Origin of the sequence: Roseateles violae (assembly GCF_030410485.1) — a bacterium.
GTDB classification, from domain to species: domain Bacteria; phylum Pseudomonadota; class Gammaproteobacteria; order Burkholderiales; family Burkholderiaceae_C; genus Roseateles_D; species Roseateles_D violae.
Window position 1 is genome coordinate 114411 of record NZ_JAUHHC010000007.1, and the last position, 56241, is coordinate 170651.

48 protein-coding genes and 2 tRNA genes (2 of these 50 running past the window's edge) are annotated in these 56241 nt (G+C 69.9%); 29 read left to right on the forward strand and 21 right to left on the reverse strand.

Annotation, left to right across the window (positions count from 1 at the left end):
* A protein-coding gene (gene gloB / locus QWJ38_RS22635; RefSeq protein WP_290361405.1) for a hydroxyacylglutathione hydrolase crosses the window boundary here: on the reverse strand, positions 1 to 99 show its 5' end (the start). 681 nt of this gene lie to the left of the window's left edge; the window shows 99 of its 780 coding nt (coding positions 1–99); it begins with the start codon at positions 97 to 99; its stop codon lies off the left edge, out of view.
* A gap of 26 nt (positions 100 to 125) precedes the next feature.
* Between gloB and QWJ38_RS22640 the strand changes: the two genes are divergently transcribed.
* The 5 genes from QWJ38_RS22640 (at position 126) to QWJ38_RS22660 (ending at position 7369) form a co-directional block, all read left to right on the forward strand.
* Complete coding sequence (locus QWJ38_RS22640) at positions 126 to 938, forward strand: class I SAM-dependent methyltransferase (protein WP_290361406.1); 813 nt, start codon at positions 126 to 128, stop codon at positions 936 to 938.
* The gene (gene rnhA, locus QWJ38_RS22645) at positions 935 to 1423 is read left to right on the forward strand and encodes a ribonuclease HI (protein WP_290361407.1); all 489 of its coding nucleotides are present in this window, start codon (positions 935 to 937) and stop codon (positions 1421 to 1423) included. The genes QWJ38_RS22640 and rnhA overlap by 4 nt, the downstream gene beginning before the upstream one ends.
* A gap of 119 nt (positions 1424 to 1542) precedes the next feature.
* A complete protein-coding gene (locus tag QWJ38_RS22650) occupies positions 1543 to 2733 on the forward strand; it encodes an efflux RND transporter periplasmic adaptor subunit (protein WP_290361408.1) in 1191 nt (396 codons plus the stop codon).
* 20 nt (positions 2734 to 2753) lie between these two features.
* The gene (locus QWJ38_RS22655; RefSeq protein WP_290361409.1) at positions 2754 to 5813 is read left to right on the forward strand and encodes an efflux RND transporter permease subunit; all 3060 of its coding nucleotides are present in this window, start codon (positions 2754 to 2756) and stop codon (positions 5811 to 5813) included.
* Complete coding sequence (locus QWJ38_RS22660) at positions 5813 to 7369, forward strand: ABC transporter substrate-binding protein (RefSeq protein WP_290361410.1); 1557 nt, start codon at positions 5813 to 5815, stop codon at positions 7367 to 7369. The genes QWJ38_RS22655 and QWJ38_RS22660 overlap by 1 nt, the downstream gene beginning before the upstream one ends.
* A 39-nt stretch (positions 7370 to 7408) precedes the next feature.
* Here QWJ38_RS22660 and QWJ38_RS22665 read toward each other — a convergent pair whose 3' ends face one another.
* The 3 genes from QWJ38_RS22665 to QWJ38_RS22675 form a co-directional block, all read right to left on the reverse strand.
* Positions 7409 to 9595: a patatin-like phospholipase family protein gene (locus tag QWJ38_RS22665; RefSeq protein ID WP_290361411.1), complete on the reverse strand. Its 2187-nt coding sequence runs from the start codon at positions 9593 to 9595 to the stop codon at positions 7409 to 7411.
* Between the two features lie 77 nt (positions 9596 to 9672).
* On the reverse strand, positions 9673 to 10245 hold the full coding sequence (locus tag QWJ38_RS22670; protein WP_290361412.1) for a BPSL1445 family SYLF domain-containing lipoprotein: 573 nt from the start codon (positions 10243 to 10245) through the stop codon (positions 9673 to 9675).
* Positions 10246 to 10353: 108 nt separating this feature from the next.
* The gene (locus QWJ38_RS22675) at positions 10354 to 10992 is read right to left on the reverse strand and encodes a response regulator transcription factor (protein WP_290361413.1); all 639 of its coding nucleotides are present in this window, start codon (positions 10990 to 10992) and stop codon (positions 10354 to 10356) included.
* 224 nt (positions 10993 to 11216) lie between these two features.
* Between QWJ38_RS22675 and QWJ38_RS22680 the strand changes: the two genes are divergently transcribed.
* The 4 genes from QWJ38_RS22680 (at position 11217) to QWJ38_RS22695 (ending at position 14315) form a co-directional block, all read left to right on the forward strand.
* Entirely contained in the window at positions 11217 to 12407 is a 1191-nt protein-coding gene (locus tag QWJ38_RS22680; RefSeq protein ID WP_290361414.1) for a BamA/TamA family outer membrane protein, read from the forward strand.
* A gap of 157 nt (positions 12408 to 12564) precedes the next feature.
* A complete protein-coding gene (locus QWJ38_RS22685) occupies positions 12565 to 13239 on the forward strand; it encodes a response regulator transcription factor (RefSeq protein WP_290361415.1) in 675 nt (224 codons plus the stop codon).
* A 70-nt stretch (positions 13240 to 13309) separates the two neighbouring features.
* Complete coding sequence (locus QWJ38_RS22690) at positions 13310 to 13852, forward strand: deoxycytidylate deaminase (protein ID WP_290361416.1); 543 nt, start codon at positions 13310 to 13312, stop codon at positions 13850 to 13852.
* Between the two features lie 82 nt (positions 13853 to 13934).
* Positions 13935 to 14315: a hypothetical protein gene (locus QWJ38_RS22695; RefSeq protein WP_290361417.1), complete on the forward strand. Its 381-nt coding sequence runs from the start codon at positions 13935 to 13937 to the stop codon at positions 14313 to 14315.
* A 67-nt stretch (positions 14316 to 14382) separates the two neighbouring features.
* Here the strand turns inward: QWJ38_RS22695 and QWJ38_RS22700 are convergent, their stop codons facing one another.
* Positions 14383 to 14646 (reverse strand): hypothetical protein, encoded by a 264-nt coding sequence (locus QWJ38_RS22700; protein ID WP_290361418.1) that lies wholly within the window; start codon positions 14644 to 14646, stop codon positions 14383 to 14385.
* A 161-nt stretch (positions 14647 to 14807) separates the two neighbouring features.
* Here QWJ38_RS22700 and QWJ38_RS22705 point away from each other — a divergent pair, with 161 nt between their 5' ends.
* From QWJ38_RS22705 to QWJ38_RS22725, 5 genes are all read left to right on the forward strand, one after another.
* Positions 14808 to 16088 (forward strand): glutamate carboxypeptidase, encoded by a 1281-nt coding sequence (locus tag QWJ38_RS22705; protein ID WP_290361419.1) that lies wholly within the window; start codon positions 14808 to 14810, stop codon positions 16086 to 16088.
* A 254-nt stretch (positions 16089 to 16342) separates the two neighbouring features.
* Positions 16343 to 19192, forward strand: coding sequence for a TonB-dependent receptor (locus QWJ38_RS22710; protein ID WP_290361420.1), 2850 nt, complete (start codon positions 16343 to 16345; stop codon positions 19190 to 19192).
* 163 nt (positions 19193 to 19355) lie between these two features.
* A complete protein-coding gene (locus tag QWJ38_RS22715; RefSeq protein ID WP_290361421.1) occupies positions 19356 to 21221 on the forward strand; it encodes a patatin-like phospholipase family protein in 1866 nt (621 codons plus the stop codon).
* Positions 21218 to 23164 carry a bifunctional acetyl-CoA hydrolase/transferase family protein/GNAT family N-acetyltransferase gene (locus QWJ38_RS22720; RefSeq protein ID WP_290361422.1) on the forward strand — a complete coding sequence of 649 codons (1947 nt, stop codon included), beginning with the start codon at positions 21218 to 21220 and terminating at the stop codon, positions 23162 to 23164. Before QWJ38_RS22715 ends, QWJ38_RS22720 begins: the two co-directional genes overlap by 4 nt.
* Positions 23165 to 23351: 187 nt before the next feature.
* Positions 23352 to 24008, forward strand: a complete 657-nt coding sequence (locus QWJ38_RS22725; RefSeq protein ID WP_290361423.1) for a PEP-CTERM sorting domain-containing protein — start codon at positions 23352 to 23354, stop codon at positions 24006 to 24008.
* A gap of 18 nt (positions 24009 to 24026) precedes the next feature.
* On the opposite strand, the gene QWJ38_RS22730 is transcribed toward QWJ38_RS22725, so the two are convergent.
* Both QWJ38_RS22730 and QWJ38_RS22735 read right to left on the reverse strand, forming a co-directional pair.
* Positions 24027 to 26855, reverse strand: a complete 2829-nt coding sequence (locus tag QWJ38_RS22730; protein ID WP_290361424.1) for an ATP-binding protein — start codon at positions 26853 to 26855, stop codon at positions 24027 to 24029.
* Positions 26856 to 26949: 94 nt separating this feature from the next.
* Positions 26950 to 28101 carry an alpha-hydroxy acid oxidase gene (locus QWJ38_RS22735; protein WP_290361425.1) on the reverse strand — a complete coding sequence of 384 codons (1152 nt, stop codon included), beginning with the start codon at positions 28099 to 28101 and terminating at the stop codon, positions 26950 to 26952.
* 82 nt (positions 28102 to 28183) lie between these two features.
* Here QWJ38_RS22735 and QWJ38_RS22740 point away from each other — a divergent pair, with 82 nt between their 5' ends.
* From QWJ38_RS22740 to QWJ38_RS22755, 4 genes are read left to right on the forward strand one after another with little or no spacing between them, the layout of a single operon-like run.
* Entirely contained in the window at positions 28184 to 28729 is a 546-nt protein-coding gene (locus QWJ38_RS22740; protein WP_290361426.1) for a DUF4256 domain-containing protein, read from the forward strand.
* 31 nt (positions 28730 to 28760) lie between these two features.
* Positions 28761 to 30470, forward strand: a complete 1710-nt coding sequence (locus QWJ38_RS22745; protein WP_290361427.1) for a tetratricopeptide repeat protein — start codon at positions 28761 to 28763, stop codon at positions 30468 to 30470.
* Entirely contained in the window at positions 30467 to 30841 is a 375-nt protein-coding gene (locus tag QWJ38_RS22750; protein WP_290361428.1) for a YbaN family protein, read from the forward strand. The genes QWJ38_RS22745 and QWJ38_RS22750 overlap by 4 nt, the downstream gene beginning before the upstream one ends.
* Before the next feature lie 21 nt (positions 30842 to 30862).
* Positions 30863 to 31219: an MmcQ/YjbR family DNA-binding protein gene (locus QWJ38_RS22755; RefSeq protein ID WP_290361429.1), complete on the forward strand. Its 357-nt coding sequence runs from the start codon at positions 30863 to 30865 to the stop codon at positions 31217 to 31219.
* On the opposite strand, the gene dinB is transcribed toward QWJ38_RS22755, so the two are convergent.
* From dinB to argH, 5 genes are all read right to left on the reverse strand, one after another.
* Complete coding sequence (gene dinB, locus QWJ38_RS22760; RefSeq protein ID WP_290361430.1) at positions 31220 to 32476, reverse strand: DNA polymerase IV; 1257 nt, start codon at positions 32474 to 32476, stop codon at positions 31220 to 31222.
* Positions 32477 to 32540: 64 nt separating this feature from the next.
* Positions 32541 to 34142 (reverse strand): galactarate dehydratase, encoded by a 1602-nt coding sequence (gene garD, locus QWJ38_RS22765; protein ID WP_290361431.1) that lies wholly within the window; start codon positions 34140 to 34142, stop codon positions 32541 to 32543.
* A gap of 16 nt (positions 34143 to 34158) precedes the next feature.
* Positions 34159 to 35145, reverse strand: coding sequence for a tripartite tricarboxylate transporter substrate binding protein (locus tag QWJ38_RS22770; protein WP_290361432.1), 987 nt, complete (start codon positions 35143 to 35145; stop codon positions 34159 to 34161).
* Between the two features lie 147 nt (positions 35146 to 35292).
* Positions 35293 to 35751: a hemerythrin domain-containing protein gene (locus QWJ38_RS22775; protein ID WP_290361433.1), complete on the reverse strand. Its 459-nt coding sequence runs from the start codon at positions 35749 to 35751 to the stop codon at positions 35293 to 35295.
* Between the two features lie 52 nt (positions 35752 to 35803).
* The gene (argH, locus tag QWJ38_RS22780) at positions 35804 to 37240 is read right to left on the reverse strand and encodes an argininosuccinate lyase (protein WP_290361434.1); all 1437 of its coding nucleotides are present in this window, start codon (positions 37238 to 37240) and stop codon (positions 35804 to 35806) included.
* Positions 37241 to 37334: 94 nt separating this feature from the next.
* Between argH and QWJ38_RS22785 the strand changes: the two genes are divergently transcribed.
* From QWJ38_RS22785 to QWJ38_RS22795, 3 genes are all read left to right on the forward strand, one after another.
* Positions 37335 to 38450 (forward strand): sensor histidine kinase, encoded by a 1116-nt coding sequence (locus QWJ38_RS22785; protein ID WP_290361435.1) that lies wholly within the window; start codon positions 37335 to 37337, stop codon positions 38448 to 38450.
* A gap of 13 nt (positions 38451 to 38463) precedes the next feature.
* Complete coding sequence (locus QWJ38_RS22790; protein WP_290361436.1) at positions 38464 to 39312, forward strand: LytR/AlgR family response regulator transcription factor; 849 nt, start codon at positions 38464 to 38466, stop codon at positions 39310 to 39312.
* 89 nt (positions 39313 to 39401) lie between these two features.
* Positions 39402 to 40415, forward strand: coding sequence for a hypothetical protein (locus QWJ38_RS22795; protein ID WP_290361437.1), 1014 nt, complete (start codon positions 39402 to 39404; stop codon positions 40413 to 40415).
* 5 nt (positions 40416 to 40420) lie between these two features.
* On the opposite strand, the gene QWJ38_RS22800 is transcribed toward QWJ38_RS22795, so the two are convergent.
* Genes QWJ38_RS22800 through ppc form a run of 6 tightly spaced genes read right to left on the reverse strand, consistent with a single transcriptional unit; the run spans position 40421 to position 46656 of the window.
* Complete coding sequence (locus QWJ38_RS22800) at positions 40421 to 40882, reverse strand: GNAT family N-acetyltransferase (RefSeq protein ID WP_290361438.1); 462 nt, start codon at positions 40880 to 40882, stop codon at positions 40421 to 40423.
* Complete coding sequence (locus QWJ38_RS22805) at positions 40879 to 41274, reverse strand: DUF4345 domain-containing protein (protein ID WP_290361439.1); 396 nt, start codon at positions 41272 to 41274, stop codon at positions 40879 to 40881. The genes QWJ38_RS22800 and QWJ38_RS22805 overlap by 4 nt, the downstream gene beginning before the upstream one ends.
* A 23-nt stretch (positions 41275 to 41297) precedes the next feature.
* Positions 41298 to 41744, reverse strand: a complete 447-nt coding sequence (locus QWJ38_RS22810) for a VOC family protein (RefSeq protein WP_290361440.1) — start codon at positions 41742 to 41744, stop codon at positions 41298 to 41300.
* A gap of 6 nt (positions 41745 to 41750) precedes the next feature.
* Positions 41751 to 42950 (reverse strand): nicotinate phosphoribosyltransferase, encoded by a 1200-nt coding sequence (pncB, locus tag QWJ38_RS22815; RefSeq protein ID WP_434064026.1) that lies wholly within the window; start codon positions 42948 to 42950, stop codon positions 41751 to 41753.
* Positions 42947 to 43750 (reverse strand): cysteine hydrolase family protein, encoded by an 804-nt coding sequence (locus QWJ38_RS22820; protein ID WP_290361441.1) that lies wholly within the window; start codon positions 43748 to 43750, stop codon positions 42947 to 42949. Before QWJ38_RS22820 ends, pncB begins: the two co-directional genes overlap by 4 nt.
* A gap of 59 nt (positions 43751 to 43809) precedes the next feature.
* On the reverse strand, positions 43810 to 46656 hold the full coding sequence (ppc, locus tag QWJ38_RS22825; RefSeq protein WP_434064027.1) for a phosphoenolpyruvate carboxylase: 2847 nt from the start codon (positions 46654 to 46656) through the stop codon (positions 43810 to 43812).
* Positions 46657 to 46746: 90 nt separating this feature from the next.
* Between ppc and hemC the strand changes: the two genes are divergently transcribed.
* The 7 genes from hemC (at position 46747) to QWJ38_RS22860 (ending at position 53050) form a co-directional block, all read left to right on the forward strand.
* Positions 46747 to 47676 carry a hydroxymethylbilane synthase gene (gene hemC / locus QWJ38_RS22830; protein ID WP_290361442.1) on the forward strand — a complete coding sequence of 310 codons (930 nt, stop codon included), beginning with the start codon at positions 46747 to 46749 and terminating at the stop codon, positions 47674 to 47676.
* Positions 47677 to 47689: 13 nt separating this feature from the next.
* Positions 47690 to 48490 (forward strand): uroporphyrinogen-III synthase, encoded by an 801-nt coding sequence (locus QWJ38_RS22835; protein ID WP_290361443.1) that lies wholly within the window; start codon positions 47690 to 47692, stop codon positions 48488 to 48490.
* Positions 48480 to 49631, forward strand: coding sequence for a uroporphyrinogen-III C-methyltransferase (locus QWJ38_RS22840; RefSeq protein WP_290361444.1), 1152 nt, complete (start codon positions 48480 to 48482; stop codon positions 49629 to 49631). The genes QWJ38_RS22835 and QWJ38_RS22840 overlap by 11 nt, the downstream gene beginning before the upstream one ends.
* Before the next feature lie 18 nt (positions 49632 to 49649).
* Positions 49650 to 50885 (forward strand): heme biosynthesis HemY N-terminal domain-containing protein, encoded by a 1236-nt coding sequence (locus tag QWJ38_RS22845; RefSeq protein ID WP_290361445.1) that lies wholly within the window; start codon positions 49650 to 49652, stop codon positions 50883 to 50885.
* 71 nt (positions 50886 to 50956) lie between these two features.
* Positions 50957 to 51033 (forward strand) — tRNA-Arg (locus QWJ38_RS22850).
* Between the two features lie 164 nt (positions 51034 to 51197).
* Positions 51198 to 52916, forward strand: coding sequence for a GGDEF domain-containing protein (locus QWJ38_RS22855; protein WP_290361446.1), 1719 nt, complete (start codon positions 51198 to 51200; stop codon positions 52914 to 52916).
* A gap of 57 nt (positions 52917 to 52973) precedes the next feature.
* A tRNA-Arg gene (locus QWJ38_RS22860) sits at positions 52974 to 53050 on the forward strand.
* A gap of 76 nt (positions 53051 to 53126) precedes the next feature.
* Here QWJ38_RS22860 and QWJ38_RS22865 read toward each other — a convergent pair.
* The gene (locus tag QWJ38_RS22865) at positions 53127 to 53498 is read right to left on the reverse strand and encodes a DUF2231 domain-containing protein (protein ID WP_290361447.1); all 372 of its coding nucleotides are present in this window, start codon (positions 53496 to 53498) and stop codon (positions 53127 to 53129) included.
* 179 nt (positions 53499 to 53677) lie between these two features.
* Positions 53678 to 54808, reverse strand: a complete 1131-nt coding sequence (locus QWJ38_RS22870; RefSeq protein WP_290361448.1) for a CaiB/BaiF CoA transferase family protein — start codon at positions 54806 to 54808, stop codon at positions 53678 to 53680.
* A gap of 44 nt (positions 54809 to 54852) precedes the next feature.
* Here QWJ38_RS22870 and greB point away from each other — a divergent pair, with 44 nt between their 5' ends.
* Positions 54853 to 55410, forward strand: coding sequence for a transcription elongation factor GreB (greB, locus tag QWJ38_RS22875; RefSeq protein WP_290361449.1), 558 nt, complete (start codon positions 54853 to 54855; stop codon positions 55408 to 55410).
* Here the strand turns inward: greB and QWJ38_RS22880 are convergent, their stop codons facing one another.
* Positions 55411 to 56241: the final stretch of a RelA/SpoT family protein gene (locus QWJ38_RS22880; protein ID WP_290361450.1), read on the reverse strand. The gene runs 1446 nt beyond the window's last position; 831 of the gene's 2277 nt are visible here — the last part of the coding sequence; its start codon lies off the right edge, out of view — the gene reads right to left on this strand; it ends in the stop codon at positions 55411 to 55413.

A 56241-nucleotide genomic window follows, 5' to 3' on the forward strand; every position in this document is an offset into this window, starting at 1 on the left:
CGGCGCCGCCTCGCCCGGATCGACGACGATGGCGTCGACGCCATCGTGCAGCATCCAGATGTAGTTGTCGGCAAAGGCGGCGACTGCGATCAAGTCCATGCGGCCAGATTCATGCAGCGAGTTCCATGACACGCGAAGCGTCGATTATAGAGTTGGCCGCCTGGCTGCAGACCCCGCCCGGCCGCTACCTGCTCGCCTGGGAACAGCAGCAGATCGATGCCGCCGTCGCCGACCTGTTCGGCTTCCATGCGCTGCAGCTGGGCCTGCCCGAGCTGACCGCGCTGCGCGCGAACCGGATGCCGCATCGCTGGCTGGCACTGAACGGCCACGATGGCGGCCGCAGCGTCGCCGATGCAGGCGAGGACGGCGAGGGCCCCGCGGCGGTGGCGCTGCACTGCGAATTCGACGCGCTGCCCTTCGAGGCCGCCAGCCTCGACCTGGTCGTGCTGCCGCATGCGCTGGAGCTGGCGCGCGATCCGCACCAGACCTTGCGCGAGGTCGAGCGGGTGCTGCGGCCCGAGGGGCGGGTGGTGATCCTGGGCCTCAATCCGGCCAGCGCCTGGGGGCTCAGGCAGAATCTCGGCCGCCTGCTGCCCGGTCACGAGCGGCGGCTGTACCTGCCGCGCGCCGGCGACTTCATCGGCTACTGGCGGCTGCGCGACTGGCTGCGACTGCTGAGCTTCGATGTCGAGGGCGCGCGCTTCGGCGCCTATTGCCCGCCGCTGCGCTCGGCCCAGTGGCTGGCGCGCTGGTCCTGGATCGAGGGCATCGGCCAGCGCTGGTGGCCGGTGCTGGGCGCCGTCTATTTCATCGTCGCGGTCAAGCGCGTGCAGGGCATGCGCCTGATCGGCCTGGCGCGCCACAGCAAGGCCAGCGCGGCCAAGGCCGCCCCGGCGGTCGCGGCGCTGCACCCCCATCACCATCGAGAACAAGAATGAGCGAAGAACAAGAGAAGAAGACGGCGCCGACCGCCGCGACGATCAAGAAGCCGGTCGTCGTCATCTACACCGACGGCGCCTGCAAGGGCAATCCGGGCCCCGGCGGCTGGGGCGCCTGGCTGTCCGCCGGCGGTCATGAGAAGGAACTGTTCGGCGGCGAGGCGAACACGACCAACAACCGCATGGAGCTGACCGCGCCGATCGAGGCGCTGGCCTCGCTCAAGCGCAGCTGCCAGGTGACGATCTATACCGACAGCGAATACGTGCGCAAGGGCATGACCGAATGGATCCACGGCTGGCAGCGGCGCGGCTGGAAGACGGCCGACGGCAAGCCGGTCAAGAACGCCGAGCTCTGGCAGCGGCTGGACGCGCTGAGGAAGCTGCACCAGGTCGAGTGGCGCTGGGTCAAGGGCCATGCCGGCGATCCGGGCAATGAGCGCGCCGATATGCTGGCCAACAAGGGCTGCGCCTCGGTCGGACGCTGAACTTGTGCGAATCGCGGACGAGCGAGGCAATTGGTCCGTCTGAAAGCCGATTTCAGGCCTTTGTTCGCATCGATTTGTAAAGAGAACCGCTACAGTGCGCGCTCCGGAGAACCGCGCGCATGAAGAAGAAGTTACATACCGTCGTCGCCATCGTGGCGATCGCCAGCCTCAGCGGCCTGGCCTATTGGTGGCAGCACCAGCGTCCCGCCGCCGACGCGGCGGGCAAGCCGGCCACCGACCGGCCGGCCGGTGGCGGCGGTGGCGCGGCGGCGGGCGGTCCGGTGCCGGTCGAGGCCGGCAAGGTGGAATTGATCAATCTGGCCGATGACGCGCAGGCGGTCGGCACGCTGCGCGCGCGCCAGGCGGTGCTCTTGAAGCCCGAGGTCAGCGGCCGCATCACTAAGCTCGGCTTTGCCGACGGCCAGCGCGTGCGCCGCGGCCAGCTGCTGGTCCAGCTGGACGACAGCCTGCAGGCGGCCCAGCTGCAGCAGGCCGAGGCGCAGGCCGGCATCGCCCGCACCCAACTCAAGCGCAGCCGCGAGCTGCTGGCCCAGGGCTTCGTCAGCGCCAGCGCGGTCGACCAGGCGGTGGCCGCGCTGGAGGTGGCCGAGGCCCAGGTCGCGCTGAACCGCGCCCAGCTCGAGCGCATGCGGGTGCTGGCGCCCTTCGATGGCGTGATGGGCATCCGCAGTGTCAATCTGGGCGACTACGTCAAGGACGGCGCCGACCTGGTCAGCATCGAGGACGCTTCGACGATGTGGGTGGACTTCCGCCTGCCCGAGCGCTATGTGCCGCGCCTGAAGATCGGCCAGGAGGTCGAGCTGGGCCTGGACGCGCTGCCCGGCCGCAGCTTCTCGGCCCGCATCGAGGCGCTGGACACCCAGCTGGAGGCCAATGGCCGCTCGCTGCTGGTGCGCGCCCGCGTGCAGGGCGCCAGTAATGAGCTGCGCTCGGGCCTGTTCGCGCGCGTGCGCGTGGTCTTTGCCCAGCGCGCCCATGCCCTGGTCGTGCCCGAGGAGGCGCTGGTGCCGCAGGGCGGCAAGCAATATGTGATCAAGCTGGTCGAGGGCGAGGGCGGCAAGCCGCCGACCGCGCAGCGCATCGAGGCCAAGCTCGGCGCCCGCATCGCCGGCAAGGTCGAGCTGCTGGCCGGCGTCAAGGCCGGCGAGCGCGTCGTCACCGCCGGCCAGGCCAAGCTGATGCGCGGCGAAGGCCAGGCACTGAAGGTCGTCGACGTCGAGCGGCCGGCCATGCCGACCGCGCCGGCTGCGGCCACCGCGGCCGCGTCCTCGCCGGTCGCCGCGCGCTGAAGGAGGGACGCGGTTCCATCATGCGCATCTCCGAAACCTCGATCCGCCGTCCCGTCTTCGCGACGGTGATGTCGCTCTTGCTGCTGCTGGTCGGCATCGTCTCCTTCGACAAGCTGGCCCTGCGCGAATACCCGCGCATCGACGAGCCGGTGGTTACCGTCAACACCCGCCTGATCGGCGCCTCCTCCGAGGTGATCGAGAGCCAGGTGACCAAGCCGCTGGAGGATTCGATCGCCGGCATCGACGGCGTCGAGATCCTGACCTCGATCTCGCGCTCCGAGCAGAGCCAGATCACGGTGCGTTTCAAGCTCGAGAAGAACCCCGACGACGCGGCCGCCGATGTGCGCGACCGAGTCTCGCGCGTGCGCGGCCGGCTGCCCGATGCGGTCGACGAACCGATCGTCGCCAAGGTCGAGGCCGATGCGCAGCCGACGATCTGGATCGCCTTTTCCAGCGAGACGCTGAACCCGCTGGAGATCACCGATCTGGTCAACCGCATCGTCAAGCCGCGGCTGCAGACGATTCCCGGCGTGGCCGATGTGCAGATCGGCGGCGACCGCAAGTACGCGATGCGGATCTGGCTGGATCCGGACCGCCTGGCCGCCTACAAGCTGACCGTGCAGGACGTCGAGGACGCCTTGCGCCGGCAGAACCTGGAGGTGCCGGCCGGCCGCATCGAGAGCCAGCAGCGCGAGTTCAATGTGACCGCGCGCACCGATCTGAACACCGTCGCGCAGTTCGCCGAGGTCGCGCTGCGTAACACGGCCGGCTTCACCGTGCGGCTGAAGGACGTGGCCCGCATCGAGGAGGCCGCCGCCAGCGAGCGCTCGCGCGTACGCCTGAACGGCGTGCCCTCGGTCTCGCTGGGCGTGATCCGCCAGGCGACGGCCAATCCGCTCGACGTCTCGGCCGGCGTGCGCGAGATGATGCCCAAGCTGCAGGCCGATCTGCCGGCCGCGGTGAAGGTGCTGCCGGCCAATGACAACTCGGTCTTCATCGACCGCTCGATCAAATCGGTCTATCACACGATCGCCGAGGCCGTCGTGCTGGTGGCCCTGGTCGTGTTCGTGTTCCTGCGCACCTTGCGCGCGTCCATCATTCCGCTGGTGACGATTCCGGTCAGCCTGATCGGCGCCTTCGCGCTAATGGCCGCCGCCGGCTTCACCGTCAACACCTTGACCCTACTGGCCCTGGTGCTGGCGATCGGCCTGGTCGTCGATGACGCGATCGTCGTGCTGGAGAACATCTTCCGCCATATCGAGGAGGGGCTGGAGCCCTTCCAGGCGGCGCTGAAGGGCGCCAAGGAGATTGCCTTTGCCGTGCTGGCGATGACGATGACCTTGGCCGCGGTGTTCGCGCCGCTGGCCTTCACCCCCGGCCGCACCGGGCGGCTCTTCGTCGAATTCGCACTGACCCTGGCCGGCGCAGTCGTCGTCTCCGGCTTTGTCGCGCTGACGCTGACGCCGATGATGTGCAGCAAGCTCCTGCGCCACAACCCGAACCCCAGCCGCTTCGACCGCGGCATGGAGGCGGGCCTGGTCTGGATCAGCGAGCGCTATGCGGCGGCGCTGCGCTTCGCGCTGCGCCAGCGCTGGCTGGTCGTGCTGCTGATGCTGGGCTCGGGCGCCGGCAGCTGGTGGCTCTACGTAAACTCGAAGTCGGAGCTCGCGCCGATCGAGGACCGCGGCGTGATCTTCATGCCCATCAATGCGCCGGATGGCTCGACCCTGGAGTTCACCGCCCGCTATCTGGACGCGGCCGACCGCATCGCCTCGCAGTACCCGGAGTTCGACCGCCGCTTCCTGTTCGCCGGCGGCTCCATCGTGTCCTCGGGCACGGCCATCCTGCGCACGATCGACTGGGAGGAGCGCAGCCGCACGACGCAGCAGATCGCCCGCGCGATGATTCCGCAGGTCAGCCTCTTGCCCGGCGTGAGCGCCTTCCCGATCACGCCGCCCAGCCTGGGCCAGGGCTTCGGTTCGCGGCCGATCAACTTCGTGCTGGTCACCAGCGACAGCTATGCCAATCTGGCCCAGGTGACGCAGAAATTCATGGCCGAGATGGCCAAGAACCCCGGTCTCGTCCAGCCGGACAACGATCTGCGCCTGAACAAGCCCGAGATCTTCCTGGAGGTCGACCGCGAGCGTGCCGCCGATCTGGGCGTGCCGGTCGACCAGGTCGCGCGCACGGTCGAGACCATGCTGGGTTCGCGGGCGGTGACGCGCTACAAGCGCGATGCCGACCAGTACGACGTGATGGTGCAGACCGAGGCGGCCGGCCGCACGACGCCGGACCAGATCGAGCGGCTCTTCGTGCGCGGTCGCGGCGAGGTGATGGTGCCGCTGTCCAGCCTGGTCAAGGTGCGCGAGGCGGTCAGCCCGCGCGAGCTGAACCACTTCAACCAGCGCCGCTCGGTCTCGATCACCGCCGGCCTGGCGCCCGGCTATGCGCTGGGCGAGGCCCTGGCCTTCATGGACCAGACGGCGGCCAAGGTGCTGCCGGTCGGCTACTCGACCGAGCTGAACGGCGTCTCGCGCGAGTACAAGAGCAGCTCGGGCGCGCTGGGCCTGGTCTTCGTGCTGGCACTGCTGTTCATCTTCCTGGTGCTGTCCGCGCAGTTCGAGAGCTTCGTCGATCCCTTCATCATCATGCTGTCGGTGCCGCTGTCCATGGTCGGCGCGCTGGCGGCCCTGCAGTGGAGCGGCGGCACGCTGAACGTCTATTCGCAGATCGGCCTGATCACCCTGGTGGGCCTGATCACCAAGCACGGCATCCTGATCGTCGAGTTCAGCAACCAGCTGCGCCAGCAGGGCAAGGCGGTCGGCGAGGCCGTCGTCGAGGCGGCCGCGCTGCGCCTGCGGCCCATCATGATGACGACCGGCGCGATGGTGCTGGGCGCCTTGCCGCTGGCCCTGGCCAGCGGCGCCGGCGCCGAGAGCCGGCAGCAGATCGGCTGGGTCATCGTCGGCGGCATGAGCGTGGGCACCTTGCTGACCGTCTTCGTCGTGCCGACCATGTACAGCCTGTTCGCGCGCAAGGGCGTGCCGGGCGAGATCACGACGCCGGCGCTGCAATCGTGATGAGGCTCGCCGCCGGCCTGCTCGCCTTGCTGCTGGCCCTGCCGGCACAGGCGGCCACCTTGCGCTTTTGCGCCGAGGGCAGCCCGGCCGGCTTCGATCCCAGCCAGACCGATTCCGGCGTCGACTTCCAGGCCACCGAGCAGGTCTTCGGCACCCTGATCGAGCGCGAACGCGGCACGGGGCGCCACATCCCCGGCCTGGCGGAGTCGTGGAGCGTCGGCGCCGACGGTCGCAGCTACACCTTCCAACTGCGCCGTGGCGTGAAGTTCCACACCACGCCCTGGTTCAAGCCCACGCGCGACTTCAATGCCGACGACGTCCTGTTTACCTTCCAGCGCATGCTGGATCCGCAGCATCCGTTCCAGCGCGCCTATCCCAGCATCGCGCCCTATATGAGCTATATGGGCTGGGACAAGAGCGTGGAGATGATCGAGAAGCTCGACGAGCACACGCTGCGGGTCCGCCTGCGCCAGCCCGACGCCGCCTTCCTGTCCAGCCTGGTCGTCTCCTTTGCCGGCATCCACTCGGCGGAATACGCGGCCCAGTTGCTGAAGGAGAGCCGGCCGCAGCAGATCAAGCAGCTGCCCGTCGGCACCGGCCCCTTCGTCTTCAAGAGCTACCAGAAGGACAGCGTCGTCCGCTTCGTGCGCAATCCGGACTACTGGCGGCCCGAGGTGGCGCGGGTCGAGAACCTGGTGTTCGCGATCACGCCCGACTCGATCGTGCGCGCGCAGCGCCTGCGCAAGAACGAATGCGATATCGGCGCGCTGGCGAGCCGCGCCGACGCGCTGGAGCTGGCCAAGGACCCGGCCATCCGCCTGGTGCGCACGGCCGGTCTGAACATCGGCTATCTGGCCTTCAATACGAAGAAGCCGCCGCTGAACCAGCTGGCGGTGCGTCAGGCGCTCGATCTGGCCATCGACAAGAAGGCCATCGTCGACACCGTCTACGGCGGCGCCGGGCGCCTGGCCAATAGCGTGCTGCCGGCCGAGCTGTGGGCGCATGACGCGACGATCAAGCCCAGCGTCCACGACCCGGCACGCGCCCGCGACTTGCTGAAGCAGGCGGGCCTGAGCGATCTGAAGCTGACGCTGTGGGCGATGCCGGTGCAGCGCGCCTACAACCCGAACGCGCAGCTGATGGCGCAGATGATCCAGGCCGACTGGGCCAAGGTGGGCGTCACCGCCCGCATCGTCAGCTACGAATGGGGCGAGTACCTGAAGCGCATGGACGCCGGCGAGCACGAGGCGGCGCTGACCGGCTGGAATGCCGACGCCGAGCCGGCCGGCACCGCCGCGCAGCTGAGCTGCGGCAGCCTGGGCGGCAGCTTCTGGTGCGACAAGGGCTACGAGCAGGCGATACAAAAGGCGCGGAGTACGCTGGACCCGGCCCAGCGCAAGGCCTTCTACAGCCAGGCCCAGCGCATTGCCGCCGAGCAGTTGCCCTTCAGCGTGATCGCCTATGGGGAGCTGGTCGTGCCGCTGCGCCAGAACGTCGTCGACTTCCGCCTCGATGCGGAAGGCAATATGCGCTTCGACGGCGTGACGCTGCGCTAGCGGGCTGTCGAAAAACGTATCGAGGACGGCCCGAGCCGGTCAGGGCCGGCCGAGGAACAGATAGAGGCTGTCGTAGCCGCGATTGGCGCGGCCATAGCCGAAGTACAGCGGCCCCAGCGGCGTGTCCACGCCCAGGGTCAGCGCGAAGGAGCGCAGCGTGCCCTGTTCGTTGTTCGGCACCAGGGGCTTGCCGACCCGGCCGGCCTCCAGCGAGAGGCCACCGTAGACGCCGTCCAGCAAACTCCAGCGCGCCAGCCGCTTGTAGTAGCCGATGCGCGCGAAGCGCAATTCCTCGCCGAGCAGGGCGCCGGTCGAATAGCCCGATTGCTGCAGCAGACCGCCCCACTGGAACAGGGCATTGGTCGGCAGCGGATCGGAGCCGATGCGCTGGCCGAGCTTGAAGCCGAAGTTGAAGGTGTGCTCGCCGAAGGAGACGGCGTAGCTGCCGCGTGCCTCGGCACGGGCGAAGTCGGCATCGCCGCCCAGCGATTTGCGCGCGCTCAGCAGCTGCAGGCTGCCGCCATAGCCGGAACGCGGGAAGTTCGCGCTGTCCAGCTGGTCGACCGAGGCGCGCAGGCTCAGCGCGACCTGACGCGTGCGCTCCTGCGGCGGCTCGAAGATGGCGGGGCCGGTGTCCAGCCGGGTGTGCGTATCGGTCGAGATCAGGCCCAGTCGCAGCTCGCCGTACTTGGTGAACTGCGCGCCGGTCTCCAGCGCGATATGGCCGGTGCGCAGGTCGTAGCTGGCGACCCGCTGGTCGGCGTCGAACACGTCGAGGGTGCGCCGGCCGTAGCCGGCCGAGGGCACGACGAAGAAGGTCTGGCTGGGCTCCAGCGGCTGGAAGAACTCGGTGTCGATGCGGTTGTTGCGGCCGATCTGCACCTCCGAATACCACTGGCCGCCCAGCGAGTTCAGCCAGGTCATCCGGTAGCTGGCCAGCAGATTGAAGAAGGCGTCGCCGCCGAAGTCCGAGGACAGGCCCAGGCCCAGGCGCAGGTAGTTGGGCCCCCAGGATTTCTCGATCGCGTCGACGGCCAGCACGCGCTTGCCCGGCTCCTCCAGCAGGCGGTAGTTCACATGCTCGAAGTCGCCGGTGCCGTAGAGCAGGCGCATATCGCGGTCCAGGGTCTGCTGCTCGACCGCGGCAGCGGGCTGCGTCACCATCACCGAGCGCGCGACCTGCGGATTGACATGCTGCAGCTCCGCGAAGCGGATCTCGTCCACCGGCTCGATCGCGGCCGGGCTGCCGGCCAGGCGGCGCTTGCTCCAGGCCGCGTACTGCGCCGGCGACACCGACAGCCGCGCCAATTGCTCGGCCACCACCAGGGTCGCCGCCTCGCCGACCGGCACCGTCAGCGACATGTCATCGAAATCCGCGGCCGAGAAATCGCCCAGATTCGGCAGCACCAGCACGTCGCTGGGCTTCAGGCTGGCCAGCGAGGCCTGCACGTTCTGCTCGGTCAGGATGTTGACCATCTGACCGGTGACGCCGAGGATGGAGTTCAGGGCCTCCGGCTTGAGCAGCGGCGTGCCCAGATTGACGGCGATGACGATGTCGGCGCCCATCGCGCGCGCGACGTCGACCGGCAGATTGTTGGTCAGCCCGCCGTCGACGAGCAGGCGGCCGTCCAGGCGCACCGGGTCGATCGCGCCGGGCACCGACATGCTGGCGCGCATCGCGCTGGGCAGTTCGCCCTGGCTCAGCACCACCGGCTTGCCGGTCACCAGATCGGTGGCGACCGCGCGGAAGGGGATGGGCAACTGGTCGAAACGATGGAAGCCCTGCACCTTGGACAGGCCGCGCAGCACCGTCTCCAGCTGCACGCCCGAGACCAGACCCTTGGGCATCAGCAGCTTGCCGTCGCGATAGCCGAGCTCGACCGGCGCCAGCGGCTTGGTGTCGTCCTGCTTCAGGCGCACCGAGCGCTCCTCGCGCGGCGGCAGCTCCTTGAACAGCAGCCGGGTCGACATCGAGGCGATGATGGCCTCCATCTCGTCGATCGGCGTGCCCGAGGCATAGGCGGCGCCGACGATGGAACCCATACTGGTGCCGGCGATGCAGTCGATCGGCACCTGCAGTCGCTCCAGCACCTTCAGCACGCCGACATGGGCGGCGCCGCGCGCACCGCCGCCGGACAGCACCAGGCAGACCTTGGGGCGTGCCGCGGCGGCCGGGGCAGTCGGTGGGACCGGCGGCTCCACCGGCTGTGCGCGCAGCCCCGCCACCGGCGCCGCCAGCAGTAGCGCCAGCGCGGCGGCGCGCCCGCTCGGGCGGGCGGCCGTTCGGGCGGGGGGCTTGTGGCTCAGAGCGTCGTCAGCTTGTTGAACTTCGTGCCGTCCAGGCTCAGGTTGGCCATGAAGCCGGCGTTCGAACGCACGAAGCCGATGATGGGCTGCTGCGCGGTCTTGGTGTCGATATTGGCATTGGCGCCCAGATTGGCGACGACCACCGAGGCATCGGCGCCGGCCGTCCAGCCCTGGCTGGCCTCGAACTTCTGCAGCGCCTCGGCGGTCATGAACAGCAGGTACATGGCCTTCGACTGCGCGCCTGCCAGCAGGCCCACCGAGCCGGAGCCGACGCTGTAGTAGGACGTCGTCGTGCCGCCCTTGCGCAGCGCGCCCTGGCCATAGGAGCCGCCGACGACGAAGCCGGCCGAGACGACCTTCGGGAACACCAGCACGCCGCGCGCCTTGTCCACCAGCTCCCGCGAGCCGGGCGCCTCCTTGTAGAGCTCGGCCATCGCGTTGTCGACGGCTGCCTCGATCTCGCGCCGCTTGGCGTCTGCATCGGCCGTTCCGCCCGTCGAGGTCGAGCAACCGGCGACAAGCGTCGTGCCGGCGACCAGGATCAGCTCTCTACGATTCAACATCATCATGTCGGCTCCAGGTGGTTGCGGGGAAGAAAAAAGCCTCGTCGAACGATAGCGCCGAAATGCCTCGGCGGCTACTGGGGTCGGGTTTGAAGGACGGGCGGGCCCGGCGGCTCAGGCAAAGCGCTCGGCCTCGATCAGCACCTTCATCAGCGCCGGCAGATTGCGCACGCCCAGCCGCTGCATCACGTGGGCGCGGTCCAGCTTGATCGTGCGCTCGCTGACGCCGAATTCGACCGCCAGCTGCTTGTAAAGCCGCCCGGCAACGATGCCGTCGAGCACGCGGCGCTGGCGCTGGCCCAGCGAATCGACCAGGCGCTGCGTGTGGCGGGTGCGCCGCCGCCGCTCGCGCGCCTCGCCGTCGCGGGCCACCGCCTCGGCCACGGCGGCCAGCAGGCGCTGAGGCTCGACCGGCTTGGTCAGGAACTCGCAGGCGCCGGCGCGCATCGCCTGCACGCTGGCGCGCACATCGGCGCCGCCGGCCAGGAAGACGATGGGCCGCTGCAGGGTCGGGTCTTGCGTCAGCCGCGCCTGCAGCTCCAGGCCACCGATGTCGGGCAGATGCAGATCGAGCAGCAGGCAGCCGGGCGCGTCCTCGGCATCGCGGCGCAGATAGTCGCCGCCGCGCGCATGGGCGCGCACCTGGTAACCGGCGGCGCTGAGCAGGCGGGCCAGCGCGGCGCGCAGGGCGGCATCGGCGTCGATCAGATGGACGACGGCGGCATTGCCATCGCCGCGGACTACGAAACTCATGGGCACCGACTATTGGTGCCGGCGCGCCGCCCGGCCTATTGGACCAAGGTCCAATGCCGGCAAGCGCCGTGCGCTGTTCGCATCGGAGCTGGATGCAGCGCTGCGCCCGGCGTCGCGATCGCTGCGTCATCGCCTGGCAGCTTAGGCACAATCGACCGGCAGCGAAGATCGATCACCCAGGCGCGCCGCGGCGCGTGAACCGAAACGAAGAAGGACGCAACGGTATGGGCATCCGGCATCGAAGAGCAGGGGGGCACGCCAGCGGCGGCCTGATCATGGCGGCGGCGCTGCTGCTGGCCGGGCTGGGCGCCGCGGCGCCGGCACGGGCGCTGCCCGAGGGCTTCGTCGACAAGGAGGACAACTACCTCGACATCTCCGAATGGCTGATCGAGCGCAAGGGCTTTCTGCCGGTGCCCATCATCATCAGCGAGCCGGCGATCGGCTACGGCGGCGGCCTGGCGCTGATGTTCCTGCGCAACTCGATGCGCGAGAGCGCCGAGAAGGCGCGCGAGAGCGGGCTGATGATCCCGCCCGACATCTGGGTGATCGCCGCGCTGGGCACCGAGAACGGCACCAAGGCCGCCTTTGCCGGCGGCATGGCCAGCTTCGACGAGGGGCGCTGGAAATACCGCGGCGGCATCGGCCGCGCCCAGGTCAATCTGGCCTTCTACGGCATCGGCGAGGGGCCGCTGGGCGGGGCCGGCGCCGGCGGCATCGACTACACGCTGGACGGCTGGATGTCGATGCAGCAGGCCTTGCGCCGCCTGGGTCAGAGCAATTACTGGCTCGGCGCACGCTGGCTCTATCTGGACCTGGACAGCAAGCTCGACATCAGCGGCCGCCCCGACGCCGGCCTGCGCCCCGACCAGGCGACGCGCAAGACCTCGGGCCTGGGCCTGACCCTGGAGCAGGATTCGCGCGACAACATCTTCACCCCGTCCAGCGGCTGGAAGGCGGCGCTGGACGCGACCTTCTACGACCCCGACTGGGGCAGCGACACGCGCTTCCAGGCCTATCGCGCCCATGTCTTTGCCTACTGGCCGCTGGAGAAGAGCCTGGTGCTGGGCACCCGGCTCGACGGACGCGCGGCGCGCGGCCAGGTGCCCTTCTACATGCTGCCTTTCATCGATATGCGCGGCATCCCGGCGGCGCGCTACCAGGACAAGAACACCGGCGTTGCCGAGGCCGAACTGCGCTGGAACGTGACGCCGCGCTGGGGCGTCGTCGGCTTCATGGGCGCGGGACGCGCCTGGGGCAGCCAGCAATCGTTCAGCGACGCCAGCTCGGCCGTCAGCAAGGGCCTGGGCTTACGCTATCTGCTGGCGCGCCGGGTCGGGCTGTGGATGGGCCTGGACTATGCGAAGGGGCCCGAGGACAGCACCGTCTATGTGACGGTGGGCAATAGCTGGCGCTGAAACGGAAGCCGCGCAGCCTAACTGCTGATCACGACGCCATGCGCAGGCTCGTGTGCGGCGTTGCAAATCATCACACCTGCCTTGTGGTCACACGGGACGGCGGAATCCATAGTACAAAAGCAGCGATTGAGACTCGATCCGAAAGCAGGGATGGATCATGGACCAGCTCAATGAGCAATGCCTGTGCGGCCAGGCGGCCGAAGAGAACCCGCCGCCGCACCTTCACATCGTCGATACCGATGCCGGCCTGCGCGCCGCCTTGCAGCGGCTGATCGCGGCGCAGGGCCTGGCCGTCAGCGGCCATGCCTCGGCCGAGGCCTTTCTGGCCGGCTTCGATCCGGCCGAGCATGGTTGCGCGATCGTCGATCTGGCGATGCCGGGCCTGGACGGGCTGGCGCTGCAGCGGGCCATGAGGGCGCGCGCCAGCCATATGCCGGTGATCTTCCTGACCGGCCAGGCCGATCTGCAGCGCTGCGTCGAGGCGATGAAGCAGGGCGCCAGCGACTTCCTCGGCAAGCCGGTCGACGAGACGGTGCTGCTGGCGGCCATCCAGCATGCGCTGGACAGGAACCTGCTGCTGCGCAGGAACTGCCGCCAGCGCGCGGCCGGCCAGGCGCTGCTGGCGACGCTGACCGCGCGCGAGCGCGAGGTGCTGCGCCATGTGATCGCCGGCCGGCTGAACAAGCAGATCGCCGCCGAGCTGGGCACGGCCGAGAAGACGGTCAAGGTCCACCGCGCACGCGGCATGGAGAAGATGCAGGTGCGCTCGGTGGCCGAGCTGGTGCGCATGGTCGAGCGCTCGCAGCTCAGCGGCCTGGACCTGTCGGTCTGAACCCGCGCGCCGGGGCCGCTAGACTGTCGTCGGCGCCGGCTCCCGGCGCGCGTTCCGTCAAGCAGCTGCGATGCAAAACATATCCCTGATCGACTGGCATTCGATGTTCATGGGCGTGGCCCTGCTGGCGGGCGCGCGCTCGAAGGACGCGCGCAAGCGCAACGGCGCCTGCATCGCCAGCGCCGACAACAAGATCCTGGGCGTCGGCTACAACGGCCTGCCGCGCGGCTGCGACGACAGCGACCCGGCCTACTGGGCCGATGACGACGCCGATCCACGCCAGTCGCGCCACAGCTATATCGTCCATGCCGAGGTCAACGCGATCCTGAACTGCGTCGTGCTGCCGCTGACCGGCGGCACGATCTACGCGACCCAGTTCCCCTGCCCGCGCTGCGTGCAGTCCATCATCCAGGTCGGCATCCGCCGCGTCGTCTATCTGGAGAAGAAGGCGCACCACCTGCCGCTCAACGAGGCCTCGGGCAAGATGCTGGCCGACGCCGGCGTCGAGGTGCGCGCGCTGGCCGAACTCGGGCCGGTGGCGGCCAACTGGTGCGAGCAGCTGGCCGGCTTCATCGCGCCGGGCCAGCTCGACCTGAGCGGAAACAGCGGCTGAAAGACCGGCTTTTTCGGATTTAAGTTCGGCGCGCGGCGGCCATCATGGCGCCATTGCCAACGCCAGCTCCGACGAGGCCGCCATGATCATCCCGCTGCACCTGCTTCCCGCCGATCTGCATTCGGACGCCACGCTGTGCTTCGATCTGCCGGCCGAGCAGGCGCCGCGCTACACGCTGGGCGGCGCCGAGCTCGATCCGGCGCTGCGCCCGCGCGCCGCTGCTGTCGAGCTGGGCTCGCCGATCGCCGGCCCGGTGGCGATGGCCGATCTGCAGCGCTTCGAGGCGCTGATGGCCGGCGAGGGCATCGCCCTGCAGCCGACCCGCATGCTCTACGACCGGCTCTATGCCTGCGAACGCCTGGCCCAGGGCCATGCCAGCGCCAGCCAGGCGCTGCGCAATCTGTCCATGCAGCTGTTCCACGACTATCAGCGCGCCGGCGAGTGGATCGGCCTGATCCACTGAAGCGGCACCGGCCCGACAAGCACAAAGCCCTCGCATGCGAGGGCTTTGTTCATGGTGCGGGCGGCGCTCAGAGAGCCGTCAGCCAGTCGCAGCGCAGCCGGCCACGCCGGTGCAGGCGCGAACGCCAGGCGGCATAGGCGCTGGGAAGCAGGAAGCTGGCCAGGCACAGCGGCAGCAGCATGAAGGCATGCAGCAAGAGCAGCGCCGGCACGCCGATCCAGCCCAGCACCCAGCTCATCAGCACCAGATCCCAGGCATAGAGTTCGACCGGGTGCTGGCGGCCATGCAGGCGCAGCCAGCATTTCACTTGGGCCAGTTGCGTCAGGGTCATGGCACACCTCCGCTGGGATCGGTACGGCTGGGATTTGTCAGCTTGGTGTCAGCAAATTTAGCATCGAGCGGGCCGGCGTGGGGCCTCGACCTCCTCAATCTTTTCGATATATCGAGCCTGCCGATAATCGCCGGCAGGCAAGGGCGACGAGGAGGCAATCGATGCGTGCTGGATGGCTTTGGAAGGGCTTGGCAAGCCTGCTGCTGCTGGCGCCGCTGATGGCGGCGGCCGATCTGCAAGCGGCCTGGCTGGCGGCGGCCAAGCGCGAGCAGCCGGCGCTGCTGGCCAGCCTGCGCGAGTTCTGCGCGATCGAGAGTGGCAGCCGCGATCTCGACGGCCTGCGCCGCATGGCCGAGCTGCTGGCCGCGCGCTTGCGCGCGCTCGGCGGCGAGGTCGAGTTCGTCGAGCCGGCCGAGGTCTACCGGATGGAGGACACGCCGGCCGAGCTGGGCCGCAGCGTCAAGGCGGTGTTCCGCGGCGGCGGCACGAAGAAGCTGCTGCTGATCGCGCATATGGACACCGTCTATCCGGCCGGCACGCTGGCGCGCCAGCCCTTTGCGATCCGCGAGGACCGCGCCTACGGCCTCGGCATTGCGGACGACAAGCAGGGCCTGGCCGTCGTGCTGCACAGCCTGGCGCTGCTGAAGGCGCTGGACTACCGCGGCTATGGCCAGATCACCGTGCTCTTCAATGCCGATGAGGAACTGTCCTCGCCCGGCTCGCGTGCGCTGCTGGCGCGGCTGGGCGCCGAGGCCGATGCGGTGATGTCCTTCGAGGGCTCGGGCGCCAGCAACGACAAACTGTCGCTGGCCACGGCCGGCATCGCCTCGGCCCAGCTGACCGTCCATGGCCGTGCCGCCCATGCCGGCGGCGCGCCGCAGGCCGGCGTCAACGCGCTCTACGAGCTGGCGCACCAGATCCTGCAACTGCGCGAGCTGGGCGACCCGGCCAGCGGCGTGCGCCTGAACTGGACCATGGCCAAGGCCGGCGTCGTGCGCAATATGGTGCCGCCGCTGGCCACCGCCGAGGCCGATGTGCGGGTGCTGCGCACGCAGGACTACGAGGCGCTGGAGCAGCGCCTGCAGCAGCGCATCCAGTTCCGCCTGCTGCCCGAATCGCGCGTCGAGCTGAACTTCGAGCGCCGGCGCCCGCCGCTGGAGGCCAGCGAGGCGGCGCGTGCCTTTGGCGAGCATGCGCGCAAGGTCTATGCGGAGCTGGGCCTGGCGCTGCGTGTCGACGCGATCGCCGAGGGCGGCGGCACCGACGCCGCCTTCGCCGCCCAGCGCACGCAGGCACCGGTCGTCGAGCGCTTCGGTCTGCGCGGCGCCGGCGCGCACAGCAGCGACGCCGAGTACATCCTCGTCAGCTCGATCGTGCCGCGCCTGTATCTGGCGGCCCGGATGATTGCCGAGTTCTGCGAGGGCCGGATTCGGACGCCCTAGCCGACATAACGCAAGCTCATGGCCGCGCATCGATTTGGTATGCGCGCGCCGGCGGCGGAACGAGTCCAATCCAATACCGATTTACATCCGCTTTACAAACAGGCGGATGGAATCGGACGCCCGCCGCTGCGGGTGCCCGGTGCCGGATCCCGGCGGCGCGGTTCTGGCCGCTGCGGTCGCCGTGCTGCCGGTCCTCGATCGACCCGACGCCGCCGCCCGCTGGGCCGCGCGTCCCAAGAACAGAAAGAGACGCCATGAAATTCCATCGCACCCCCGTCGCGGCCGCGCTCTCGACGGCCTTGTCGGCCGGCCTGCTCGGCGCGGCGCTGAACGCCCGCGCCGCCGACGAGCCGACTGCGCCGCCCAAGGCCGAGGAAAAGGCCAAGCTCGAGCAGGTCGTCGTCACCGGCATCCGCGCCTCGATCGCCAAATCGCTCGACACCAAGCGCAATGCCGACACCAATGTCGAGGTCGTCTCGGCCGAGGACGTGGGCAAGCTGCCCGACAAGAACATCGCCGATGCGCTGTCGCGCCTGCCCGGCGTCAATGTGCAGTTCGGCGGCGCGCTCGCCATGGACGAGGCCGAGCGCGTCTCGATCCGCGGCACCAGCCCCAACCTGAACCTGGTGACCGTCAACAGCCATTCGCTGAGCTCGGGCGACTGGCATGTCGGCGACCAGCAGTCCAGCGTGCGCAGCGTCGGCTTCGGCATGATGCCCTCGCAGCTGATCGGCCAGTCCATCGTCTACAAGACCCAGCGCGCCGACCTGACCGAGGGCGGCATCTCGGGCAGCATCGACATCATCACGCGCCGTCCGCTGGACTTCCAGAAGTCGCTCAGCGGCGAGATCGCCGTCGGCGCCGTCTATGCCGACCTGCCGGACAAGATCGACCCGCAGCTCAGCGGCCTGATCGCCTGGAAGAGCGCCGACAACACCTTCGGCGTGCTGCTGCAGGCATTCAAGGAAGATCGCAGCCTGCGCCGCGATGGCGAGGAGACCTTCAGCTATGGCGTGATCAGCGCCGCCCAGGCGGCTGCCTCGGGCAATCCGGAACTGGCCGGCAAGCGCATGCCGGGCTCGCTGAACCTGGCCATGTTCGAGGGCAAGCGGGAGCGCGCCGGCGGCTTCGGGGCCGTGCAGTTCAAGCCCAACCGCGTGGTCGAGCTGAACGCCAGCGCCTTCAAGGCCGAGCTGCAGGCCGACAACTACAACAGCTCCGCCTATGCGGTGCCGACCAATCTGGTCGCCAACGGCTGGCTGATCCGCAATCCGGTGATCGACGGCAACACCATCGTCAAGGCCGATCTGGTGCGCCCGGCCAATTCGACCGCCAGCGTCGGTGGCATGCAGTTCGACCACAATCTGCGCCAGGGTGCCAAGTCGGAGACCTCGTTCTACGACCTGGACCTGAAGGTCAATGCCAACGACGAGCTGAGCCTGCGCGCCCGCTACGGCTACACGGCGGGCCGCGGCGCGACGAACTCGCAGCCCTCGCTGACCTTCGGCCTGGTCAATCCGAACCTCAGCTACAAAATCAACCAGTCGAACCCGACCGACTTCGCGCTGACGAACTCGGCGACCGGCCAGGCTATCGACCTGAGCCAGGTATCCAGCTTCGTGCAGCTGATCCCCTCGGGTGCTCGCGCCGATTCGCGCGACAGCGAGAACTACCTGCATCTGGACGCCGAGTACCAGGTGCGCAACAGCTGGCTGAGCGCCGTCAAATGGGGCGTGCGCGGCTCCAAGCACACGCGGCTCTACGAAGTGACCGCGCCGCGCTGGAAGGCCCAGGACGAGCCGGGCTTCGCCGGCTTCGGCCCGACCATTATCGGCCTGGCGCAGACGCCGGGCGCCATCGTCACGCCGGGTGACGTGCCGGTGCCGGCGACGCTGTACCCGAGCGACTGGGCCAGCGGCCTGGACGGCAACTTCCCGCGCAATCCCTTCCGCTTCGATCCCGCGCAGATCCAGGGCTTCGTCGACAAGTACTACTACCTCGATCCGGTCCAGGGCCGCAACTGGGCCGGCGGCTATCGCGTCGACGAGAGCAACCAGGCGATCTATCTGATGGGCGACTTCGAGCTGTCGGACAAGGTGTCGGGCAATGCCGGCCTGCGCATGGTCAAGACGACGGTCGATTCGCTGTCCTACCAGGCCTTGACCTCGGGCACCGGCCCGGGCCAATGCGTGCCGCTGCAGCCCTGCAATGTGCCGGGCGCCATCGTCGGCTCGCGTTTCGCCACCTACATCCCGCAGCAGGTGTCGACCAGCCACACGGCGGCGCTGCCCAGCCTGAACATGGCCTGGCAGCTGCGCAGCGATCTGCTGGCGCGCGGCTCGCTGTCGCGCAGCATGGGCCGGCCGAACTACAACGAGCTGGCCGGCGCGGTCTCGCTGAACAATGCCTTGCTGACCGGCACCAGCGGCAACCCGCGGCTGAAGCCGGTGACCAGCAACAATGTCGACGCGACCCTGCAGTGGTACTTCGCGCCGCGGGCGCTGGCCTCGGTGGGCGTGTTCGCCCAGCACCTGCACGACTATGTGAAGGCCGGCACCTCGGTGGTCGAGTACTTCAACACCTCGACCAATGCGATGAGCCCCTATGTGGTCAGCTCGCGGCGCGGCGTCAAGGCGCAGCTGAAGGGCGCCGAAGGCGCGCTGGAACTGCCGATCGGCGGCGGCTTCGGCGTCAACGTCAACGGCACCTACGTCGACTCCAAGGATGCCGACGGCGTCGAGATGCTGGGCACCTCGAAGTGGACCTACAACCTGCGCGGCTACTACGAGGACGACCGCTTCAGCGCCAGCCTGGCCTGGAACTACCGCAGCGACTACTCGACCGGCTTCGTCGGCAATGGCACCAATGTGCCGCTGATGACGAACGGCGTGATCACGCAGTACAACGGCCTGCGCTATTACGACGGCTACGGCAGCCTGGCCCTGTCGCTGGGCTTCAAGATCACCAAGGACATCAGCGTGACCTTCGACGGCAACAATCTGCTGAACCCGCTGCGCCATACCTACGACCTGAGCGAGAACGCGCCCGGCTACTGGCATGAGAGCGGCCGCCAGTACTACCTTAACCTGCACATGAAGTTCTGAGCATCACTCACCCCCGAAAGGGGGTTAGGGGCCGGTACGCCCCGGCAGCAGCAAGAGGCCTTGGCGCCTCTTGTCCCTTGGGGATCGGGTATTGCGCTGATTCGCCGCCATTGCGCTCGCGGTACATTCAGCGCAATCCTCCGTCTGTATTGCCGCTCACCCCATGCCCAAGGCTTCCGATCGCCCGCAACACCTCGATGCCCTGCTGATGCGCCATCTGCCGACCCTGCTCGGCGATGTCGAACCGAGTGCGATCGAACTGCTGCTGGAGCATCTGGAATGGGTGGAGATTGCCGGCGGCCAGCCGCTGATGAAGCAGGGCGAGGCCGGCGACGCGATGTACCTGCTGGTCAGCGGCCGCCTGCGCGCCTACATCACCAACGAGTATGGCGAGCAGCGCATGGTGCGCGAGATCGCGCGCGGCCAGATCGTCGGCGAGATGAGCCTCTATACCGACGAGCCGCGCTCGGCGACCCTGGTCGCGATCCGCGACTCGGTGCTGGTGCGCCTGGGCAAGGCCGAGTTCAAGCGCCTCTTGTCGATCAGCGCCCAGGTCTCGATCGCGCTGACGCGCCAGATCATCCAGCGCCTGCAGACCGAGGCCTCGCGCACCTCGATGGACCGGCCGGTGACCGTGGGCCTGCTGCCGGTCAGCGCCGGTGTCGACCTGGCCGGCTTTGCCGCCAGCCTGGCCGAGCAGCTGGGCACGCATGGCCGTGTCGTCGTCATCGATGCGGCCTGGCTCGATGCCGACCTCGGCGAGCCCGGCATCACCGAGCGCGCGTCCAGCGACGTCGACGCGAACCGCCGCATCGCCGTGCGCCTGGACGAGATCGAGGCGGCGCACGACTTCGTGCTGCTGCTCTCAGACACCACCGCCACGCCCTGGACCTCGCGCTGCACCCGCCATTGCGACGAACTGCTGCTGCTGGCCGATGCCGACCAGCCGGCGCTGCTGCATCCGATCGAGGAAGAGTGCCTGGTGCGCCGTCCGGCGCGCACCGACGCAGCCGAGATCCTGGTGCTGCTGCATCCGGCCGATCGCCGCTCGCCCAGCGGCACCGCGGCCTGGCTGGCGCGCCGGCCGCTGGCCGACCACCGCCATATCCGGCCCGAGCTGACGCGCGATATGGCGCGGCTGGCGCGCATGGTCAGCCGCACCGGCGTCGGCCTGGTGCTGGCCGGCGGCGGCGCGCGCGGCCTGGCCCATATCGGCGTGCACCGCGCCCTGCAGGAGCGCGGCATCGAGATCGACGTCGTCGGTGGCACCAGCATCGGCTCGGTGATGGCCGCCTATGTCGCGGCCGACCAGAGCTCGGACGCGGTGACCCGCAGCGCGCGGCGCGCCTTCTCCTCCAACCCGACCGGCGACTTCAATCTGCTGCCCATGCTCTCGCTGATCAAGGGGCGGCGCCTGCGCCGCATCGTCAAGCAGGGGCTGGAGGAATTGACCGGTCAGGACGATGCGCAGGTCGAGGATCTGTGGAAGAGCTATTACTGCGTCGCCACCAACTACTCGAAGGCCAGCGAGCAGATCGTGCGCAGCGGCTCGCTGCGCAATGCGATCCTGGCCAGCATCGCGATACCGGGCGCCCTGCCGCCGCTGATCAGCGACGGCGACCTGCTCTGCGACGGCGGCACCTTCAACAACTTCCCGGTCGACGTGATGCGCAGCACGCGCGGCATCGGCCGCGTGATCGGCGTCGACCTCAGCTTCCGCAAGCCGCGCCGCATCGAGCATGCCGAGGTGCCGGGCACCTGGGCGCTGCTGCGCGACCGGCTGCGCCCGCGCAAGCAGCGCCGCTACAAGCTGCCCTCGCTGGCCGCCTATCTGATGAACGTGACGATTCTGTACAGCACCTCGCGCCAGCGCGAGGTGCGCAAGCTGACCGACGTCTATATGAACCCGCCGCTGGACCGGGTCGGCATGCTGCAATGGAACCGTTTCGACCAGATCGTCCAGCAAGGCTATGAGCATGCCTGCCAGGTGCTCGACGCGCCCAAGCTGGCCACCGGGAGCGCCGCATGACGCAACAAGCCGCCGGCCTGCTGGCCCGCCTGACCGCCGCCTGGGCCGCACGCCGGCAGGCCGCTGCCGGCCCGGATCCGGCCGACGCCGGCATCGATCCGCGCCTGGCCGGCTGCGCCGACAGGGTCTGCACGGCCGCCGAGGCGGTGGCGCGCATCCAGCCGGGCGACCATGTCTTCGTCGGCAGCGCCTGCGCGACGCCGCGCGCGCTGGTGGCGGCGCTGGAGGCGCTGCGGCCGACGCCGGCCGATGTGGAGCTCGTGCATTTCCTGACCGACCATGCGGTCGCGCACGATGCCGAGGGCCAGCCCTTGACGCGCTTTCGCCACCGCAGCTTCTTCGTCGGCCAGGACATGCGCTCGGCCGTGCGCCGCGGTCTGGCCGACTATGTGCCGATCTCGCTGGCGCGCGTGCCGGAGCTGATCGCGATCGGCCGCGTGCGCGTCGACGTCGCGCTGATCCAGGTCTCGATGCCGGACGATTTCGGCTATGTCAGCCTGGGCATCTCGGTGGACGTGATCCCGGCGGCGCTGAAGCGGGCACGCCTGGTGATCGCCGAGGTCAACCCGGCGATGCCGCGCAGCATGGGCGACTCGATGCTGCATGTCGGCGAGATCGACCATCTGGTGCCCATCGACACGCCGGTGATCGAATACCAGCACCCGACGCAGCCGGGGCCGGTGGTCGAGAGCATCGCCCGCTATATCGGCAGCATCATCGACGACGGCTCGACGCTGCAGATCGGCATGGGCCGCTTCAGCAACGAGGCGCTCAAATACCTGAGCGACCGGCGGGACCTGGCCATCCATTCCGATGTCATCACCGACGCCATCATCCCGCTGCTGGAGAAGGGCATCCTGACCGGCAAGCGCAAGAGCAACCAGCCGGGCAAGATCGTCTGCAGCTTTGCGATGGGCTCGCGCCGGCTCTACGAGCTGATCGACGGCAACCCGCTGTTCTCCTTCCAGCCGATCGAGGCGGTCTGCGACGCCTGGACGGTGTCGCGCCAGCACAAGATGGTGTCCGTGACGCAGGCCTTTTCGGTCGATCTGAGCGGCCAGGTCTGCGCCGACCAGTTCGGCGGCGATTTCTACGGCGGCCTGGCCGCGCAGAGCGAATTCCTGCAGGGCGCCTCGCGCTCGCCCGGCGGCAAGGCGGTGATCTGCCTGGCCTCCACCGATGCCGAGGGTCAGGTCTCGCGCATCCGGGCGGTGCTGCCGGCCGGCGAGGGCGCGACGATCGCGCGCAGCGACGTCCATTACGTGATCACCGAATACGGCATCGCCCATCTGTTCGGCAAGTCGATCCGCGAGCGCGCGATCGCGCTGATCCAGATCGCCCATCCGGAGCACCGGCCGGCACTGTTCGAGCAGGCGCAGCAGCTCGGCTATCTGCCGGCCGAGCAGAAGCTGCGCAATCTGCGTGCCTATGCGGTCGAGGAGGAGCGCCAGGTCATGCTGAAGGACCGGCGCGAGCTGCTGCTGCGCCCGGCCGGCGCAGCCGATGGCGACGCGGTGCGCGAGCTGTTCCACCGCATGCCCGAGCGCGATGTCTACACGCGCTTCTTCCGCAAGATCCGCGGCCTGTCGATCGCCGACGTGCAGCGCCTGTGCAATGTCAATGGCGAGACCGAGGTGGCCGTGGTGGCCGTCACCGGCAGCCGCGAGGATCCGCAGGTCGTCGCCCATGCGCTCTATGTGCTGGACCCCTCGACCAATCTGGCCGAGACCGCCTTCATCGTCCACCCCGACTGGCAGGGCAGCGGCCTGGGCAGCCAGCTGCAGCAACAACTGGCCCTGCACGCCAGGGCCGCCGGCGTGCGCGGCTTCGTGGCCGAGATCCTGCCGACCAATGAGCAGATGATCCGGCTCGCCCGCCAGGGCTCCAGCGAGGTCAGCACCGAGCAGATGGACGGCACGGTGCGGGTGACGACCCTGTTCTGAGCCGGCCAGCCGGCCCACTGGCTGTCGGGATTCCTTACAGCGGCGCGGCGGCGGCTGGCCGTCAGCGGTCCCGCGCCGGCCGGATTAGCCCGTCGATTCAAGCATCTAAGGCGAAAGCTAACCGCGCCCTCGCGCGGTGGCCCGCTTTTTGCTGCGGTGCTCACTTGTATCGACGAGGGGAAGAACAATGTCATCGAAATTTCGCCATCTGATTGCCAGCGCCTTTTGTGCGATGGCCGCCCTGTTTGCGGCCCCGGCCCAGGCGACGCTGGTGGTCGGCAGCTGGGATCCGCCGTTCGGCGCGCCGTTCGCCGAACTGGGCTGGCGTGGCGAGGCGGTCTTCTATGTGGCCGATGACTGCAAGACGGTCGACGGCGTGCGCATCGTCGTGATCAACTGCAGCCCGAGCAAGATGAAGGTGCAGAGCGCCCATGTGGAGCTCTACAACATCAATGACCCGAGCCCGCAGCCGACCAAGCAGGTGCTGGACTTCACCGGCGACATGTGGCTGCTGGCCGCCCATTTCGACAGCGCCGGCGTCATCGACGGCATCTCCGCGGTCACCAATCCCTTCCTGATGGAGAAGGGCCTGATCAGCGAGGCCAAGGTCGGCGGCAACGACGTCTACTTCTCGCTGGCCTTCGAGTTCCTGTCCGGCGGCACCACCGCCCATCTGGGCTATGCCGTCTCGCAGGCCGGCATCATCCAGGGCTGGAACAACGGCGCCGACTATCCGGCTGCCGTCACCCTGCAGATCATCGAGTTGCCGGAACCGGCCTCGATCGCCCTGGTGCTGGGCGCCCTGGGCGCTGCCGGCTTCGCCACGCGCCGCCGCCGCGGCTGATTCAAGGCCGCCGGGCGCTCAGCCCGGCGCCGACAGGCTCTGGGCGCGATCGAGCGCCTCGATCCAGGTCCAGGCGCGGCCATCCTGCAGGGCCGCCTCGGCCGCCACCGCACCCAGCTGAGCACTCAAACGCTGTTCCAGTTGCTGCTGCGCCTTGCCGGCCTCGGCCGGTCGCGGCAGACCCGCGCGGACACGCGCCTGCTCGGCCGCGGCCCCCAGCGCCAGTGCGATGGCCGGCCGGCCGCGCGCCTCGGCCAGGCGCGCATGGTCGTCCAGGCTTTGCAGCAGTTCCTCGCGCATCTCGAAGGCGCGGAAGGCGCGCAGCGCCTCGGCCAGCCGCTCGCGCGCGGCCGGCAACTGGCCCTCGTGCAGATCGCAGCGGCCCAGGCTGGCCAGCGCGCGCGCCACGTCGCGCTTGTCGCCGGCCTCGCGGCACAGCTGCAGCGCGCGCTCCAGATGCTGGCGCGCGGACGCCAGCTCGCCGCCGCCAAAGGCGACCTCGCCCAGCACCAGCTCGCACTCACCCTCGACCTCCAGGTTCTCGAGCTCGCGCGCCAGCGCGGCGCCCAGGCGCAACTGCTCGGCGGCCGCCTCGGGCCGGCCCAGGCGCAATTCGATATAGCCCAGATGCTGCAGGGCAATCGCCTCGCCGACCCGGTGGCCCAGCTTGCGGAACAGCTGCAGCGCCTCGTCCTCGGCCGCGCGTGCCGCCGCCGCATCGCCGATCGACAGCAGGGCCATCGACAGGGTCGACAGCGTGGCGGCGACGCCCGTCTCGTCCTGCAGCCGGCGCCGCAGCGCCAGGCAGGTCTCCAGCATGCGGCGCGCCTCGGCCGGATCGCCCTGGGTGATGGCCAGCGCCGCGCCGACATAGAGCGCATGCGCATGGGCCATGTCCGTGGCCTGGATGGCCGGCATCGCCAGCGCGGCGCGCACGGTCTCGCGGCCCTCGGCCAGATAGCCGCGCATGGTCCAGAAACCCTGCAGCGCCACCGGCAGCTTGACGGCCAGGAAGGGATCGATGCCTTCGGCGCCGCTGCGCGCGGCGGCCAGCGCGACGCGCAGATTGTCCAGATCGGCCTCGCCCCGCTCGACCCATTCGGCCTGCTGCGCGCCCTGCAGGCCGTCGCGCAGCTGCTTGGCCAGGCCGAAGAAATGGTCCAGATGGTGGCGGGTCAGCAGCAGCAGCTCGCCGCTGGCCTCCAGCTTCTCGCGCGCATAGTCGCGCAAGGTCTCCAGCATGCGATAGCGGGTCGCGCCGCCGGGCTGCTGGTCCAGCATCACCAGCGACTTCTCGACCAGCGAGTCGAGCAGGTCCAGCACGTCGAGCGGATCGAGCGGCGCCTCGCCGCAGATCGCCTCGACGGCGGCCAGCTCGAAGCCGCCGACGAAGATGCCCAGGCGCTGCAGCAGCTGCTGCTCGCTCGGCTGCAGCAGCTCGTAAGACCAGTCGACCAGCGCGCGCAGCGTCTGCTGGCGCTGCTGCAACTGGCGGCTGCCGCCGGTCAGCAGCTTGTAGCGATCCTGCAGCCGCTTGTTGATGTCGGCCACCGCCAGCACGCGCACGCGCGCGGCGGCCAGCTCCAGCGCCAGCGGGATGCCCTCGAGCCGCGCGACCAGCTCGGCCACGGCCGGGGCCTCCCGCTCGTTCAATTCGAAATCGGGCTTGTGCGCGCGGGCACGCTCGACGAACAGGCGCACCGCGGTCAGCCGTCCCAGCTCGGCCACGCTCTGCTCGCGCCCCGGCAGCGGCAGCGGCAGCACCGGATAGGTCTGCTCGCCCGGCACATGCAGGGCGATGCGGCTGGAGGCGATGATGCGCAGCTGCGGCGCGGCGCGCAGCAGCGCATGGGCCAGCTCGGCACATTTCTCGATCAGGTGCTCGCAGTTGTCCATCACCAGCAGCAGGCGGCGGTTCTGCAGCTGCTTGGTCAGGGTCTGCAGCAGCGGCTGCCCCGGTTCTTCCTGCACCTGCAAGAGGCGCGCGGTCTCGGCCAGCACCAGGGCCGGATCGCGGATCGGCGCCAGATCGAGGAACCAGGCGCCGTCGGGGAAGTCGCCCAGCAGCTCGGCCGCCACCTGCAGCGAGAGCCGGGTCTTGCCCAGGCCGCCCATGCCCAGCAGCGTCACCAGGCGGACGCCCTCGACCAGGCGCGTGCCCTCCAGCAGGCGCTTGACCTCGTCGATCTCGCGCTCGCGGCCGAGGAAGGGCGTCGCCTGGGGCGGCAGATTGTTGGGCACGGCCTTGATCGGCAGCCAGCGCTCGCCGACGCGGGCGACGCGGTAGCTCTTCTCGCCGTCCGGCGGCGCGCTGAACGGACCGGCGCCGACCTCGAACAGCTCTAGCGGCTCGGACACGCCCTTCATCTGCCAATGGCCATGCGATTGCGCCCGCTCTTCGCCGGCGAGCTCGCCCAGCGCCTGCACGGCGGCGGCGCTGAGCAGGGTCTGGCCGCCCTTGGCCAGCGCCATCACCCGCGCGGCCGTCGGCTTGGCCAGGCCCTCGACCTCCAGCGGCTTGGCGCCGCGGGCGATGTCGGCCGCCTCGTTCTCGCGCAGGATCACCGGCCCGACATGCAGGCCGGCGCGCGCCTTCAGCGGGATGTGCAGGCCTTCCAGCGCCTGGTGATAGGCGCGTGCATAGGCCAGCGCCTGGCTGGCCTGCTCGAACAGCAGCAGCATGCCGTCGGTCTTGTCGATCTCGCGGCCGCCATGCGGCGGCAGCAGATCACGGGCGACTCGGTCGTGGGCGGCCCACAGCGCGGCCATATCTTGATCGCCGAGCAGGGTGGACAGGTGGGTGCTGTCGACCACATCGGTCAACAGCAGGGCGCGTAACTCGCTCATCGTGAACAGCCGGGTGGGAGTAACGGCTTGTGAATGCCCTCATCTTAGCCGGCCTTGCTTGGGGCCCGCTGACAGCGCGGCCATGGGGGCCCGCTCAGCGCGGCAGACTGGACGGCAAGAGAATGCCACGGTCGACCTGGGCCAACTGCGTATGGCCGCAGAAGGCCATCGTCAGATCGAGCTCGCGATGGATGATCTCCAGCGCCTTGGCCACGCCGGCCTCGCCCATGGCGCCCAGGCCGTACAGCATCGCGCGGCCGATATAGGTGCCGCGCGCGCCCAGGGCCCAGGCCTTCAGCACGTCCTGGCCCGAGCGGATGCCGCCGTCCATATGGACCTCTATGTCTGCGCCGACCGCCTCCACGATGGCCGGCAGCGCGCGGATGCTGGATTCGGCGCCGTCGAGCTGGCGCCCGCCATGGTTGCTGACGATCAGCGCGTCGGCGCCGCTGGCGACGGCCAAGCGCGCGTCCTCGACGTCCTGGATGCCCTTCAGGATCAGCTTGCCGCCCCAGCGCTTCTTGATCCACTCGACATCGCCCCAGTTCAGCTGCGGGTCGAACTGCTTGGCCGTCCATTCGGACAGGGAGCCCATGTTCTCGACCCCGCGCACATGGCCGACGATATTGCCGAACTGGCGTCGCTTGGTGCCCAGCATGCCCATGCACCAGCGCGGCTTCGTCGCCAGATTGATCAGATTGGCCAGCGTCGGCTTCGGCGGTGCGGACAGGCCGTTCTTCAGGTCCTTGTGGCGCTGGCCGAGGATCTGCAGGTCCAGGGTCAGCACCAGCGCGCCGCAGTTGGCCGCCTTGGCGCGGTCGATCAGGCGCTCGATGAAGTCGCGGTCGCGCATCACATAGAGCTGGAACCAGAACGGCGCCTGGGTGTGCGCGGCGATGTCCTCGATCGAGCAGATGCTCATCGTCGACAGGGTGAACGGGATGCCGAAGGCCTCGGCCGCGCGCGCGGCCAGGATCTCGCCGTCGGCATGCTGCATGCCGGTCAGCCCGGTCGGTGCGATTGCCACCGGCATCGCCACCGGCACGCCCACCATCTGCGTCGCCGTGCTGCGGTTCTCCATATTGACGGCGACCCGCTGGCGCAGCTTGATCTGCTGGAAGTCCTCGGAGTTGGCGCGGTAGGTGCCCTCGGTCCAGGAGCCGGAGTCGGCGTAGTCGTAGAACATCCGCGGCACGCGCCGCTGGGCCAGCACTCTGAGGTCTTCGATGCAGGTAATCACGGGCATGGCGTCGTCTTTCTGTCGCTTCGGCGTGGGGGCGGACCGGTGCCCTACTGTATCCACGGATCCTGCCTACACTGCGGCCACGATGAAGACAGCCGAACGCGATTCCTTGCTGGGCCTGCTGCAGGCCCGTTTCGAGCAATATGGCCGGCGCCATCCGGGCATTGCCTGGGCCGAGGTGCTGGCGCGGCTGGCGGCGCAGCCGGGCGCGCTCGAGCTGCTGCAGCGGATGGAGCAGACCGGCGGCGAGCCGGACGTGATCGGCCGCGAGGAGGCGAGCGGCCGCATGCTCTTCTGCGACTGCGCGGCGGAGAGCCCGGCGGGCCGCCGCAGCCTCTGCTACGACGAGGCGGCGCTGGCGGCGCGCAAGGAGCACAAGCCGGCCGGCAGCGCCGTCGAGCTGGCCGCGGCCATCGGCATCGAACTGCTGGACGAGGCGCAGTACCGCGCGCTGCAGGCGCTGGGCGAGTTCGACCTGAAGACCTCCAGCTGGGTGCGCACGCCGGCGGCGATCCGCCAGCTTGGCGGCGCGCTGTTCTGCGATCGGCGCTATGGCCAGGTCTTCACCTATCACAACGGCGTCCAGTCCTATTACGCGGCGCGCGGCTTTCGCGGCCGCCTGCTGGTCTGAGCCGCGGCAGGACTGGCTAAACTGCCGGCCGATGATGAGCAACGCCGCCACCCTCCCGTCCATGCTGCAAGCCGGCCTGCAGGCGCAGGCGCGCGGCGATCTGGCCGCGGCCGAGCGCCTGCTGGCCCAGGTCGCCGAGCAGGCGCCGCGCCAGGCGCAGGCCTGGTTCGCGCTGGGCAATGTGCGCGAGGACCTGCAGCGCCTCGCCGAGGCCGAGGTCTGCTACCGGCGCACGGCCGAGCTGATGCCGGGCCTGGCCGAGGCGCATTACAACCAGGCGCGCATGCTGCAGCGCCTGGGGCGCGGCGCCGAGGCGCGCGTGGCGATCGCGCAGGCGCTGCGCTGCAAGCCCGGCGCGGCCAATATGCTGCAGCTGCGCGCGATGCTGGAGGAAGAGGCCGGCGATCTGGCGGCCGCCCTGCAAAGCCTGGACGCGGCGATTGCCGCCGCACCCGAGCGTGCCGCGCTGCATCACAACCGCGCCGTCGTGCTGCAGCGCCAGCAGCAGCATGCGCTGTCGCTGGCCGCGCACGAGCGCGCGCAGGCGCTGGGCCTGGACGTCGCCGATGCCCATTACAACCACGGCAATACCTTGCGCAGCCTGGGCCGCGATGACGAGGCGCTGGCCGCCTACCGGCGCGCGCTGGCGCGCGATCCGCAGCACGGCCTGGCGCTGTACGACCTGGCACGGCTGCGCTGGAATGCCGGCGATGCCGATTTCGCCGCCGAGCTGCGCGCGGCCGAGGCGGCGGCGCCGGCCTCGGCGACGGCCGCCGGCATCCATGCGCGCCTGCTGCTGAACGCCGAGCGCCATGCCGAGGCGGTGGAGCTGTTCCGCCGCGCCATTGCCCGTGCGCCGGCGGCCTCCGGCTATCACGACGGACTGGGCCTGGCCCTGAGCCGGCTCGGCCGCCATGAAGAGGCGCTGGCCGCGCACGAGCAGGCGGTGCGCCTGGCGCCGGCCGACCCGACCGCGCGCTCCAACCATGCACACAGCCTGCTGGCCGCCGGCCGGCCGGCCGAGGCGGCCGCGCAGGCCGAGGCGGCGCTGGCGCTGGCGCCGCAGGACCAGCATGTGCTGGCGCTGCTGGGCCTGGCCTGGCGCGCGCTTGGCGATCCGCGCGAGCCCTGGCTGAACGACTATGCGCGCCTGGTGCGCGTGTTCGATCTGCCGGCGCCGGACGGCTTTGCCGATATGGAGGCCTTCAATGCCGCGCTGGCGGCCGAACTGACCCGGCGCCATACCGACCGGCGTGCGCCGATCGACCAGAGCCTGCGCGAGGGCACGCAGACGCGCGGCAATCTGCTCGACGAAGACCATCCGCTGATCGTCGCGCTGCGCCGGCGGCTTGCCGAGGCGATCGACCGTTATGTCGCCGAGCTGCCCGTCGACGCCGAGCATCCCTTCCTGCGGCGCCGCGGCAGCGGCTGGCGCTTCACCGATTCCTGGTCCTCGCGGCTGCGCAGCACGGGCTTCCACACCAACCATGTGCACGCGCATGGCTGGCTGAGCTCCTGCTACTACGTCGCGCTGCCGGCGGCGGTCGATCGGCAGGGCCCGGCCGGCTGGATCAAGTTCGGCGAGCCCGATCTGGATCTGGGCCTGGCGCCGCAGCGGATCGAGCAGCCGCGCGCCGGCCGCCTGGTCTTGTTCCCATCCTGCTTCTGGCATGGCACGGTGCCCTTCGACGATGGGGGCATGCGCCTGACCGTCGCCTTCGACGTGAAGCCGCTGCCATGAACCCGAGCCAGGCGCGGCTGCTGCGGCCGCTGTTCCTGCTGGCCGGCGTGCTGTCGCTGCTGCTGGGCATCATCGGCATCTTTCTGCCGCTGCTGCCGACCACGCCCTTCGTGCTGCTGGCCGCCTGGTGCTTCGCGCGCGGCAGCCGGCGCTGCGAGGCCTGGCTGCTGCAGCACCGCGTCTTCGGCCCGCTGGTGCGCGACTGGCGCGAGCGCCGTGCCGTGCCGCTGCGGGCCAAGCAGCTGGCCACGCTGATGATGGCGCTCAGCTCGGTCTACGCCGCCACGCGGCTGCCGCTGGCCTGGTGCTGGCTGCCCGGCGCCTGCTGCCTGGCCGTCGCCGTCTGGCTGTGGCGCCTGCCGAACCGCTGATCGACCACGAGGATTCGCGCGATGAGTTTTGCCGCCCTGAAGCAACACGCCGCCGCCATGCCCGGCGCGACGATGGACATCAAATGGGGCGCCGACTGGGTCGCCAGCGTCGGCGGCAAGATGTTCCTGGTCGGCGGCCACGAGCCCGGGCCCTGGACCTCCTGCTCCTTCAAGGTCGACGAGCACCGCTTCCTGGAGCTCAGCGACCTGCCCGGTTTCGCCCCGGCGCCCTATATGGCGCGGCACCGCTGGGTGCAGCTGAGCGACCCCAGGGCGCTGCCGCTGGCCGATCTGAAGGCGCTGGTCGAGCGCTCCTACCAGCTGGTGCGCGCCGGCCTCAGCAAGAAGCTGCAGGCGAGCCTGGACGCCGGCGCCTGATCAGAACAGCGGCAGGGTCTCCGGCCGCGCCGCGCCGGACGGGGCCTCGGCCGACGCGCCGCGCGCCGTCTTCCTGGCCTTGGCGGCCGGTGGTGCATCGCCTGGATGCGAGAGATTGCCGATGCGCACACCCAAGAGGCGCAGGCGCTTGTCGAAATTGACGCGCTTCAGGCAGCTGCCGGCCGCGCGGCGCAGCGCCTGGGCATCGGCGATCGGCTCGTCCAGGGTCAGGTCGCGCGTCACCGTGTGAAAGCCCTCGAAGCGCAGCTTGATGCCGATGGTGCGGCCCTGGTAGCCCTTGCGCTCCAGATCGCCGGCCAGCTGCTCGCACAGCCGGGTGAAGATGCGGCCCAGCTCGGCGCGGTCGTGCACCGCGTGCAGATCGCGCTCGAAGGTGGTCTCCCGGCTGATCGAGACCGGCTCGCTGAAGGTGACCACCGGCCGGTTGTCGCGGCCATGCGAGGCCTCGTGCAGCCAGGCGCCGTAGCTCTTGCCGAACTGCTCGATCAGCCAGGCCGGCTCGGCCGCGGCGATCTGGCCGACCGTCTCAATGCCCAGCGCCGCCAGCCTGGCCGCCGCCTTGGGGCCGATGCCGTTGATCTTGCGCACCGAGAGCGGCCAGATGCGCGCCGGGATCTCCTCGGCCAGCAGGACGGTGATGCCGTCGGGCTTGTCGATCTCGGAGGCGATCTTGGACAGCAGCTTGTTCGGCGTGATGCCGATCGAGCAGGTCAGCCCGGTCGCGCGCAGCACCGAGTTCTTGATCTCGCGCGCGACCGAGCGGATGCCGCCCAGCGGGTCATGACCGACCGGCTCGCGGATGCCCGGCACGGCGCTCAGATCGATATAGATCTCGTCGATGCCGCGGTCCTCGATCACCGGCGCCAGCTCGGCGACGGCCGCCTTGAACAGGCGCGAGTAGTGGCGGTAGCGGTCGAAATCGGTCGGCAGCAGGATGGCGTCGGGCGCGCGCAGCGCGGCCTTCATCAGGCCCATGGCCGAGAAAACGCCCAGGTCGCGCGCCGCATAGGTCGAGGTCGTCGCCACGCCGCGGCCGGTGTAGTCGCGCAGCTTGGCGAACTCGCGCGTGCCGTCCTCGCGCAGGCGCGGCGCATGTTCGCGCCGCCCGCCGATCACGACCGGCAGGCCCTTCAGCTCCGGATAGCGCAAGAGCTCCACCGAGGCGTAGAACGCGTCCATGTCCAGATGCGCGATCAGGCGCTCGGGCAGGGGGCTGGAGGGCGGTTCGGCGGCCATGCCGCGGATTGTCGCGCGCGCTGCTGCCAGCGGCTGGCAGCAGGGTGTCGGATTAGCCCGGGCTTTAGGTCACCGGCGCGGGATTGAACAGCACCAGCGCGTTGTGCAGCTTCCAGTGCTCGGCCCAGGTCTTGCGGCGGCCGCTGGCCACGTCCAGCAGCAGACGGAACAGCTGCCAGCCCAGCTCCTCGATGCTGGCCTCGCCGTCGGCGACCTGGCCGGCGTTGAGGTCCATCAGATCGTGCCAGCGCCGCGCCAGATCGCTGCGCGTCGCGACCTTGACGACCGGGCATTCGGCCAGGCCATAGGGCGTGCCGCGGCCGGTGGTGAACACATGCAGATTCATGCCGGCGGCCAGCTGCAGGGTGCCACAGATGAAGTCGCTGGCCGGCGTGGCCGCATAGACCAGGCCGCGCTGCTGGCGGCCGAGCTTCTCGCCGGGCGAGAGCACATGCGAGATCGGCGCGCTGCCGCTCTTGATGATGGAGCCCATCGCCTTCTCGGCGATATTGGACAGGCCGCCGGCCTTGTTGCCCGGCGTGGTGTTGGCGGCGCGGTCGACGCGGCCGCGGTCCAGGTAGCGGTCGTACCAGCCGAGCTCGCGCACGATCGCTTCGGCCACCTCCGGCGTGGCGGCGCGGCTGGTCAGCTGTTCGACCGCGTCGCGCACCTCGGTGTTCTCGCTGAACATCACGGTGGCGCCGGCGCGCACCAGCAGGTCGGCGCAGAAGCCGACCGCCGGGTTGGCGGTGACGCCGGAAAACGCATCGCTGCCGCCGCACTGCACGCCGACGACCAGCTCGCTGGCCGGCACCGTCTCGCGCCGGCGCGCGTTCAGACGCGCCAGATGCGGCTCGGCGCTGCGCAGGATGTCGTCCAGCATGGACATGAAGCCCACATGGGCCTCGTCCTGCAGGCAGACCGTCTCCGGCCCCGCGCCCGGGTCGCGCTCGTCGACGATGGCGAAGCTGCCCGGCGGCAGCAGGCGCGTCGGCTGCAGCTTCTCGCAGCCCAGGCTGACCACCATCACCTCGCCGCCGAAGTTCGGATTCAGCGAGATGTTCTTCAGGGTGCGGATCGGGATCACCGCGTCGGGCGCGTCGATGGCGACGCCGCAGCCATAGCTGTGCTCGAGGCCGATCACGTCGTCCACGTTCGGATAGCGCGGCAGCAGCTCGGCCTTGATGCGCGCCACCGCCTGCGCGACGACGCCGGCCACGCATTGCACGGTGGTCGTGATCGCCAGGATGTTGCGCGTGCCGACCGAGCCGTCGGCGTTGCGGTAGCCCTCGAAGGTATAGCCGTCCAGCGGCGTCAGCGACGGCGGCTTGACGGTGGCCATCGGCAGGCCCTCCAGCGCGCGCGCCGCGGGCATCTGTAGCAGGCGCTCGTGCACCCAGCTGCCGGCCGGGATGTCCTTCAAGGCATAGCCGATGGGCACCTTGTAGCGCCGCACGACGCCGCCGGCCTCGATGTCGGTCAGTGCGACCTTGTGGCCCTGCGGCACCTGGTCGCGCAGCGTCAGGCCGGCGCCGGGCACGCCTTCGGGCAGCAGGGCGCCGGCCGGCAGGCCGCCGTCGTTGGCGACGATGGCCACGTTGTCGTCCGCATGCATGCGGATGGTCAGCGGCGGGCGGGAGGGGGGCGGGGCAGCTACTGCACTCATGGCGATCTCGTTGTCTTCAGTCCAGCGTGACCTTGCCTTCCTTGGCCACGCGCGTCCACTTGGCGATTTCCTGGCGGTTGAAATCGGCGAACTGGGCCGGGCTGTTGGCGCCGTGCACCAGGCCCAGGCCGTCCAGCTTGGCCTTGACCTCGGGCTGGGCGAGGATCTTCTCGACCTCGCCGTTGAGCCGCGTGACGATGGCCGCCGGCGTGCCGGCCGGCGCATACAGCGCCTGCCAGCTGGCGACGTCGAAGCCGGGCACGCCGGCCTCCTGCATGGTCGGCACCTGGGGCAGGGCGGCGGCGCGCTGCGCCGAGGTGACGGCCAGCGCGCGCACCTTGCCGGCCTGGATGTGCGGCAGGGCGACGGTGACCGTCTCGAAGCTGGACGGGATCTGGTTGCCGATCACGTCCTGGATCGCCGGCGCGCTGCCCTTGTAGGGCACATGGGCCAGGTCGGCGCCGGCCAGCAGCTTGAACAGCTCGCCGGACATGTGCTGGGAGCTGCCCTGGCCGGCCGAGGCGAAGGCGATGCTGTCGGGCTTGGCCTTGGCGGCGGCGATCAGGTCCTGGACGTTCTTGTAGGGCTGCTCGGTGCCGACCAGCAGCACGTTCGAGATGCTGCCCAGCAGGATCACCGGCGCGAAGTCCTTGAGCGCGTCATAGGGCATCCTCGGCTTCATTGCCGGATTGATCGCATGGCTGGCGATCGTGCCGAGCAGCAGGGTGTAGCCATCGGCCGGCGACTTGGCAACCGCGTCGGCGCCCAGCACGCCACCGGCACCGGCGCGGTTCTCGACGATGACGGTCTGCTTCAGCGCGACCTGCAGCTTCTCGCCGATCAGGCGGCCGAGGATGTCGCTGGTGCCACCGGCGGCAAAGGGAATGACCAGCTTGATCGGCTTGGCGGGCCAGCTGTCCTGGGCCTGCGCCAGCGGCGTGGCGAGAATGGCGCTCAGGGCGAGGGCGGCGCTGGCAAGCAGGGAGCGACGGTTTTGGTGCATGGCGGCTTGTCTCCGGTAGGGATGGGACCGCCTTGTTGCTGCATCGTTGGCGGTTTGTTGTCAGTCATCGTACAACAGGCGCCGGAGGCTCGCCAAGTAGGGAATTGGTGAGCCAGGGAATTAGAGCGCCGTGCGCGGGCGCGGAAGTCAGGCGCAGTTGCTGCTGCCGCTGCAGCAGGCGCTTTGCGGCTCGGCCTGCCCATCGAGGCCCAGTTGCCGCATCTGCTCGACCAGGGCCGCGTCCATCATCTCGGCATGGGCCGGGAACCATTGCGCCAGCTCGGTGCGCACGATGGTCAGCGGCTCGCGGTCGTTCAGCTCGGTGGCATAGCGAACCACCTCGCGCATCACGTTCAGCACCATCGCATGCTGGCTGCTGTGGCAGTTGACCGGCTCGAAGCCGGCGGCGGCCATCCAGCCCTCCTCCATGGCGAAATGCGCCTCGGTATGCGCGAGCAGCTCGCGAAAGGCCGGCAGCGCATCGCTGCCGGCGTCCAGCGCGGCGCCGAAGGCATTCAGCAGCTCGACGAATTCCTCGTGCGTGTCATCGAGCTGGGCATGGTTGAGGACCAGCTTGTCGGTCCAGGCAAGGGCAGGGTGATTCATGGGCTGCGAGTCTGCGCGCGGCCGGCGGCGCCGGCCTTGTGCGGGATCAGGATCAGGCCTGGGCCAGGCGGGCGCGGTGCCGCGCGACCTGGGCGCGCACCTGGGCCGGCGCGGTGCCACCGAGGATGTTGCGGGCCTCCAGCGAGCCGCGCAGGCTTAAGCCCTCGAACACGTCCTCGCCAATCCGCGCATCGAACTTCTGCAGCTCGGACAGCGGCAGCTGCGACAGGTCGACGCCTGCCTGAATAGCCGTCTTGACCGCATGCGCGACGATCTCGTGCGCGTCGCGGAAGGCCAGGCCCTTCTTGACCAGGTAGTCGGCCAGATCGGTGGCGGTCGCATAACCCTTCAGCGCGGCGCGCTCCATTGCCTCGGGCTTCACCGTGATGCCGCCGGCCATCTCGGCAAAGATGCGCAAGGTGTCCTTCAAGGTGTCGACCGTGTCGAACAAGGGCTCCTTGTCCTCCTGGTTGTCCTTGTTGTAGGCCAGCGGCTGGCCCTTCATCAGGGTGATCAGGCCCATCAGATGGCCGACCACGCGGCCGGTCTTGCCGCGCGCCAGTTCGGGCACGTCGGGGTTCTTCTTCTGCGGCATGATGCTGGAGCCGGTGCAGAAGCGGTCGGCCAGGTCGATGAAGCTAAAAGCTTGGCTCATCCACAGGATCAGCTCCTCGGAGAGGCGCGAGACGTGCACCATCACCAGCGAGGCGGCCGCCGTGAACTCGATCGCGAAGTCGCGGTCGGAGACGGCGTCCAGGCTGTTCTGGCAGACGCAGGCTACGCCTTTGTCATCCACCATGCCCAGGGTCCGGGCGACGCGCTCGCGGTCCAGCGGATAGCTGGTGCCGGCCAGCGCGGCGGCGCCCAGCGGCAGGCGGTTGACGCGGCGGCGCACATCGGCCAGGCGCTCCGAATCCCGGGCGAACATCTCGACATAGGCCAAGAGGTGATGACCGAAGGAAACCGGCTGCGCCACCTGCAGATGGGTGAAGCCGGGCAGGATCACCTCGGCGTTCTTCTCGGCCACCTCGACCAGGGCCGTCTGCAAGGCGTTCAGCAGCAGCGACAGCTCGTCGATCTCGCCGCGCAGCCACAGGCGCACATCGGTGGCCACCTGGTCGTTGCGGCTGCGGCCGGTGTGCAGGCGCTTGCCCGCGACGCCGACCAGCTCGGTCAGCCGCGCCTCGATGTTCAGATGCACATCCTCGAGGTCCAGCTTCCACTCGAAGCTGCCGGCCTCGATCTCGCTCTTGATCTGGGCCATGCCGCGCTCGATGGCGGCGTGGTCCTCGGCCGACAGGATGCCCTGCGCCTGCAGCATCTCGGCGTGCGCCAGGCTGCCGGCGATGTCGGCCGCCCACAGGCGCTTGTCGAAGAACACGCTGGCCGTGTAGCGCTTGACCAGATCGCTCATCGGTTCCGAGAACAGGGCCGACCAGGCCTGGGATTTGTTGGCGAGCTGGTTGTCGGAGATCGGTGAAGACGACATGGTGGGCGTGGGCCTGGGCAGGGGCACAATGAAGCGAAACAAGACAGACGCGATTCTATCGGGCCCCCATTCCGCGCCCGCTTGCCGCAACGCCATGGCCGATTCCTCTTCCTCCTCGATCCACAAGCCCGCCCGCGACAGCGTCTGGTCCGACAGCAGCAGCCTGACCAGCATCCTCGGCTTCGCGCCGACCCAGCCCGATGATGCCGGCCAGCCGCTGGCGCCGCTGTTCGATCCGGGCCGCGTGTTCGACGTCTGCCATGTCGGCCTGGTGCTGCGCGCGGTGCTGGGCGTGCAGGGCCTGCTGGCGCTGGGCCTGGGCCTGGCCACGCAGGATCTGGCGCAATGGATGCGCGCGGTGGCCAGCGGCACCGTCGTGACGATGTCGGCCGTGCTGCTGTGGCTGCTGCTGGTCTGCGCGGCGCGGCGCCCGCTGGGCCGCCTGCCCGAGCTCTGGCAATGGCTGGCTCTGATGGCGCTCGGCGCGGCGACCGCCTCGTTGGGCTGGCAGCTGCTGAACCTGGCCAGCGACGAGCCCAGTGGCGCCTTCCGCCTGGCCAGCATCGCGATCACCGGCGCGGCCACCGCGGGCCTGCTGCTGGCCTGGCTGAAGCTGCGCGAGCGCTCGCAGCGGCCCGCCGATGCACTGGCGCAGCTGGTCGAGCTGCAGGCGCGCATCCGCCCGCATTTCCTGTTCAACACCCTGAACAGCGCGATCGCGCTGGTGCGCGTCGATCCGCAGCGGGCCGAGGGCGTGCTGGAGGACCTGTCCGAGCTGTTCCGCGTCGCTCTGGCCGATGCGACGGCGGCGGTCAGCCTGGACGAGGAGGTGGAGCTGGCGCGGCGCTATCTGGACATCGAGCAGATCCGCTTCGGCGAGCGGCTGCGCGTGCGCTGGAGCCTGGACCCGGCGGCCGCCGCCGCGCGCGTGCCGCCGCTGCTGCTGCAGCCGCTGGTCGAGAACGCGGTGCGCCATGGCGTCGAGCCGAACGACGCGGGCGGCGACGTCGAGGTGCAGACGCTGCGGCGTGGCGCCGAGGTCGAGATCCGCGTGATCAACAGCGTCGGCGCGCCGGCGCGCACCTCCGGTCACGGCCTGGCGCTGCGCAATGTGCGGCAGCGCCTGCGCCTGATGCATGATGTGGCCGCGCGCTTCGAGCTGAACCCGGAGCCGCACCGCTTTACCGTTCGCATCCTCCTGCCCCGATGACAAACCGCTGAATATGGCTGCCCAAGCGCTGAAGGTCCTGCTGGTCGACGACGAACCGCTGGCGCGGCTGCGCCTGCGCAGCCTGCTGGAGGCCTGCAAGGAACCGGCCGCCGAGGTCGTCGCCGAGGCCGGCACCGCCTCGCAGGCGCAGTCCTGGCTGCGCGAGCATGCCTGCGACCTGATCCTGCTCGATGTGCAGATGCCAGGCTCGGACGGCCTGCAACTGGCCGATGCGCTGCGCGAGCGCGGCGCCGGCGCCGCCGCCGGCGAGGGCAGCCCGCTGCCGCCGGCCATCGTCTTCGTCACCGCCCATGCCGAGCATGCCTTGCGCGCCTTCGAGCTCGACGCGATCGACTACCTGACCAAGCCGGTGCGGCGCGAGCGCCTGCAGGCCAGCCTGGCGCGCGTCGCCCAGCGCCTGGCCGAGCGCGCCGCCGTGCAATCGCAGTCGGCGGCCGAGGCCGAGCCAGGCCAGGACGCGAACGCCCATGTGATCGTCGTCAACGACCGTGGCCGCCTCTTGCGCGTGCCGCTGGCCGAGGTGCTTTACCTGAAGGCCGAGCTGAAATACCTGACCCTGCGCACGGCCAGCCAGAGCCTGGTGATGGACGGCAGCCTGTCCGACTACGAGGCGCGGCTGGGCGAGCGCTTCCTGCGCGTGCACCGCAATGCCCTGGTGGCCAAATCGGCGGTGCGCGAGCTGGAGCGCCATGCGGCCACCGATTTCGGCGGGCTCGATGGCGCCGGCGGCAATGGCGATGGCGCCGACGGCGGCTGGGCGGTGCGCATCGCCCATGTCGACGAATGGCTGGCCGTCTCGCGCCGCCAGGTCGCGGCGGTGCGCGAGGCGCTGGCCGGATGAGGCCGGTGCGTCGGCGCCTGGCCTGGGCGCTGGCCGGCCTGGCTTTGATATTGCTGTTGGTCCTGCTGCCGGAGCGGCGGGAGCTTCCCATGCCGCTGCCGCTGCCGATTCGGGTCGAGGCCGTGGCGATGGTCGAGCCGCCGAAGGCCGTGGTCAAGAAGTTCGCGGCCGGCGCATCTTTTGCCAAGGCCGAGCCGATACCGCCCGGGGCGATCGAGGTTTGCGGCGTGGGCTGGGTGAGCTTGCCGCCGGACGCGTCGGCCTCGGACGCGCCGCCGCCGGATTGGCAGCGACAGTGGGAAGCACAGGCTGAGACGCTGCGCGCCCAGGCTGTCGCGACGCTGCAGGCGCGCGGCGATGCGTTCTCGCGGGTGCTGGCACGGCTGATACAGAACGACACCGAGGGCGCCGCGGCGGCGGCGGCCGGCAGCAGCGACCCACGCGCCTACGGCCTGGCCTGGCAGGCCTGCAGCCGGCCTGGCGCCGGCCCGGCTTGCCAGCAGCTGAGCCTGCGCCGCTGGACGCAGCTGGAGCCCGGCAACGCCTGGCCCTGGCTGGGGATGCTGAGCGAAGCACGCCAGCGCGGCGATGCCTCGGGCGTCGAGGAGGCGCTGCACCGCGCGGCCGGGGCGGAAACCATGGACGGTGGCTTTGGCCGTTTCACCGGAGGCATCGACGAGGCGCTGCCGGCCGATGCGCCGGTCGGGGCGCGCTCCACGTTGCAGCTCGAGACCATCGGCCGCGAATCGGCGTTCGCGCTCGGGTGGCTGGGTGCTGGTGGCTTCAGTTCGAGCTGCTCGGCGGAGGCGGTGCGCGACGCCAACCGCCGCCAGAATTGCGTCGCCATCGCCAAGCTGCTGGCGAGCAAGGGGCGCGGCCTCGTGGATGTGGCGATCGGCGCGCGCGTCGGCGAGCGCCTGGGTCTGTCGGCCGACGAGATTGACGTGACGCCGGCCCAGGTCAAGGCCGCACAGCAGGCCTTCCCGGTTCCCGAGGAGCTGGCCAGCTGCGCGGCGCTGCGCCAGATGCAGGACTGGATGCGCGAAGTCGCTCGCGACGGCGAATGGCGTGCGCTGCAGGCGCGGCTGCCACCCAAGTCCTGACCGAGTCAGTTCGGCGGCAGCAGTTCCAGCAGCTCGTCGCCGTACTTGTCAATCTCGCCGGTCGGCCGCCAGCCCAGATGCCGGTAGAAGTCGTGCGAGCGGCTGGCCGGATCGCTGGAGCAGCCGAGGAAGAGCCGACCATGGCCATGCGCCGCCCGCAACTCGTCAATCACCTTCTGCAGCAGCGTGCGGCCCAGTCCACGCGCCTCGTAGTCCGGCAGCAGGGCCAGCACGACGATCTCGCCGCTGTCGGCGTCGCCGAAGCAATAGCCGACCATTTCGCCGGCAAGCAGCGCGACATGGCCGGGCAGGCGGCCCGAGGCGATCTGCGCCGACCATGATTGGGCGGTGATGCCCAGCGCCGCCAGACGCTCGGCCGGCACGGCGTTCTGGCGCGTGCGGCCGCGCAGGTCGATGCAGGCCGGCGCGTCGGCCGGCAGCGCGGGGCGGATCACGATCGCCGTCATCGCTTGTCTATTCTCGCCTGCTGCCGCTGCGTCGCCGCATGCGCAAGCGCGATGACGACCGGCAGCAGCAGCTCGGGCACCAGATAGCCGAGCCACACCAGGGCGGGCTCCGGCAGGCCGACCTGGCTGATCGACAAGAGCCGTCCCAGCCCCGCCATCAGCACGCCGAAGGCCAGCAGATAGACGAGGGTGCCCTGCCGCCGGATCGTCAGCGCCGCCCATAGATTGATCAGCCCGGTCGAGAAGTAGACCCCGGCCATGAAACGGTGCACATTGTCCAGCCGCGGCGTCGTCGTCGGCTGGCCCAGATAGAGCTGCAGCGCGCCCCCGGCCAGCGCGATGAAGGCGACCAGGAACAGGCAGACCTGGACGATGCGCTGGCTCAGGGGCATGGTGCTCTCCTTGGGGCTTGCGCTCAGGCGGCAGCGCTCGGCGGGTAGAACTTCAACTCGACCAGATGGCCATCCGGGTCGAGCACATACATCGAGCTGCCATCGCCCTCGGCGCCCAGATTGGTCTGCGGCCTGGCGCTGCGCTCGATCTTCGCTTCGTCCAATCGCGCCGACAGCGCGGCCGGGTCGAAGGGGGCGCAGACCAGGCAGAAGTGGTGCAGATTGGGCGCCGCCGCTTCGGCACCGGGCGCGGTGGCGCTGGAGCGGTCCGTGCGGCCCATGCGTCCCTCGCGCCAGACCAGGTCCAGCATCTGGCCGCCGGCGCGCAGATGGACCAGGCCGGCCGCCTCGTTGCGCGCCTCGATGCGGCAGCCGAGCAGGCCGCAATAGAAGGCGATCGAAGCCTCGAGATCGCGCACGCGCAGCGCAAGATGGTCGATGCCGCGCGGGCTGACAAGCGGCTGCTGCATCTTCTTTTACGCCGGTCGGCTGAACACCTGGCGCAGATAGGCCAGGAAGGTCTCGTCGTCGCACATGGTCTTGCCGGGGCTGTCCGAGAGCTTGGCGACCGGCTGGCCATTGGCATGGGTCAGCTTCATCACGATGTGCAAGGTGCGGTGGCCGACGTCGTTGGACAGCGAGGTGCCGATGCCGAAGCCCAGCTGGGTGCGGTCGGCGAAATGGCGGTAGAGCTCCAGCGCGCGGGCGATGGTCAGGCTGTCCGAGAAGACCAGACGCTTGGTGTGCGGATCGATGCGCAGCTTGGCGTAATGGGCCAGCGCCTTCTCGCCCCACCAGACCGGGTCGCCCGAGTCGTGGCGCAGGCCGTCGAAGAGCTTGGCGAAATAGAGATCGAAGTCGGCCAGGAAGGCATCCATGCCGACCACATCGGTCAGCGCGACGCCGAGGTCGCCGCGGTACTCCTGCACCCAGGCCTCCAGCGCGGCCTTCTGGTGGTCGCGCAGGCGCACGCCCAGGGCCTGGAAGGTCTGCAGATACTCGTGCGCCATCGTGCCGATCGGCACCAGGCCCAGGTCGCGCGCCAGCAGCACGTTCGAAGTGCCCTTGAAATAGCGCGGCATCTGCCGGGCCAGCGTCGCGATCACCTCGCGATGCCAGTCGCCGGAGAAGCGCCGGCGCAGGCCGAAGTCGAAGAACTCGAAGGGATGGCGGCGGGGCGCCTCGTGGCTGAAGGCGCGCAGCTGCGCGATCTTGGCCAGCAGGCGCTCGCGGCCCACATTGAGCGCGTCGCTGTTGTCGAAGCGGCGGAAATAGAGCTCGTTGACGATGGCCAGCAGATAGATCTCGAAGCCCATCACATGGACCTGCGGGCCGCTGGCGATGATTTCCAGATGCGGGCCCTTGGCGCGCGCCTTGATGAAGTCGCGCTGGAAACGGAAGATGCGCAGAAAGTCGATGAAGTCCGACTTGATGAAGCGCAGCCCCGCCAGGTACTGCAGCTCGTCGGCGCGAAAGCTCAGGCTGCACAGATGGTCGAGCTCCATATTGAGCTCGTCGAGCAGCTCGCTCAGCGGATAGGCGGGCTCGTTGCGGCACCAGAACGCATACTCGGCATGCGTCTGCGGATGGCGATGCAGCATCGCCTGCCACATCGTGAACTTGTAGAGATCGGTCTCCAGCAGGCTGGTGATGACTAGCTTTCTCATCGTCGTCATGCCGCCAGTTCGGCGCAGCGCGCCAGGCGCAGGCCGCGTCGGCGCATCGCATCGAGGAAGTTCGCGCCCTGCGCCTCGAAGCCGCCCACCGGGCTCATCCCGTCGCTGATCAGCACCAGCTTGTCGAGGCGGCCGCTGGGCAGATGCTCGACCAGGTCCGCTACCGTCGCCCTCACGCAGTGGCTGCTTGCCTCGCCGGCGATCCAGAGCTCGTCGCAGTTGTCGAGCCGCTCGACCAGCGCATGGTTCAGCAGCGTGCCCGGGTCGGCCGGGTCGGGCACCTCGGCCTGCAGGGCGCTGTAATGCTCGGTCCAGGGGTTCATGCCCTTGAGCACGAACTCGATAGGGCGCTGCCGGGCCAGCTGCCAGCCGATCAGCGCCTCTTGCAGCGGGCCATGGATGTTATGGCCCCAGCTGCCGAGCTCGCAATGGACCGGCCAGACCATCAAGGTGTAGCGACCGCGCGCCTCCAGCGCCTCGACATAGGCCTGGGCGCGCGGCAGGTGGCCGGCGACCCGCGGCCGGAACTGGCCGGCGCGCAGTTGCGCCGCCGTGATCTGCGTGAACGGTGCGACACCGCCGCCGTTGGCGGTGATCCAGAAGCCCGGGTGGGCGATATCGAGCCGGCGATGCGTGTCCAGCGTGACGGTGATCGCGTCGATATCGTCGATCTTTGCTTGCAGCAGCGCCGCCACCCGCCGCAGATCGGCATCCGCACCGGCGACCGGCAGGCTGGCGCCGGGGACGTCGCAGAAATCGTTCTGCGGGTCGATCAGGAGGAGATGACGGTGGGTCGGCAAGATGGGGGCTCCGGCGGCTTGGGGCGACTATACGGCCGCCCGCCGAGGAACCCCGTCACTCAGCCGGTATTGCGCAGCCCCGCCGCGATGCCGTTGATCGACAGGTGGATGCCGCGCTGCACGCGCTCCAGCGTCGGGTCGTCCGCGCGCTTCTCGGGGGCAATCGCGCGGTAGCGGCGCATCAGCTCGACCTGCAGATGGTTCAGCGGGTCGATATAGGGGAAGCGGTGCTCGATCGAGCGGGCCAGGGCCGGGTTGGCGGCCAGGCGGTCCTTTTCGCCGGTGATCAGGCTCAGCGCTGCCTGCGTGCGCTCGAACTCGGCGCGCACGGCGGTGAAGATCTTCTTTCCCAGGCGGCGGTCCTCGACCAGGTCGACATAGCGCTCGGCGATGCCCAGATCGGTCTTGGCCAGCACCATGTCGAGGTTGGACAGGAGCGTGCGGAAGAAGGGCCACTGGCGGTGCATGCGCTTCAGCAGGGCCAGGCCTTGCTGATGCTGCTCGCTGCCCTCGGCGCCGAGGAAGGCGGCGACGGCCGAGCCGAAGCCGCACCAGCCGGGCAGGGCGATGCGCGACTGGCCCCAGCTGAAGCCCCAGGGGATCGCGCGCAGATCCTCGATCGCGCGGGTGGCCTTGCGCGAGGCCGGGCGCGAGCCGATGTTGAGCTCGGCGATCTCGCGGATCGGCGTGGCGGCGAAGAAGTAGTCGGCGAAGCCGGGCGTGTCGTAGACCAGGCCGCGATAGGCCTTGAAGCTGGCATCGGACAGGGCCTGGGCCGCGTCGAGGAAGCTCTTCGGCGCGCTCTTGGTCGGGTGCAGCAGCGTGGCCTCCAAGGTCGCGGCGACCAGGGTTTCCAGATTGCGGCGGCCGATCTCGGGGTTGGCGTACTTGCTGTTGATCACCTCGCCCTGCTCGGTCAGGCGTATCTGGCCGTTCACCGTGCCGGGCGGCTGGGCCAGGATGGCCTGGTAGCTGGGGCCGCCGCCGCGGCCGACTGTGCCGCCGCGGCCGTGGAACAGGCGCAAGGTGATGCCGTGCGCGACGCGCAGGCGCGCGAACATCTCGACCAGGGCGATCTCGGCGCGGTACAGCTCCCAGGAGCTGGTGAACATGCCGCCGTCCTTGTTCGAGTCCGAGTAGCCGAGCATCACGTCCTGCTCGGCGCCGCCGCGCTTGATCAGGGCCGCGATGCCGGGCAGGGCATAGAACTCGGCCATGATGGTCGGCGCCTCGCGCAGGTCGCCGATGGTCTCGAACAGGGGCACGACGATCAGATCGCTGATGGCATCGCTGGAGTCCAGGGTGCCGCGCAGCAGACCGACTTCCTTCAAGAGCAGCAGCACTTCCAGGAGGTCGCTGACCGTCTCGGTGTGCGAGATGATGTAGTGGCGCAGCGCCTCGCGGCCGAAGCGGGCCAGCGCCTCGCGCGCCGCCTCGAAGATCGCCAATTCGCCTTGCGTCTTCTCGCCGTACGCATGGCCGACGACGCGCAGCGGCCGCGCGTCGGACAGCAGCTTCAGCAGCAGCTCGCGGCGCGCGGCTTCATCCAGGGCCGCATAGTCGGGCGCGATGCGCGCCGTGGCCAAGAGCTCGGTGATCACCAACTCGTGCTGGTCCGAGCTCTGGCGCAGGTCCAGCGTGGCCAGATGGAAGCCGAAGACCTGGATCGCCCGCATCAAGGGCTTGAGCCGCGGCGCGATCAGCGCGTCGGCGTGGTGGCTGCGCAGCGAGGCCTCGATCACGCGCAGATCGGCCAGCAGCTCTTCGGGGCTGCGATAGGGATCCTGCGGCGCGACCGCGTGGCGCAGCGCCTCGGTGCCGGTCAGCTCGGTCAAGGTCGCGGCCAGGCGGGCGTACATGCCGGTCAGCGCGCGCCGGTAGGGCTCGTCCATCCGGTGCTCGTTGCGATCGGGGCTGCGCTCGGCCAGGGTCTGCATCTCGGGCGTGATGCGCGCCAGCCGGTAGGAGATCGACAGCTCGGCGCCGAGCTCGTGCAGCTCGGTCAGATAGTGGCGCAGCGCGACCTCGCCCTGGCGGCGCAGCGCATGGTTCAGCGTCGCGGCCGTCACATTCGGGTTGCCGTCGCGGTCGCCGCCTATCCAGTGGCCCATGCGCAGAAAGCTGTTCAGCTCATGGCCGGGCAGAGCCTCCTCGAGCTCGGCATAGAGCTTGGGAATCTCGCGCAGAAAGGTCGCGTGGTAGTAGGACAGCGCGTTCTCGATCTCGTCGGCGACGGTCAGCTTCGAATAGCGCAGCATGCGGGTCTGCCAGAGCTGGGTCACGCGGGCGCGCAGCAGCGCCTCGTTGTCGCGCAGCTCGCGCTCGGTGTGCAGGCCGTCGCGGCGCTCGACCAGGCCGGCGATCGCGCGCTCGGCGTCGAGGATGCTCTTGCGCTGCACCTCGGTCGGGTGGGCTGTCAGCACCGGCGAGATGAAGCCATGCTGCAGGCTGCGGGCGATCTCGGCCGGGCGCACGCCGGCCTCGTGCAGGCGCTCCAGCGCAAAGGCCAGCGAGCCCTCGGCCAGGCTGCCGGCGCGCTCGTGGATCTCGCGGCGGCGCACATGGTGGCGGTCCTCGGCGATATTGGCCAGGTGCGAGAAATAGCTGAAGGCGCGGATCACGCTGACCGTCTGCTCGCCGGACAGGCTCTTCAAGAGCTTGTCGAAAGTCTTGCCGGCCTGGGCGTCGCGCTTCAGCCGGAAGGCGACCGAGAGCTTGCGGATGCGCTCGACCAGTTCGTAGGCCTCGCGGCCCTCCTGCTCGCGGATCACCTCGCCGAGGATGCGGCCCAGCAGGCGGATGTCCTCCATCAGGGGCTTGTTCTTGTCGTTGGCGGCGGCGCTCTTGCGCGGCGCGGCGGCGGATTTGGAGGGCTTGGCGACGGACTTGGCGGGCTTGGCAGGCATGGGAGGCTCGTCAGAGGGTGTGTAACGAAGTTACGTAAATCCGACTTTAGCAGTTTCTTTGGCGGCGCAGGCCTCATCGATAATCGGCGCATGAGTCAGGACAACAACACCATCACCATCGCAACGCGCGAGAGCCGGCTGGCGCTGTGGCAGGCCGAGCATGTGAAGGCGCTGCTCGAACAGCAGGGCCGGCGCGTCGAATTGCTGGGCATGACCACCCGCGGCGACCAGATCCTCGACCGCACGCTGTCCAAGGTCGGCGGCAAGGGCCTGTTCGTCAAGGAGCTGGAGACGGCGCTGGAAGAGGGGCGCGCGCAGCTGGCCGTGCATTCGCTGAAGGACGTGCCCATGGACCTGCCCCAGGGCTTCGAGCTGGTCGCCATCCTCGAGCGTGAGGATCCGCGCGACGCCTTCGTCTCGAACCAGTACGCGAGCCTGGCCGAACTGCCGCAGGGCGCCCTGGTCGGCACCTCCAGCCTGCGCCGCGTCGTGCAGCTGAAGGCGCTGCGGCCCGATCTGCGCATCGAGCCGCTGCGCGGCAATCTGGATACGCGGCTGCGCAAGCTCGACGAGGGCGGCTACGACGCGATCGTGCTGGCCGCCGCCGGCCTGATGCGCCTGGGCCTGGCCGAGCGCATCCGCAGCCGCTTCAGCGAGACCGAGATGATTCCCTGCGCGGGCCAGGGCGCGCTGGGCCTGGAAGTGCGGGCCGACGCGACGGCGCTGAAGGCGGCGCTGGCGCCGATGAAGCATCAGCCGACCTGGCTGGCCACGCAGGCCGAGCGGGCGGTGTCGCGCGAGCTTGGCGGCAGCTGCAGCATGCCCCTGGCCGCCCACGCGCGCTGGGACGGCGGGTCCCTGCAGCTGGCCGTCGCGCTGGGCCATCCGGAGCAGACCGAACGGGCGCTGCTGAAGGCGCAGCTGGCCGCCCCGGTGCGCAGCGAGGCCGAGGCCCGCGCGCTCGGTGCCCGCGCGGCCCAGGCCTTGCGCGAGCAGGGCGCCGCCGCCTACCTGGCCTGAGGCGCGGCCGGCCATGCCCGCCGCGGACCGCTTGACGCTGGTGCTGACCCGGCCGCGGCAGCAGGCCGGGGACTGGCTCGCGCGCCTGGCCGAGCAGGGTGTGGAGGCGCTCAGCCTGCCGCTGCTGGAGATCGATGCCGGCGCGGCCGAGGCGGCCGATGCCGCCTGGGCCGCCTTGCCCGATGCGGCGCTGGCCATGTTCGTCAGTCCGAACGCGGTCGAGCATTTCTTTGCCCGCCGACCGGCCGGCGCCGCCTGGCCGGCGCAGACCCTGGCCGCCTGCGTCGGGCCGGGCAGCGCGCGTGCGCTGGAAGCGGCCGGTGTGCCCGCCGGGCAGATCGTCCAGCCGCCGGCCGACGCGGCCAGCCTCGACTCCGAACATCTGTGGCCGCAGCTGGCCGGCCATGACTGGCGGGGCCGGCTGGCCCTGCTGCTGCGTGGCGAGGGCGGGCGCGACTGGCTGGCCCAGCGTCTGCGCGAGCACGGCGCCCGTACCCTCTACTTCAGCGTCTACCGCCGCCGCGCGCCGCGCTTCGACGCGGCGCAGCGCGCGCTGCTGGACGCGATCGTGGCGGCACCGGATCGCCATGTCTGGCTGTTCAGCAGCGCCGAGGCGGTCGGGCATCTGCCGGAGCTGGCAGCGCAGGACTGGTCGGCGGGCCGCTGCATCTGCACCCACGAGCGCATCGCCGAGGCCGCGCGGCGCCTGGGTTTCGGGCATGTGGTTTTGGCGCGACCGGAGGCCGCGGCCATCGCCGCCGCGCTCGAAGCGATGCAGGGGCGAACCTACAATCGTCCGCATCGTGATCGATAGCCCCCCCAACCCTGCTGCCGACGGCCCCGCGCCGAATCCCGCCGTCCCGCCCGCCGCCGTTGCGCCTGCCGCGCCCGGCCTGCCGACCTGGCTGTCCCTCCTCATGCTGCTGCTGGCGCTGGCCTGCGTGGTCGCGATCGGCCTGGCCTGGCAGAGCCTGAACCGCCAGCAGGCGGTCGAGCAGGAACTGGTGCGGCGCCAGGAAGCCGGCCGCCAGGACGCCGGCGAGGCGCGTGCGACGGCGCGCCAGTCGCAGGAGTTGAGCCGCGACACCGCCGCCAAGCTGGCCCTGCTGGAGGCGCGGCTGGCCGAGGTGGCCTTGCAGCGCGGCCAGCTGGAGGAGTTGATCCAGTCGATGTCGCGCTCGCGGGACGAGAACGTGATCGGCGATATCGAGGCCTCGATTCGCGTTGCCCTGCAGCAGAGCTCGATCACCGGCAGCGCCGAGCCGCTGGTCGCGACCCTGCGCCAGGCCGACGAGCGCCTCCTGCGCTACAAGCAGCCGCGCATGGAAGGCGTGCGCCGCGCGGTCGCCCGCGATCTGGACCGCGTCAAGGCGGTCAGCGTGGTCGACGTGTCGACGCTGACGATCAAGCTTGACGAGGTCGTGCGCCTGCTCGATGAGTTGCCGCTGCTGTCGAATGCCGAGCGTGCCAGCGAGGCCGCGCGGCCGCGCGGCACCGAGGCGCCGAAGGCGGTCGCCCGGCCGGCGGCGGCGCCCGCTGAGGCGGCCGATGCCGACGAGGGGCCGGTGGCGAGCTGGTGGCGCCAGGCGCGCGGCCAATGGCTGGCATGGAGCGCACGCGTCTGGGACGAGGCGCGCAGCCTCTTGCGCGTGACCCGCATCGAACATCCGGAGGGCATGCTGATCGCGCCGGAGCAGAGCTTCTTCCTGCGCGAGAACCTCAAGCTGCGCCTGCTGAACGCGCGGCTGGCCCTGCTGAGCCGCCAGTTCGATACCGCGCAGGCCGATCTGCGCGATACGCAGGAGATGCTCAACCGCTACTTCGACACCCGTTCGCGCAAGGTCGTCTCGGCCAGCGAGCTGCTGCGCCAGGTCGCCGGCCAGGCGCGCCAGGTCAATGTGCCGCGGCCCGACGACACGCTGGCGGCGCTGGCCGCCGCGGCGGCCGGACGCTGATCGGGGGCCATCGCCATCATGCGTACCGTGATCTGGCTGGTGCTGCTGTTCGCCGTGGCCGTCGTTGCCGCGCTGACCCTGGGCAGCAACGACGGCCTGGCCTCCTTCTACTGGAACGGCTGGCGGCTCGATGTCTCGCTGAATCTGTTCCTCCTGGTCCTGGTCGGCAGCTGCTTCGCGCTGGTGACGGCGATCAACACGCTCAACTCGCTGGTCAGCCTGCCACGGCGTGCGCGCGAATGGCGGGTCGCGCAGCGCGAGCGCAGTGCGCAGTTGGCCTTGCGCGAGGCGCTGGCCGAGTTTTTCGGTGCCCGCTACAGCCGCGCACAGAAGGCGGCGCAGAAGGCGCTGAGCATCCAGGCGCAGACACCCGAGCTGGCGCAGGACCAGGACTTCACCGCGCTGAGCCACCTGATGGCGGCCGGCAGCGCGCACCGGCTGCAGGACCGCCGCCGGCGCGACGAGCATTTGCAGCAGGCGCTGGGCCTGGCCAGGCGCGGCGCGCTGGAGGAGGGCGCGCGGCTGCTGGCGGCCGAATGGGCGCTGGACGATCGCGATGCCGGCCGCGCGCTGAGTCTGCTGGCCGAGCTGAGTCCCGGCGTCGGCCGGCGCACGCAGGCGCTGCGGCTGAAGCTGCAGGCCGCGCGGCTGGCCGCCAATCCGCTGGAGGCGCTGCGTACCGCGCGGCTGCTGGCCAAGCACCAGGCCTTCTCCAAGGTTGCCGCGCAGGGCCTGCTGCGCTCACTGGCCTTCGAGGCCCTGAGCAGCGCCCGCGACGTCGATCAGCTGCGCCAGGCCTGGCAGCAACTGGACAGTGCCGACCGGCGCGATCCGATCGTTGCTTCGCGCGCCGCGCAATGCGCCGCGACCCTGGGCGCGCCCGATGATGGACGCGGCTGGCTGCGGCCCTTCTGGGACGATATCGGCGAGCTGACGGCCGACGAGCGCGTCGCGCTGGCCGAGGCCCTGGTGCCGGTCTTGCCCGGCCTGGGCCCCGAATGGCTGCAGCGGCTCGAAGCCGCCGTCGCCCGCTTCCCGCGCGACCGGCATCTGGTCTACGCGCTGGGCCATGCGCTGGCCGAGCGCCAGCTCTGGGGCAAGGCGCGCCTGCTGCTGGAGCAGGTGGCCGACGATCGTGCGATGCCGGTCGCCGCGCGCCGGCGCAGCTGGATGATGCTGGCGCAGCTGGCCGAGCGCGATGGCGATCTGGAGCGCCGCGCGCGCTGCCACGAGGCGGCGGCCTCGCTGCCCTGAGCCAGCGAGTCGAACAAAAAAACCGGCTCTCCTTGGAGAGACTAAAAAACCATGCTATAGTGCAAGGCTTCGCGGCTGTAGCTCAGTTGGATAGAGTACTTGGCTACGAACCAAGGGGTCGTGGGTTCGAATCCTGCCAGCCGCACCAATAATAAGAAGAGAATCAACGGGCCAGACGTGCAAACGTCTGGCCCGTTTTCCTTTGCGGCTTCGCAAGGCGCTGCGGTTTGGTTGCGCGCCGCCTTGCTTCATGGACCCGGGCAGTGACAATGCCCCGATGCCCAAGCCCGAAGCCGCGTCGCCCTCGCGTTCATGTCGCTGATCCGCCTGCTCCGCATCGTCGCGCTGCTGCTGGTGGTGGTCACGGTGGCCTTGCTGGCGCTGCTGACCGGTGGGGCCTTGCATGAGCTGGAGCGGAGCAGCCGGGCGCTGGCGGCGGTGGAGGAATTGCGGCTGGCGCTGCTGGTGGCCGAAAAGGCCTCGCGCGAGCGCGGACCCAGCAATGGCTGGCTCGGCGAGCCGCTGCCGCATACCGCGCCGGCCCGTCAGCGCCTCGACGAGGCGCGGGGCAAGACCGATGCGGCCTTCGCGGCCCTGCTGGTACGACCCGACTCGGTCGTGCCCGATCGAGAGCCGCAGCTGGCGCGGGCGAGGCTGGCGCTGGAGCAGGCGCGCCAGCAGATCGATCGCGTCGCCGCCGAGCCGCTGGCGCAGCGCTCGTCCGAGGCGATCGCTGCCTGCGTGCAAGCGATGGTGGCGGTGATCCGGCAGCTCGCCCCGCTGGTCAGCCAGCTGGCCAACGAGGCGCAGAACGACTATCCGCCGATCGGCGATCCGCTGCAGGCCGCGCGGCTGAGCGCCGAGTTGCGCGAGTACGCCGGCCTGCTGGGCTCGCATTTCACCGCCGCGCTGGCGGCGGGTCGGCCGATGACGCGGGCCGAGCTCGACGCGGTCCAGCACACGCGCGGCCGCATCGACCAGCTGCGCTTTCTGATCTCGGTGCGCCTGGCCCGGCCACAGAGCGGCACGCCGACGGCCGAGCTCTGGGAGCGCGCGCAGCAACGCTATTTCGGCACGGCGCTGCCGCTGGCCGAGCAGGTCATCACCGCCAGCCAGGCCGGCCAGGCACATGCGCTGAGCCCGGCCGCTTTTGCCGAGGCCTATGTGCCGGACATGAACTCGATCCTCGAGGTGCGCGACGCGCTGCTCGAGCAGTCGCTGGACGGCGCGCGCGCCGCGCGGCGCGAGGCCCTGGGCCTGCTGGGCCTGGTGCTGATCGGTGCAGTGGCGATGGTGGCGGGCCTGGTGGGGCTGCTGCTGCTGGTGCGGCGGCGCGTCCTCGGGCCGCTGGCGGCGATCGCACAGGCCGTCGACGAGCTGGCCGCGAACCGGCCACTGACGACGCTGACCCCGCTGCCGCAGGCGCCGGCCGAGGATGGACTGGCCGCGTTGATCCAGGCCGTGCGTGCGCTGCAGGAGCGCACGCAGCGGCTGGCGCTGGAGAAGGAGCGCGATTCGCTGATTGAGCAGCTGCGCAGTCAATCGAATACCGATGCGCTGACCGGCCTGCTGAACCGGCGTGGCGTCTTCGAGGCGGGCGAGCATCTGCTGGAGCAGGCGCGCCGGCACGGCTTCGGCGTGACCGCCATCCTGCTTGACGTCGACCATTTCAAGCGCTTCAACGACGAGCTGGGTCATGCCGGCGGCGATGCCGCGCTGCTCGAGGTGGCCGAAGTGATCCGCGCGCAGATGCGCCGCAGCGATCTGGCCGGACGGCTCGGCGGCGAGGAATTCATCCTCTTGCTGAGCCATTGCGAGCTCGAGCTCAGCGAGCGCTTCGCGGAGCGCATGCGCAGCGAGCTCGAACAGTTGCCGCCGCGCGCCCAGGGACTGGCGCTGACGGCCAGCTTCGGCGTGGCCGGCTTTCCGGGGCATGGCGCGAGCCTGGATGAATTGATCTCGCGCGCCGACAAGGCCATGTATCGCGCGAAGACGGCCGGCCGGAACCAGGCCATGACCGTCTCGGCCTGATACTGGCCGCATTCTTTTTGGACTTCTTCCAAAAAGAATGCTATAGTGCAAGGCTTCGCGGCTGTAGCTCAGTTGGATAGAGTACTTGGCTACGAACCAAGGGGTCGTGGGTTCGAATCCTGCCAGCCGCGCCAAACAATAAGAAGAGAATCAACGGGCCAGATGCGCAAGCGTCTGGCCCGTTTTCCATTGGGCGATCAACCGCCGCGTTCAGGATACCGGCTGGCCCTGACGGCGCCGCAGTGAACTCGGCGCGTCGAGATTTGCGTCATCGCTGACGCCGACACCCAGGCGGTCGACCAGTTCCCCGCCCATCCAGGCGGTGACCAGGGCCAGCGTCACGCCGATGAAGACCAGCGCATGGGCCAGCCAGCTCGGCGCCTTGGGCGCGTCGCGCCGCAAGCACCAGCTGAGCGCGAACAGGCTCAGCACGATCACGTTGCCGCCGGCGTGCAGCGCGCCGAGCGACTTGGCCCGCGTGCCGCGTGGGATCGCCAGCCAGTCGATCAGGCCGAAGGGTGCCGCCAGCAGGCCGCCGATCAGGCCGGCGGCAATCGGGTAGTCGGCGACGACGGCCAGCATGGGCCGCCCGGTGGCGATGGCCAGCAGATCGAACCCGACCGAGGCGCCGAGCAGCCCAGCGGAAACACGACGAGCATCTGGTGAATCGGATGCCCCAGCAGACGGGCTTTGCTTTCCATGGTGACTCGACTCCGAGTGGGAATGTCACCCGAGGGCAAGTTGCGCTCCTGCCGACCGGCTCAGCCCTCGCTCGGCAGCAAGGCCGCGATCTGCTGCGCATCGAAACCCAGCTCGCCCAGCAGGGTGCGGCCATCGGCGCCCGGTGCGGGGCCGCGCTGCGGGGCGCGGATCGCGCTGCGCGAGAAACGCGGCGCGGCGGCCGGTTGCCAATGGCCATCGACCTCGACGAAATTGCCGCGCGCTTGGTTGTGCGGATGGCGCGCCGCCTCGTCCAGCGACAGCACCGGCGCGAAGCACACATCGCTGCCTTCGAGCAGCGCCGTCCATTCCGCGCGCGTCTTGGTGCGGATGCGCGCGGCGACGCGCTCGCGCAGCGCCGGCCATTGCCGCGCATCGTATTGCTGGGCCGGGTCAAGGTCGTGCAGTTCCAGCCGCTGCAGCAGCTCGCGGTAGAACTGCGGCTCGATCGCGCCCAGGGTCACGTAGCGGCCATCCGCGCATTTAAAGCTATCGTAGAAGGGCGAGCTGTGCAGGAAGAAGTTCTGCGCCGGCTGCTCGCGCCAGAAGCCGCTGGCGCGCAGCGAATGGACCAGCGCCGTCAGCGCGCCGACGCCGTCGACCATCGCCGCGTCGACGACCTGGCCGCGGCCCGAGGCCCTGGCTTCCAGCAGCGCGCAGACGATGCCGAAGGCGGCGAACATGGCGCCGCCGGCCATATCGCCGAGCAGGGTGGCGGGCAGGCTCGGCGCGACGCCCTCGCGCGTCGCGATCGACAGCGCGCCGGTCAGCGCCACATAGTTGATGTCGTGGCCGGCCGCCTGCGCCAGCGGGCCGGTCTGGCCCCAGCCGGTGACGCGGCCATAGACCAGGCGCGGGTTGCCCGCCTCGCAGTCGGCCGGCCCCAGGCCCAGTCTTTCCATCACGCCGGGGCGGTAGCCCTCGATCAGCGCGTCGGCGCCGGCGATCAGCTTCTTGACCGCCTGCAGGCCCAGCGGATGCTTGAGGTCCAGGCAGATCGAGCGCTTGCCGCGGTTCATCGCCTCGCCGGCGCCCAAGCTGCGCAGCGCCGCCGGCCGCTCGACGACGATCACCTCGGCGCCCATATCGGCCAGCAGCATGCCGACGAAGGGCCCCGGGCCGATGCCGGCCATCTCGATCACCCGCAGGCCGCCCAGGGGACCTTCGCTCATCGTGTTCTCCTCATTGTTTTTGCGTCAGCGCCACAATACACGGCATGAGCAAGGCATTCACAAAGGAAAGCGAGCAGGACGACGACGAGGAGCTGGCGCTGCCCTCGCTGCCGCAGGGCACGCGCAACTACATGACGCCCGAGGGCTATGGGCGGCTGCGCGCCGAGTTCATCGAGCTGCTCGATGTGGAGCGGCCCAAGATCGTCGAGACCGTGTCCTGGGCGGCCAAGAACGGCGACCGCTCCGAGAACGGCGACTATCTGTACGGCAAGAAGCGGCTGCGCGAGATCGACCGCCGCCTGCGCTTCCTGACCAAGCGCCTGGACATCGCCGAGGTCGCCGACCCCAGCGTGCACCATGGCAAGGACCAGATCTTCTTCGGCGCCACCGTCACCTACGCGAACGCGAAAGGCGAGGAGCGGACGATCACCATCAAGGGCATCGACGAGAGCGACAGCCTGAAGGGCGAGGTCAGCTGGATCTCGCCGATCGCGCGCGTGCTGCTGAAGGCCCGTGAGGGCGACGAGCTGCAATTGCTGACGCCGGGCGGCGTCGAGACGATCGAGGTGATCGAGGTGAGCTACCCGGCGCCTAAAACCTGATCAGGGCTTGACGCGCCAGACGCGCAGCACCGCCGGCGAGCGTTTCAAGGTGCGCAGCACATCGGCCAGGTGCAGGCGGTCGCGCACGGACAGCAGCAGATTCATCTCGGCCGTCTCGCTCGCCTGCGATTCCTCGCTCATCGAGATATGGGTGATGTCGGCCTCGGCGCTGCTGACGGCCGAGGCGACCTGGGCCAGCACGCCCTTGCCATTGTTCAGCAGCAGGGAGACGGCCGCCTCGAAGGGCCGGCTCAGCTCCTCGGCCCAGGTGACCGCGATCCAGTGCTCGGAGTCGCGCTGGAACAGCTTGCGGCCGACCGAGCATTCGGCCGTGTGCACCAAGAGGCCCTCGCCACGGCCCAGATAGCCCTTGACGTCGTCGCCGGGGATAGGTCGGCAGCAGGGCGCCAGCCGCACCGAGGCGCCTTCGCTGCCGTCCAGCATCACCTGGCCCTGGGCCGGTGCATCGTCATCGCCGAAGCGGCCCATGGTCAGCATCACCGCGTCGGGGCGCTGGCCCTGCTCGGTCAGCATGCGCGCCAGCTTCTTGGCGACGATGCTGGCGATCTTGCGGCCCAGGCCGATCTCGACCAGCAACTCGTCGACATGGCGGTTGCCGGCCCAGCGGGCCAGCTGCTGCCAGGCCTGGGCGGCGGTCTGGTCCTCGTCGTCGAGGCTGGGCAGGGTCAGCCCCTCGGCGCGCAGCGCCTGGGCCAGCATTTTTTCGCCCAGGTCGCGCGATTCTTCCTGCTCCAGGTTCTTCAGGAAATGGCGGATCTTGGAGCGCGCCCGGCCGGTGCGCACAAAGCTGAGCCAGGCCGGATTGGGTCG

Coding starts and splice junctions, on each gene's coding strand:
- QWJ38_RS22640 (WP_290361406.1), top strand. CDS start 126: ATGACACGCGAAGCGTCGATTATAGAGTTGGCCGCCTGGCTGCAGACC.
- rnhA (WP_290361407.1), top strand. CDS start 935: ATGAGCGAAGAACAAGAGAAGAAGACGGCGCCGACCGCCGCGACGATC.
- QWJ38_RS22650 (WP_290361408.1), top strand. CDS start 1,543: ATGAAGAAGAAGTTACATACCGTCGTCGCCATCGTGGCGATCGCCAGC.
- QWJ38_RS22655 (WP_290361409.1), top strand. CDS start 2,754: ATGCGCATCTCCGAAACCTCGATCCGCCGTCCCGTCTTCGCGACGGTG.
- QWJ38_RS22660 (WP_290361410.1), top strand. CDS start 5,813: ATGAGGCTCGCCGCCGGCCTGCTCGCCTTGCTGCTGGCCCTGCCGGCA.
- QWJ38_RS22670 (WP_290361412.1), bottom strand. CDS start 10,245: ATGATGATGTTGAATCGTAGAGAGCTGATCCTGGTCGCCGGCACGACG.
- QWJ38_RS22675 (WP_290361413.1), bottom strand. CDS start 10,992: ATGAGTTTCGTAGTCCGCGGCGATGGCAATGCCGCCGTCGTCCATCTG.
- QWJ38_RS22680 (WP_290361414.1), top strand. CDS start 11,217: ATGGGCATCCGGCATCGAAGAGCAGGGGGGCACGCCAGCGGCGGCCTG.
- QWJ38_RS22685 (WP_290361415.1), top strand. CDS start 12,565: ATGGACCAGCTCAATGAGCAATGCCTGTGCGGCCAGGCGGCCGAAGAG.
- QWJ38_RS22690 (WP_290361416.1), top strand. CDS start 13,310: ATGCAAAACATATCCCTGATCGACTGGCATTCGATGTTCATGGGCGTG.
- QWJ38_RS22695 (WP_290361417.1), top strand. CDS start 13,935: ATGATCATCCCGCTGCACCTGCTTCCCGCCGATCTGCATTCGGACGCC.
- QWJ38_RS22700 (WP_290361418.1), bottom strand. CDS start 14,646: ATGACCCTGACGCAACTGGCCCAAGTGAAATGCTGGCTGCGCCTGCAT.
- QWJ38_RS22705 (WP_290361419.1), top strand. CDS start 14,808: ATGCGTGCTGGATGGCTTTGGAAGGGCTTGGCAAGCCTGCTGCTGCTG.
- QWJ38_RS22710 (WP_290361420.1), top strand. CDS start 16,343: ATGAAATTCCATCGCACCCCCGTCGCGGCCGCGCTCTCGACGGCCTTG.
- QWJ38_RS22715 (WP_290361421.1), top strand. CDS start 19,356: ATGCCCAAGGCTTCCGATCGCCCGCAACACCTCGATGCCCTGCTGATG.
- QWJ38_RS22720 (WP_290361422.1), top strand. CDS start 21,218: ATGACGCAACAAGCCGCCGGCCTGCTGGCCCGCCTGACCGCCGCCTGG.
- QWJ38_RS22725 (WP_290361423.1), top strand. CDS start 23,352: ATGTCATCGAAATTTCGCCATCTGATTGCCAGCGCCTTTTGTGCGATG.
- QWJ38_RS22730 (WP_290361424.1), bottom strand. CDS start 26,855: ATGAGCGAGTTACGCGCCCTGCTGTTGACCGATGTGGTCGACAGCACC.
- QWJ38_RS22735 (WP_290361425.1), bottom strand. CDS start 28,101: ATGCCCGTGATTACCTGCATCGAAGACCTCAGAGTGCTGGCCCAGCGG.
- QWJ38_RS22740 (WP_290361426.1), top strand. CDS start 28,184: ATGAAGACAGCCGAACGCGATTCCTTGCTGGGCCTGCTGCAGGCCCGT.
- QWJ38_RS22745 (WP_290361427.1), top strand. CDS start 28,761: ATGATGAGCAACGCCGCCACCCTCCCGTCCATGCTGCAAGCCGGCCTG.
- QWJ38_RS22750 (WP_290361428.1), top strand. CDS start 30,467: ATGAACCCGAGCCAGGCGCGGCTGCTGCGGCCGCTGTTCCTGCTGGCC.
- QWJ38_RS22755 (WP_290361429.1), top strand. CDS start 30,863: ATGAGTTTTGCCGCCCTGAAGCAACACGCCGCCGCCATGCCCGGCGCG.
- dinB (WP_290361430.1), bottom strand. CDS start 32,476: ATGGCCGCCGAACCGCCCTCCAGCCCCCTGCCCGAGCGCCTGATCGCG.
- garD (WP_290361431.1), bottom strand. CDS start 34,142: ATGAGTGCAGTAGCTGCCCCGCCCCCCTCCCGCCCGCCGCTGACCATC.
- QWJ38_RS22770 (WP_290361432.1), bottom strand. CDS start 35,145: ATGCACCAAAACCGTCGCTCCCTGCTTGCCAGCGCCGCCCTCGCCCTG.
- QWJ38_RS22775 (WP_290361433.1), bottom strand. CDS start 35,751: ATGAATCACCCTGCCCTTGCCTGGACCGACAAGCTGGTCCTCAACCAT.
- argH (WP_290361434.1), bottom strand. CDS start 37,240: ATGTCGTCTTCACCGATCTCCGACAACCAGCTCGCCAACAAATCCCAG.
- QWJ38_RS22785 (WP_290361435.1), top strand. CDS start 37,335: ATGGCCGATTCCTCTTCCTCCTCGATCCACAAGCCCGCCCGCGACAGC.
- QWJ38_RS22790 (WP_290361436.1), top strand. CDS start 38,464: ATGGCTGCCCAAGCGCTGAAGGTCCTGCTGGTCGACGACGAACCGCTG.
- QWJ38_RS22795 (WP_290361437.1), top strand. CDS start 39,402: ATGCCGCTGCCGCTGCCGATTCGGGTCGAGGCCGTGGCGATGGTCGAG.
- QWJ38_RS22800 (WP_290361438.1), bottom strand. CDS start 40,882: ATGACGGCGATCGTGATCCGCCCCGCGCTGCCGGCCGACGCGCCGGCC.
- QWJ38_RS22805 (WP_290361439.1), bottom strand. CDS start 41,274: ATGCCCCTGAGCCAGCGCATCGTCCAGGTCTGCCTGTTCCTGGTCGCC.
- QWJ38_RS22810 (WP_290361440.1), bottom strand. CDS start 41,744: ATGCAGCAGCCGCTTGTCAGCCCGCGCGGCATCGACCATCTTGCGCTG.
- pncB (WP_434064026.1), bottom strand. CDS start 42,950: ATGACGACGATGAGAAAGCTAGTCATCACCAGCCTGCTGGAGACCGAT.
- ppc (WP_434064027.1), bottom strand. CDS start 46,656: ATGCCTGCCAAGCCCGCCAAGTCCGTCGCCAAGCCCTCCAAATCCGCC.
- hemC (WP_290361442.1), top strand. CDS start 46,747: ATGAGTCAGGACAACAACACCATCACCATCGCAACGCGCGAGAGCCGG.
- QWJ38_RS22835 (WP_290361443.1), top strand. CDS start 47,690: ATGCCCGCCGCGGACCGCTTGACGCTGGTGCTGACCCGGCCGCGGCAG.
- QWJ38_RS22845 (WP_290361445.1), top strand. CDS start 49,650: ATGCGTACCGTGATCTGGCTGGTGCTGCTGTTCGCCGTGGCCGTCGTT.
- QWJ38_RS22855 (WP_290361446.1), top strand. CDS start 51,198: ATGTCGCTGATCCGCCTGCTCCGCATCGTCGCGCTGCTGCTGGTGGTG.
- QWJ38_RS22865 (WP_290361447.1), bottom strand. CDS start 53,498: ATGCTGGCCGTCGTCGCCGACTACCCGATTGCCGCCGGCCTGATCGGC.
- QWJ38_RS22870 (WP_290361448.1), bottom strand. CDS start 54,808: ATGAGCGAAGGTCCCCTGGGCGGCCTGCGGGTGATCGAGATGGCCGGC.
- greB (WP_290361449.1), top strand. CDS start 54,853: ATGAGCAAGGCATTCACAAAGGAAAGCGAGCAGGACGACGACGAGGAG.